Source organism: Paenibacillus sp. JT22N1, from assembly GCF_059692155.1.
In genome coordinates, this window is record NZ_JCAUAW010000016.1 from 57,672 (window position 1) to 115,342 (window position 57,671).

55 protein-coding genes and 2 pseudogenes (1 of these 57 only partly in view) are annotated in these 57,671 nt (G+C 46.3%); 18 read left to right on the plus strand and 39 right to left on the minus strand.

The window, feature by feature from the left end:
- Both AC58UU_RS27650 and AC58UU_RS27655 read right to left on the minus strand, forming a co-directional pair.
- Positions 1-161, minus strand: partial view of a hypothetical protein gene (locus tag AC58UU_RS27650; RefSeq protein ID WP_497320443.1) — the 5' end (the start) only. It extends 295 nt beyond the left edge of the window; 161 of the gene's 456 nt are visible here — the first part of the coding sequence; it begins with the start codon at positions 159-161; its stop codon lies beyond the left edge, outside the window.
- A gap of 10 nt (positions 162-171) precedes the next feature.
- Positions 172-945 (minus strand): hypothetical protein, encoded by a 774-nt coding sequence (locus AC58UU_RS27655; RefSeq protein WP_497320444.1) that lies wholly within the window; start codon positions 943-945, stop codon positions 172-174.
- A 109-nt stretch (positions 946-1,054) separates the two neighbouring features.
- On the opposite strand from AC58UU_RS27655, the gene AC58UU_RS27660 reads away from it, so the two are divergent.
- The 3 genes from AC58UU_RS27660 (at position 1,055) to AC58UU_RS27670 (ending at position 5,047) form a co-directional block, all read left to right on the plus strand.
- Positions 1,055-1,636, plus strand: coding sequence for a TetR/AcrR family transcriptional regulator (locus tag AC58UU_RS27660; protein WP_497320445.1), 582 nt, complete (start codon positions 1,055-1,057; stop codon positions 1,634-1,636).
- Positions 1,637-1,698: 62 nt separating this feature from the next.
- Entirely contained in the window at positions 1,699-3,573 is a 1,875-nt protein-coding gene (locus AC58UU_RS27665; RefSeq protein WP_497320447.1) for an alpha/beta fold hydrolase, read from the plus strand.
- Positions 3,574-3,757: 184 nt separating this feature from the next.
- On the plus strand, positions 3,758-5,047 hold the full coding sequence (locus AC58UU_RS27670) for a glycosyl hydrolase family 18 protein (protein ID WP_497320448.1): 1,290 nt from the start codon (positions 3,758-3,760) through the stop codon (positions 5,045-5,047).
- Positions 5,048-5,185: 138 nt separating this feature from the next.
- Here AC58UU_RS27670 and AC58UU_RS27675 read toward each other — a convergent pair.
- From AC58UU_RS27675 to AC58UU_RS27695, 5 genes and pseudogenes are all read right to left on the minus strand, one after another.
- Positions 5,186-5,263, minus strand: a pseudogene (locus AC58UU_RS27675) (DUF8821 family protein); the annotation flags it as partial.
- Between the two features lie 20 nt (positions 5,264-5,283).
- Complete coding sequence (locus AC58UU_RS27680) at positions 5,284-7,023, minus strand: ABC-F family ATP-binding cassette domain-containing protein (protein ID WP_497320449.1); 1,740 nt, start codon at positions 7,021-7,023, stop codon at positions 5,284-5,286.
- Between the two features lie 153 nt (positions 7,024-7,176).
- A pseudogene (locus tag AC58UU_RS27685) lies at positions 7,177-7,305 on the minus strand (AraC family transcriptional regulator); the annotation flags it as partial.
- Between the two features lie 118 nt (positions 7,306-7,423).
- Positions 7,424-7,591 carry a hypothetical protein gene (locus AC58UU_RS27690; RefSeq protein WP_497320450.1) on the minus strand — a complete coding sequence of 56 codons (168 nt, stop codon included), beginning with the start codon at positions 7,589-7,591 and terminating at the stop codon, positions 7,424-7,426.
- Positions 7,592-7,718: 127 nt separating this feature from the next.
- Complete coding sequence (locus tag AC58UU_RS27695) at positions 7,719-8,027, minus strand: hypothetical protein (protein WP_497320451.1); 309 nt, start codon at positions 8,025-8,027, stop codon at positions 7,719-7,721.
- A gap of 203 nt (positions 8,028-8,230) precedes the next feature.
- On the opposite strand from AC58UU_RS27695, the gene AC58UU_RS27700 reads away from it, so the two are divergent.
- The 4 genes from AC58UU_RS27700 (at position 8,231) to AC58UU_RS27715 (ending at position 13,550) form a co-directional block, all read left to right on the plus strand.
- On the plus strand, positions 8,231-10,834 hold the full coding sequence (locus tag AC58UU_RS27700) for an Ig-like domain-containing protein (protein WP_497320452.1): 2,604 nt from the start codon (positions 8,231-8,233) through the stop codon (positions 10,832-10,834).
- Between the two features lie 142 nt (positions 10,835-10,976).
- A complete protein-coding gene (locus tag AC58UU_RS27705; protein WP_497320454.1) occupies positions 10,977-11,366 on the plus strand; it encodes a hypothetical protein in 390 nt (129 codons plus the stop codon).
- Positions 11,367-11,526: 160 nt separating this feature from the next.
- Positions 11,527-12,627, plus strand: coding sequence for a carbohydrate kinase (locus tag AC58UU_RS27710; RefSeq protein ID WP_497320455.1), 1,101 nt, complete (start codon positions 11,527-11,529; stop codon positions 12,625-12,627).
- Positions 12,628-12,635: 8 nt separating this feature from the next.
- A complete protein-coding gene (locus tag AC58UU_RS27715) occupies positions 12,636-13,550 on the plus strand; it encodes a pseudouridine-5'-phosphate glycosidase (RefSeq protein ID WP_497320457.1) in 915 nt (304 codons plus the stop codon).
- Between the two features lie 85 nt (positions 13,551-13,635).
- Here the strand turns inward: AC58UU_RS27715 and AC58UU_RS27720 are convergent, their stop codons facing one another.
- The 8 genes from AC58UU_RS27720 to AC58UU_RS27755 all read right to left on the minus strand — a co-directional run bounded on the left by AC58UU_RS27720 (position 13,636) and on the right by AC58UU_RS27755 (position 22,165).
- A complete protein-coding gene (locus AC58UU_RS27720) occupies positions 13,636-14,901 on the minus strand; it encodes a CehA/McbA family metallohydrolase (RefSeq protein WP_497320458.1) in 1,266 nt (421 codons plus the stop codon).
- A 9-nt stretch (positions 14,902-14,910) separates the two neighbouring features.
- On the minus strand, positions 14,911-15,771 hold the full coding sequence (locus tag AC58UU_RS27725; RefSeq protein WP_497320460.1) for a carbohydrate ABC transporter permease: 861 nt from the start codon (positions 15,769-15,771) through the stop codon (positions 14,911-14,913).
- 9 nt (positions 15,772-15,780) lie between these two features.
- Positions 15,781-16,656, minus strand: a complete 876-nt coding sequence (locus AC58UU_RS27730; RefSeq protein WP_464649348.1) for an ABC transporter permease subunit — start codon at positions 16,654-16,656, stop codon at positions 15,781-15,783.
- A gap of 72 nt (positions 16,657-16,728) precedes the next feature.
- Positions 16,729-18,147: an extracellular solute-binding protein gene (locus AC58UU_RS27735; RefSeq protein WP_497320462.1), complete on the minus strand. Its 1,419-nt coding sequence runs from the start codon at positions 18,145-18,147 to the stop codon at positions 16,729-16,731.
- A 24-nt stretch (positions 18,148-18,171) separates the two neighbouring features.
- Complete coding sequence (locus AC58UU_RS27740) at positions 18,172-19,218, minus strand: LacI family DNA-binding transcriptional regulator (protein ID WP_497320464.1); 1,047 nt, start codon at positions 19,216-19,218, stop codon at positions 18,172-18,174.
- A 245-nt stretch (positions 19,219-19,463) separates the two neighbouring features.
- Entirely contained in the window at positions 19,464-20,045 is a 582-nt protein-coding gene (locus tag AC58UU_RS27745) for a nitroreductase family protein (protein ID WP_497320466.1), read from the minus strand.
- Positions 20,046-20,169: 124 nt separating this feature from the next.
- Positions 20,170-21,399, minus strand: coding sequence for an MFS transporter (locus AC58UU_RS27750; protein WP_497320467.1), 1,230 nt, complete (start codon positions 21,397-21,399; stop codon positions 20,170-20,172).
- 58 nt (positions 21,400-21,457) lie between these two features.
- A complete protein-coding gene (locus AC58UU_RS27755) occupies positions 21,458-22,165 on the minus strand; it encodes a FadR/GntR family transcriptional regulator (protein ID WP_497320468.1) in 708 nt (235 codons plus the stop codon).
- Positions 22,166-23,035: 870 nt separating this feature from the next.
- Between AC58UU_RS27755 and AC58UU_RS27760 the strand changes: the two genes are divergently transcribed.
- Positions 23,036-24,646, plus strand: coding sequence for an S-layer homology domain-containing protein (locus AC58UU_RS27760; RefSeq protein WP_497320470.1), 1,611 nt, complete (start codon positions 23,036-23,038; stop codon positions 24,644-24,646).
- 45 nt (positions 24,647-24,691) lie between these two features.
- Here the strand turns inward: AC58UU_RS27760 and ptsP are convergent, their stop codons facing one another.
- The 7 genes from ptsP to AC58UU_RS27795 form a co-directional block, all read right to left on the minus strand.
- Entirely contained in the window at positions 24,692-26,413 is a 1,722-nt protein-coding gene (gene ptsP / locus AC58UU_RS27765; RefSeq protein WP_497320472.1) for a phosphoenolpyruvate--protein phosphotransferase, read from the minus strand.
- A 39-nt stretch (positions 26,414-26,452) separates the two neighbouring features.
- Positions 26,453-26,731 carry an HPr family phosphocarrier protein gene (locus AC58UU_RS27770; RefSeq protein ID WP_497320473.1) on the minus strand — a complete coding sequence of 93 codons (279 nt, stop codon included), beginning with the start codon at positions 26,729-26,731 and terminating at the stop codon, positions 26,453-26,455.
- Between the two features lie 15 nt (positions 26,732-26,746).
- Entirely contained in the window at positions 26,747-27,199 is a 453-nt protein-coding gene (locus tag AC58UU_RS27775) for a PTS sugar transporter subunit IIA (RefSeq protein WP_497320474.1), read from the minus strand.
- A gap of 72 nt (positions 27,200-27,271) precedes the next feature.
- Positions 27,272-28,645 (minus strand): PTS fructose transporter subunit IIC, encoded by a 1,374-nt coding sequence (locus tag AC58UU_RS27780; protein ID WP_497320476.1) that lies wholly within the window; start codon positions 28,643-28,645, stop codon positions 27,272-27,274.
- 14 nt (positions 28,646-28,659) lie between these two features.
- Positions 28,660-29,616 (minus strand): 1-phosphofructokinase, encoded by a 957-nt coding sequence (gene pfkB / locus AC58UU_RS27785; RefSeq protein WP_497320478.1) that lies wholly within the window; start codon positions 29,614-29,616, stop codon positions 28,660-28,662.
- Complete coding sequence (locus AC58UU_RS27790) at positions 29,613-30,398, minus strand: DeoR/GlpR family DNA-binding transcription regulator (RefSeq protein ID WP_171639901.1); 786 nt, start codon at positions 30,396-30,398, stop codon at positions 29,613-29,615. Before AC58UU_RS27790 ends, pfkB begins: the two co-directional genes overlap by 4 nt.
- Positions 30,399-30,605: 207 nt before the next feature.
- Entirely contained in the window at positions 30,606-31,490 is an 885-nt protein-coding gene (locus tag AC58UU_RS27795; protein ID WP_497320480.1) for a DMT family transporter, read from the minus strand.
- A gap of 172 nt (positions 31,491-31,662) precedes the next feature.
- On the opposite strand from AC58UU_RS27795, the gene AC58UU_RS27800 reads away from it, so the two are divergent.
- The gene (locus AC58UU_RS27800; protein ID WP_497320482.1) at positions 31,663-32,349 is read left to right on the plus strand and encodes an ArsR/SmtB family transcription factor; all 687 of its coding nucleotides are present in this window, start codon (positions 31,663-31,665) and stop codon (positions 32,347-32,349) included.
- A 96-nt stretch (positions 32,350-32,445) separates the two neighbouring features.
- On the plus strand, positions 32,446-32,841 hold the full coding sequence (locus tag AC58UU_RS27805) for a YuzC family spore coat inner layer protein (protein WP_497320483.1): 396 nt from the start codon (positions 32,446-32,448) through the stop codon (positions 32,839-32,841).
- Positions 32,842-32,895: 54 nt separating this feature from the next.
- Here AC58UU_RS27805 and AC58UU_RS27810 read toward each other — a convergent pair whose 3' ends face one another.
- From AC58UU_RS27810 to AC58UU_RS27825, 4 genes are all read right to left on the minus strand, one after another.
- Positions 32,896-33,690, minus strand: a complete 795-nt coding sequence (locus tag AC58UU_RS27810) for an energy-coupling factor transporter transmembrane component T family protein (RefSeq protein WP_497320484.1) — start codon at positions 33,688-33,690, stop codon at positions 32,896-32,898.
- Positions 33,681-35,189 (minus strand): ABC transporter ATP-binding protein, encoded by a 1,509-nt coding sequence (locus AC58UU_RS27815; protein WP_497320485.1) that lies wholly within the window; start codon positions 35,187-35,189, stop codon positions 33,681-33,683. Before AC58UU_RS27815 ends, AC58UU_RS27810 begins: the two co-directional genes overlap by 10 nt.
- A 4-nt stretch (positions 35,190-35,193) precedes the next feature.
- Positions 35,194-35,790, minus strand: coding sequence for an ECF transporter S component (locus tag AC58UU_RS27820; RefSeq protein WP_497320486.1), 597 nt, complete (start codon positions 35,788-35,790; stop codon positions 35,194-35,196).
- Between the two features lie 269 nt (positions 35,791-36,059).
- On the minus strand, positions 36,060-37,505 hold the full coding sequence (locus AC58UU_RS27825) for a methyl-accepting chemotaxis protein (protein ID WP_497320487.1): 1,446 nt from the start codon (positions 37,503-37,505) through the stop codon (positions 36,060-36,062).
- A 189-nt stretch (positions 37,506-37,694) separates the two neighbouring features.
- Between AC58UU_RS27825 and AC58UU_RS27830 the strand changes: the two genes are divergently transcribed.
- On the plus strand, positions 37,695-38,426 hold the full coding sequence (locus tag AC58UU_RS27830; protein WP_497320488.1) for a DUF3105 domain-containing protein: 732 nt from the start codon (positions 37,695-37,697) through the stop codon (positions 38,424-38,426).
- A 7-nt stretch (positions 38,427-38,433) separates the two neighbouring features.
- Here the strand turns inward: AC58UU_RS27830 and AC58UU_RS27835 are convergent, their stop codons facing one another.
- Positions 38,434-39,246, minus strand: coding sequence for an AraC family transcriptional regulator (locus AC58UU_RS27835; RefSeq protein ID WP_497320489.1), 813 nt, complete (start codon positions 39,244-39,246; stop codon positions 38,434-38,436).
- Positions 39,247-39,339: 93 nt separating this feature from the next.
- On the opposite strand from AC58UU_RS27835, the gene pyk reads away from it, so the two are divergent.
- Both pyk and uvsE read left to right on the plus strand, forming a co-directional pair.
- Positions 39,340-40,752, plus strand: a complete 1,413-nt coding sequence (pyk, locus tag AC58UU_RS27840; protein ID WP_497320490.1) for a pyruvate kinase — start codon at positions 39,340-39,342, stop codon at positions 40,750-40,752.
- A 536-nt stretch (positions 40,753-41,288) separates the two neighbouring features.
- Positions 41,289-42,236, plus strand: coding sequence for a UV DNA damage repair endonuclease UvsE (uvsE, locus tag AC58UU_RS27845; protein ID WP_497320491.1), 948 nt, complete (start codon positions 41,289-41,291; stop codon positions 42,234-42,236).
- Positions 42,237-42,261: 25 nt separating this feature from the next.
- Here the strand turns inward: uvsE and AC58UU_RS27850 are convergent, their stop codons facing one another.
- Positions 42,262-43,125, minus strand: a complete 864-nt coding sequence (locus AC58UU_RS27850; RefSeq protein WP_497320492.1) for a YihY/virulence factor BrkB family protein — start codon at positions 43,123-43,125, stop codon at positions 42,262-42,264.
- 60 nt (positions 43,126-43,185) lie between these two features.
- On the opposite strand from AC58UU_RS27850, the gene AC58UU_RS27855 reads away from it, so the two are divergent.
- On the plus strand, positions 43,186-45,516 hold the full coding sequence (locus AC58UU_RS27855) for a UvrD-helicase domain-containing protein (RefSeq protein WP_497320494.1): 2,331 nt from the start codon (positions 43,186-43,188) through the stop codon (positions 45,514-45,516).
- 428 nt (positions 45,517-45,944) lie between these two features.
- Here AC58UU_RS27855 and tpx read toward each other — a convergent pair whose 3' ends face one another.
- Genes tpx through trxB form a run of 3 tightly spaced genes read right to left on the minus strand, consistent with a single transcriptional unit; the run spans position 45,945 to position 47,803 of the window.
- Entirely contained in the window at positions 45,945-46,469 is a 525-nt protein-coding gene (gene tpx / locus AC58UU_RS27860) for a thiol peroxidase (protein ID WP_060646289.1), read from the minus strand.
- A gap of 53 nt (positions 46,470-46,522) precedes the next feature.
- Positions 46,523-46,834: a thioredoxin gene (gene trxA, locus AC58UU_RS27865; RefSeq protein ID WP_464649318.1), complete on the minus strand. Its 312-nt coding sequence runs from the start codon at positions 46,832-46,834 to the stop codon at positions 46,523-46,525.
- 39 nt (positions 46,835-46,873) lie between these two features.
- Complete coding sequence (trxB, locus tag AC58UU_RS27870) at positions 46,874-47,803, minus strand: thioredoxin-disulfide reductase (protein ID WP_497320496.1); 930 nt, start codon at positions 47,801-47,803, stop codon at positions 46,874-46,876.
- Positions 47,804-48,093: 290 nt separating this feature from the next.
- Here trxB and AC58UU_RS27875 point away from each other — a divergent pair, with 290 nt between their 5' ends.
- The gene (locus AC58UU_RS27875) at positions 48,094-49,011 is read left to right on the plus strand and encodes a peptidyl-prolyl cis-trans isomerase (RefSeq protein WP_497320497.1); all 918 of its coding nucleotides are present in this window, start codon (positions 48,094-48,096) and stop codon (positions 49,009-49,011) included.
- Between the two features lie 48 nt (positions 49,012-49,059).
- Here AC58UU_RS27875 and pdaA read toward each other — a convergent pair whose 3' ends face one another.
- The 4 genes from pdaA to AC58UU_RS27895 all read right to left on the minus strand — a co-directional run bounded on the left by pdaA (position 49,060) and on the right by AC58UU_RS27895 (position 53,015).
- Positions 49,060-49,794, minus strand: coding sequence for a delta-lactam-biosynthetic de-N-acetylase (gene pdaA / locus AC58UU_RS27880; RefSeq protein WP_376769339.1), 735 nt, complete (start codon positions 49,792-49,794; stop codon positions 49,060-49,062).
- Positions 49,795-49,925: 131 nt separating this feature from the next.
- Positions 49,926-51,047, minus strand: coding sequence for an HD-GYP domain-containing protein (locus tag AC58UU_RS27885; RefSeq protein ID WP_497320498.1), 1,122 nt, complete (start codon positions 51,045-51,047; stop codon positions 49,926-49,928).
- A complete protein-coding gene (locus tag AC58UU_RS27890; protein WP_497320499.1) occupies positions 51,044-51,472 on the minus strand; it encodes a response regulator in 429 nt (142 codons plus the stop codon). Before AC58UU_RS27890 ends, AC58UU_RS27885 begins: the two co-directional genes overlap by 4 nt.
- Positions 51,465-53,015, minus strand: coding sequence for a sensor histidine kinase (locus AC58UU_RS27895; RefSeq protein WP_497320500.1), 1,551 nt, complete (start codon positions 53,013-53,015; stop codon positions 51,465-51,467). Before AC58UU_RS27895 ends, AC58UU_RS27890 begins: the two co-directional genes overlap by 8 nt.
- Positions 53,016-53,178: 163 nt before the next feature.
- Here AC58UU_RS27895 and AC58UU_RS27900 point away from each other — a divergent pair, with 163 nt between their 5' ends.
- A complete protein-coding gene (locus AC58UU_RS27900; RefSeq protein WP_497320577.1) occupies positions 53,179-53,814 on the plus strand; it encodes a response regulator in 636 nt (211 codons plus the stop codon).
- A 45-nt stretch (positions 53,815-53,859) separates the two neighbouring features.
- Here AC58UU_RS27900 and lepB read toward each other — a convergent pair whose 3' ends face one another.
- From lepB to AC58UU_RS27920, 4 genes are all read right to left on the minus strand, one after another.
- Positions 53,860-54,417, minus strand: a complete 558-nt coding sequence (lepB, locus tag AC58UU_RS27905) for a signal peptidase I (RefSeq protein WP_497320501.1) — start codon at positions 54,415-54,417, stop codon at positions 53,860-53,862.
- A 35-nt stretch (positions 54,418-54,452) separates the two neighbouring features.
- Entirely contained in the window at positions 54,453-55,100 is a 648-nt protein-coding gene (locus AC58UU_RS27910) for a hypothetical protein (protein ID WP_497320502.1), read from the minus strand.
- Between the two features lie 75 nt (positions 55,101-55,175).
- Entirely contained in the window at positions 55,176-55,949 is a 774-nt protein-coding gene (locus tag AC58UU_RS27915) for a hypothetical protein (protein ID WP_497320503.1), read from the minus strand.
- 75 nt (positions 55,950-56,024) lie between these two features.
- Entirely contained in the window at positions 56,025-56,483 is a 459-nt protein-coding gene (locus tag AC58UU_RS27920) for a hypothetical protein (RefSeq protein ID WP_497320504.1), read from the minus strand.
- A 226-nt stretch (positions 56,484-56,709) separates the two neighbouring features.
- Here AC58UU_RS27920 and AC58UU_RS27925 point away from each other — a divergent pair, with 226 nt between their 5' ends.
- Entirely contained in the window at positions 56,710-57,117 is a 408-nt protein-coding gene (locus AC58UU_RS27925) for a DUF1761 domain-containing protein (protein ID WP_307606537.1), read from the plus strand.
- A gap of 166 nt (positions 57,118-57,283) precedes the next feature.
- A complete protein-coding gene (locus tag AC58UU_RS27930) occupies positions 57,284-57,643 on the plus strand; it encodes a hypothetical protein (protein WP_497320505.1) in 360 nt (119 codons plus the stop codon).
- Positions 57,644-57,671: the final 28 nt, after the last annotated feature.

The following is a 57,671-nucleotide window of genomic DNA, read 5'->3' on the forward strand; positions in this document are numbered from 1 at the left end:
ACGCCATCGGAGCGATGGATCGTATCGAACATCCTCGGTTTGTTGGGTCTCGCCTGCAAAGAAACAGCATAAATGTGTTCCTTGGGAATACCCGCTTCTTCAAGAGCAGTAATCGCCAGCTCCAAATAGATCGAATGTTCAAATGATGCTATTACATGCATGGTGTAACCCTCATTTTCGAAGCGAAGATTTAGGAAATGGAAATTGGGGATGCTGATAGCCCTCTTGCAGCATGCAAACCTGCTCGTGATCAAACAGCTTGTTACATTCAACCGTATTTACATAAGCATCGTAGACGGAAAAACCGTAAAGAGAAGGTAAAAATAAAAGCCAATGCATATCCACCACACTTGCTGACTGTGTTAAGTCCCACATGAGTAAATAGTGAATTCCTTCGAGCAAGTGAGAGAAATAGGAAACCAAAATCCAGTTCACAAGTATAAAAAAAGCAATGATAATTCGATGGGAGTAAAGCTGTCCCATTCCCGGCATTAACAGGGACCAGACCATCGCTAGCCATGGCGAGCGTTTATCTAGGTAGTTAATTTCCATACTGGTCATTTTAAAACAATCAATCGGGGCATTCTCCCTTTTAGCTAAAAGAAATTGATGATTCAGATCCACGGAGGTTCGATAGCTGTCGTAGATCGCAAATAAATAAACAGGCGCATAAAGTGACATCCACCGAATATTTAGCACTTCATTGGCTTGCTCGAATTGACCAGTGAAGGTGTATACGATCGCTTCGTTCATATGCATCTGGGTATTAATGAGCATTTCCCATCCAATGAGGATAAAGCCGCGAAAATACTTGGATAGCAGTAAATGACCAAAGCCCGGATAGGCTGCGGCCCACCATGCAATGATGAGTGGATTGCGCAAATGCAATTGGGTAGTCCCTAATAAACCGACAAAAGCTATTTGACGGCGTGGCTTGGTTCTCATGTGCAGCATCCTTATGAATCAGTTTCCAATAATGCTATTATCTTCTTTCGAATGTAAGATATACATTTCGGATTTGACAATTGATTTTTAGTACCGTATAGTACTATTTATGAAAAAGCAAAAGAAATTAACTAACCGTGATCTTGTGATTCAAGTAGCAACGGACTTGTTCCTGACAAAAGGCTATTTAGCAACCAGCATGGACGAAATCGTTGCAGTGAGCAAAGTGTCCAAAACGAACATTTATTATTATTTCAAACGTAAAGAAGACCTGCTGGCCGCAATTCTCGAACAACTTATACACACCTATAACGAGATGATCCAGAAGACCGTGTCACGTTCGGAATTAAGTGTGCAGGAGCGCTTCACTGCTCTCCTACAAGTCCTGACAGGACTTGAATGGACTTCCTTAGGTGGATGCCCGTTTCTCACCCTGTACACACAGATGCCACAGGATGCAGATGTACTGCGGGAGAAAGTGAGCGTTTTTTTCCGGGACCAAATGCTCACAGTGGAAGCCCTGCTCATCGAGGGTGTTCATAACAAGGAGTTTTCATCCACCCTGCCGACAAAAGCCACGGCGCAATTGATCGTTTCGACGATTGAAGGCGGGCTGTTCCTGCAGCATGCAAGCCAAGACCCAGCCATGTTGGGTCAAACTCTTTCTACTTTAGCCTTGTTGCTAAAGTAATTTTTTTAATCATAACTAGTACCATTTAGTACTAAAAAAATAATGAAGGGTAGGTAATCTAGATGGCACATATTTTCATCACAGGCGGTACAGGGTTCATAGGTTCACAAACGTTAGAGCAGCTATCCCGTGAGGATCATACCGTTTCGGTGCTCGTTCGTTCCAAAGCTCGATGGGAGCAGATCCGCAAGCAATTAGGTTGGCTCAGCGGTGATGGTCAGAGGGAAATTAGCGTGGGAAAAGAGCGATTTTACCCGGTTATAGGAGATTTAAGCTTGCCCCGTCTTGGATTAAGCGCACCTGACATGGCGTCAGTACTGACGGCAGATGTCATCATTCACGCGGGTGGACCGATGGATATTCGGATCGGGGAGTCCGAGGCCCGTGCGGTTTTTCTGCAAGCCGCCGAGGAATTGCTAAGTTTGGCTTCGCAAATTCATAGGGGCAAGGGCTTGCAGCATTTTATCCATCTTGTTGGCTTCAAAAGTCCCTTTACAGATGATAATTTCCACAATCCAGCACCTATCGTCGCTAGTTTAGAGCAGGAATCTCCTTACGAACTCATGAAATTTCTAGCTGATTTGCGCATTCGCCAAGGAGCAAAGCAGCTAAGTTTCCCTCTATCTGTCGTCCATCCAAGCGTTCTGATTGGCAGCTCAGAGCATGGAGATACACCACAAACAGGCGGACTTGGTATTCTCGTTCAGGCCACCGCGCGCAGGTTGATGAGTATCACACCCGGTGGTAACTCCCATTGGCTGCCCATCTTTCATGTCAATCACGCTGCTGAGTTCATTAGTGCTCTGGCAAAGGAATCGAATCCCGTTAGCCAAACCTACTACTTACTGGATGAAAAGATGCAAAGTCCCTCGATGACAGAGCTCGTGTCAGGCATAGCCAAGGAACTCCGTGTCAGTAAACCATGGGGAGCAATCTCACCTAAATTGTTATCGAAGGTTCTTGGGAGTCCACTGGGACGGAAAATCGGAATTCCTAAGGAATCACTCGATTTTATCGTAAACGTCAATCAGGCCTATCCCCTAACTGCCGCACAAGACATGCAGCGTAAGTACGGATTGGAGCACGCGATAAACTCCTCGATTATGCCCTATACCATCTCGGATCTCGACTTTCGTCTCGTTCATTCCCACCCTCAGGTAGATGGATATATACGGGGTAAAAGAGGGCCTTTGGCCACACTGGAACGGTTGGGCTCAGACAAAGGGAAGCCTCCGATCTTGTTCGTTCACGGCACTCTAAGCGGAGCTGATTGCTTGCTCCTGCTGGCTGAGCAGTTCCCTGAGTCTTCCGTCTGCATGGTCGATCTCCCAGGCTTCGGTCGTTCGCCCTATCACCACGCTTCGGACGTGATAGAAGGGCATATCGAATCGCTTGTCCAGGCGATTCGGTCTTTCGAGACCCCGGTTACGCTCGTGGGGCACTCGCTGGGCGGACTGCTCGCCGCCCACGCCTACGCTCGCGTACCGGAACAGATTCACAGGCTGCATCTGCTGCAGCCTGCTCTGCACAGCGCTGCGCGGAGATACCGCAGCGCGCGAATCAACGAAGCCGCGCTGCGCATGCTGCGTGCGGCTAGCTTGCGGAAGCAGCTGCTGGCGCAGAGCTGCTTCACGGACATAAGTGACATACCGCCCGCGTATGTCACTTATGTCCTGGCCGAACTGCAGTCGCCGCGTGTGCGGAAGACGACTGCGGAGACCCTCTCTGCGCTGACGCGCGCAGAGAGCTTCTCCCTGCAGCAGCCAGATGCGCTGCTGCTTCAACATATATCGATCCTGTGGGGAACCCAGGATCGGGCGTGCCACCTGCCGGAGCGTTTTCGCTCCGCGCGCACGGTGGAGATAGCGGCCGCTCACCACTTCCCTATCTCGCATCCGGCGCTGACCGCTCAGGTCCTGAGGCAGCAAGGTCTATAATTATGATCACAAGAACTCGATTCTTCCTGCCGCAGCGCGGTATGATTGTCAATCGAGTTCTTTGCTTTTTTCCATTAGTCATTTTCCAGTAGACATACACCCATCTCCTTCCCTTCGAATAAGGTAAAGAAAAAAGTAGGCTCGGATGTAACGCCTTTGCTTACGAAGAAAGGGAGGAACCCCTATGCAAATCCACGTTGTCCAGAAAGGACAGACGTTATACCGCATTGCGCAAACGTATGGAGTGTCGGTGGATATGATCGCAACAGCCAATGAGATGACCCCAAGCCAATCCCTGGTCATCGGACAGGCATTGGTCATTCCGATTGTTGGCTCGTACTACTGGGTACAGCCCGGTGAAGGGCTCTATCTGATTGCCCGTAAGCTCGGAATCGACCTGCAGACCCTCGCCTCCGTCAATGGACTAACCATGTATCAATCTTTACCTGTAGGCTTTCGCCTCTATATTCCGCCAACCCCGCGTAAACAGGCAGAAGTGAATGCCTATTTAGAGCCTCGCGGGACTGACGTATCGCCCGTTCTTATTCAATCCGCCAAGGAAGCCGCCCCTCATCTTACGTATTTAGCTCCATTCAGCTTCCGGATTAAACGGGACGGCACCCTCCAAGCCCCTCCACTGGATGATCTTCACGGGATTGCCTCACAGAATGGCGTCACCTTGATGATGGTTGTGACCAATCTCGAAAAGGACCAATTCAGCGCTGAGCTCGGACATATCATCCTCACGGACGACACTGTTCAGAATCATCTGCTTCAGAACATTAAAAGCACCGCCAAACAATATGGTTTCCGCGATATCCATTTCGACATTGAGCATCTGTTCCCTGATGATCGCGAAGCCTACACACGCTTCCTTCGTAAAGCGGCGGCACAACTCCATCAAGAGGGTTATTTGATGTCTACGGCGCTCGCGCCGAAAACAAGCGCCACTCAAGCCGGCGCCTGGTACTCTGCGCATGACTACAGAGCGCATGGCCAGATCGCCGATTTCGTCGTCATCATGACGTATGAGTGGGGTTACAGCGGCGGCCCCCCTATGGCCGTCTCCCCCATCGGTCCCGTGCGCAAAGTGCTGGAGTACGCCATAAGCGAGATGCCAGCTTCCAAAGTCATGATGGGCCAAAATCTGTACGGCTACGACTGGACACTGCCCTTTGTCAAAGGCGGTGCCTTTGCTAAGGCCGTTTCTCCGCAAGCGGCTATTGATCTGGCCCGCAAGTATAATGCGCAGATCCTATACGATTACACGGCGCAAGCCCCGCACTTCAACTACTGGGACGATGCTGGCAAGGAGCACACGGTCTGGTTCGAGGACGCACGCTCCATTCAAGCTAAATTCCGTTTGCTGAAGGAGCTTGGCCTGCGCGGCATTAGTTACTGGAAGCTTGGTCTTAAATTTCCGCAAAACTGGCTGCTCCTTGAGGAAAATTTCAAAGTCGTGAAGCGATCTTAATAACTAATGGAAGCGACGCACTTATGAAGAAAAACCGTCAGGAAAGATCATCCTGACGGTCCTTTTTGGGTTTAACGCGCATTTGCTTATATTCATATCCTAGTTTCGATACAATTTTATCCAAACAATTTGCCTTACTTATGGTATGGTTCCCGCTAGTTTAGACTTCTGCCGGGCAAACTTAAACTTCTCTTCTAATTCCTGTGGGGTCTTCATTTCGATCAGAGAGTTGTAATTTAAAGCAACTTAATCAGCTCTTCTAGCTCATCAACCAATACTTTTGCAAGTTCAAAATTAGTATCTTGTAAAGCCAATTCTATTTTCATTTCAAGCGATTTTTTATTTTGTTCCGTTTCTAAATAGTCTCTATCAAAATGACTAGCATAAATCATCTGTCTAAATTTTCGCATACTCATTTTTCTAATCGTCTTATCGTCAATGATTAAAACATAATCCATACCATTTACAACAGAATAGAAATCATGAGAAATCATGAGAATCGCACCTTTATAGTCTTCAATGGCTTTCTCCAGTGCTATTTGTGTATAGGTGTCTAAATGGCTTGTCGGTTCATCAAGAAGCAATACGTTTGCTTTACTGGCAGAAACTTTAGCCAATTGAAGCATATTTTTTTCTCCACCAGATAAAGATTCTATCTTTTGATTAACGATTTCTCCTTCAAAGCCATAGTTTGAAATATACGATCTAACCTCATCATAAGTTTTAAACCCAGCATCGATGAATTCTTCTAGTATTGTATTAGAATCCTTTAGCACTTCTCCTTGATTCTGAGATAGATAAGCCACCTTAACATCAGCATTTATTTCAATTGAAGCATGATTATTTTTAAAGATATCTCGGAGTAAAGTCGTTTTCCCGGTACCGTTTGGACCAATAATGGCTACTTTATCCGTAGATTTTATCTCAAAGTTAACATTGTCTAAAAGCAACTCATCAAACGTAACATGATAATTATTGACATTTATAACAATGGTGTCTTCCATTTCATTATCAATACCGAAACTAATATTCGGCTGCTTAATATCAACAAATGGCGCTTTAATTCTACGCGCTTCCAATCTCTCTTGAAACCTAACTCTAGCTTTTAACGCTCTACCTCTAGAGGCTTCTGAATTATAAGTTGCGATAGCTCTAAGATTATCAATAATGTTATCGTATCTCTCAATTTCTTCTTGTTCAGCGACTGCGATTTCTTGCAACTCAATTTTTGTCTGAAGTAATGAGAAATTATACTCAATATACCGCCCATCAAACTCTTGGATCTCCATGTTTTCAAGGTGTAGAATTTTGTTGAAACAATGATTCAATAGATATCGGTTGTGCGTAACAACTAGCAGCATTCCTTTGTGAGAATTAATAAGATTTTTAAGCGCATTTAGATTTTCAAAGTCTAAAAATACATCTGGTTCGTCCATAATCATTAAGTCTGGACTACTAAGCATTTCCTTCATCACTTGAATAAGTTTGAATTCCCCACCACTCAGGTCGGATACCCTAAGATCTTTTAGCTTCATGAGGTTTGCTAGATTTAGTTTCTTATTAATGTTGCTTTCAAAATCAGCCCCACCGATTGAATCAAATTTGTCTAAAGCTAATTGATACTTTTCTAATAACGCATCCATATCCGATGATGTTTCCATTTCAGTACAAATAGCTGTTATTTCATTTTGTATCTTAATAAATTCTTCCCCTATATATTCAAAAACTGTTGTTTCTTTCGTTTTGTCGAATTGTGGAAATTGACTTACATGCCTAATTTTGCAAGTCGGATCTATTTCTAACATGCCCTCGAACAAATATCTTTCTGGATCCATCAGTATATCTATCAATGTACTTTTCCCACTGCCACTTGTTCCTATAAAAGCGCAATGTTGTGCCTCTTCAAGCGTAAATGAAATGTTTTTATATAGTTCTTTTTGCGGAAATGAGAAGGATAAGTTATCAACTTTTATCATAGTATTACCTTTCTTTATAACTAAAATAGTGACTATTGTTAAATGTATTGCAAAATATAGATTTTGAGTTTACCGTTGTTAGACTAACACTGTTTACAACCAACTTCAATGGGGTCAAATTTCCATGCTACTTCTCAACTATCCTCATAAAAGCGCCGGAATGAACTCGACTTTGATCTCTGCCGGTTGTAAATGCACCTTATTCATCTTATCTAGCTCCTTGATCAAATAATGATAAGGCGAGAATACCTCCTGACGAATAGCCAACGGAATAGGTCGAGGAGCTCCTAGCTGTTCCATTTCATTCCATTCGCACATAGAAGTCTTCCCTCCTTTCCTTTTGATCATATCACCGGCGTTTTTTGCATACTTGACTCGAGTTGTACAATAAAAACTTGCCTTACTTATGGTATGGTTCCCTGCGATTTATCCGTATCATGCGATTAACATGCTCCACCAGCACCAACCGCATCAGCTGCTGTTCCTCAGCAGGGCACATGTTCTCTTGTGCCTTATCGTCCGGCACTTCTATCATCTGCACCTTGGCATACGGCCCAATGCGCCTCACATACTCGTGGACGGATCGCGAGATTAGCGCTCCTTCAATTTCCCTACGGTTAATATCTGTAAATGCATAACCAACAAACTCCCCCTCATTTGCTCCATTGGATAAAATACAATCAAATCAGGCTCATTCACCTTATTCGCCCACTTTCATTGGAGTTAATCCAACAGAACGCTCCAAAACCAGCTCTTTTTCCACATATTCCACTGTATAAATCCAATGGAACTAACCCCAAAGACATCATTGGATATAATCCAATCAAATCCCTCAAGTTCAGGTATTTCGACCTTTCTAAAGGAGGATCCCTCGGCGGATCCTCCTTTTTTCCAACCTCAGCCTGCCTCCGTAAATAATAGAAACTTGCTGCAACCTTTGTTTGCAGCCTCCCGTCTAAGCTTAAGTAATTTTTACCAATTACATAGATTGAACTTATTTTCATCAGTTATCCTTATGATCCAAATAGGAAGGGCGTGACGCACAAACTTGCTGGCGAGTATGGAAGTGAAACTATTATTCCATGGATGTTTTTGGGTATTTATTGTGACATCTATTCATTTTATACCCCTAGCTTCCGATAATAGTAGCGTTCCATAATTTTCATTTATAAATCGTAGAGGAACAACAATGGAGGGAACGAGAGAAATGAAGTCTAGACACAGTAAGTGGTTATCCTTGGTATTTATCTTTATTTTAGCTACGCAATCCTTAGTGACAGGAACCGCTTTTGCAGCTGATGAGATTTCGAAACTCGTCCTGAATAAAAACGAGCTTGCCTTGCAAGTCGGAGATACAGCCAATCTGACAGCAACCGCCATCTTCGTAAGCGGCTCTACCGAGAATGCAACCGTCAAAACCGATTGGAATTCAGGTTCGACCGATGTTGCCTCCGTCTATGCGGGTGTGGTAACAGCCAAAAAAGAAGGCAAGGCCGTAATAACTGCCACATATATGGGTAAGACCGTAATCGTTAACGTTGATGTTAGCAAAAAGGTAAAATCGTTAACCAAAGATAAACAGTCCCTGGCTCTTCGCCTTAATGCGACAGATCAAGTTAAAATTACAGCTTTTTACGATGATGGCACTTCCGAAGATGTAACGAGCAAGGCTGATTACACCGTCGATACGAGCTCCATTGTGACGGTAACAAATGGTCTAGTGAAGGGACAAAATCCCGGCAGTGCAACGATTACGATTAAATACATGAATCAATCCCTGACATTGCCAGTCGATGTTGAAGTTGTAAGACGTATTGATGCTGTGAAGTCCAATATATCCCTACTGCTTAATGGAACGGAACCAATCGTACTGAACGCTACCTACCCAGATGGTACAAACGCTGACGTATCCGCTAAAGCAGTATGGACCACTGACAAACCGAACGTTGCTGATGTAATTAATGGTTCAGTTAAAGGTTACGGTGTAGGTACAGCTAATTTAACTGCTACATACGGTACTAAGTCGACAACGGTTAAAGTCGATGTGGACAGTACGTTGAAACTCACATTAGATCAACCAAATGTCTTAATGAAGAAAAATACAATTAAAGATCTGAAATTAGAAGCTACCTACATCGACAGCGCTACACCTGTTAACTTTACAGATCGCGCTGAATGGGCTTCGAGTGACGAAGATATCGTCCAAGTCACCAAAGGTAAGCTAACTGCCATATCCATCGGTGAAGCGACGATTTATGCCAAATACGGTGATAAAGTAGTTACAGCTAACGTTGACGTTGAAGTTCCTCGCCGTTTAGTCGTTAGTACCGACCTACTCTCTATGCAAGTAGGCCAAGTGCTTCCCGCCCTTACTCTGACTGCTACTTATGCCGATGGTACAAGCGACAATACCATTGCAGATAGTGCGACTTGGAGTGTGGATAACGACGCCGTTGCATTTGTCAGTAAAGGATTAGTTAAAGCTTATAAATCCGGTGAAGCCACGGTAACCGCTAAATACGGCGGCAAAACAACGACAACCAAAGTCGAAGTCGATATCCCTACGTCTATCAAAGCAAGTAAAAAAGCCGTTAATTTACAAAAAGGCGGGTCCGATAAAGTCACGTTGACCGCTTATTTCAAAGACAATAGAGAATTGGATGTTACATCCCTGGCAGAATGGACGACCAGCTCCAAAGATATCGCCGAAGTACGGGGCGGTGAAATCACAGGGATCTCTACCGGCACAGCAACGATTACAGGGAAATACGGTACACGCACAACTAGCATTCAAGTATCGGTTGGCGTACTGAAAAGTTTGACGGTCAGCCAAGAAAAGCTAGTGATGAAAAAAGGCGATTCTGTTACTTTAACAGCAGAAGCTACATATACCGATGATACAAAAAATAGCAATGCAGCCGCAGATGTCATCTGGACAAGCAGTAATCTCAAAGTAGCCACTGTTGACGGAGGTAAAGTAAAAGCTATAGCTTCTGGAGAAACGACCCTCACAGCTCAACTGGATAGCAAGACAATTACTATCTCGGTCACAGTCGATATGGCTAGCGATCTATCCGCGAATGTCGCCAATCTAGTTTTTGACATGAATGAAACTAGATCCATCGTACTGACGGCTACAGATGCTAGCGGCGCAGCTCGCACTGTCACTAATGAGGCTGAGTGGAAATCGAGCAGCAGCACCATCGCACTAGTATCCAAGGGTGTTGTAACACCGGTATCCCGAGGTAAAGCAACTATAACGGCAACTTATGGCGGTAAAAGTGTATCCATTCCGGTTGAAATCGGCGTGATACAGACACTAGTCGCTGATAAATCTTTCATCGTTACCAAAAGCGGCGATCAAGTACAAGTGAAATTAACCGCTACTTTAGCGGATGGCACTACCAAAGATGTCACGGAAACAGCAACTTGGAAAGTCATGGCCTATAAGCTAGGAACCGTTACGGATGGGCTTTTCACAGCTACTGGTTCAGGCAAAACAACGATCACCGGATCATTCGGCGGCAAAATGGTCGCTATTCCCGTGGAAATCGATTCACTGAAATATTTGAAAACAGATGTCGTCAAAATCGAGCTGCAAGAAGGCAAAACGGCTAAGATTGAGACGCTAGCTACCTACACAGACGGGTCTGAAGAAGATGTAACCAAACCTGCATTATGGACATCGTCGAACATCATGATTGCTGATGTGAAGGATGGTATCATCCGAGCAACCGGCAAAGGAACTGCTAGAATTACGGTCACATATTCCAACATGAGAACGACCGTACAAGTGACAGTTACAAAGTAATACCAATGAAACCGTTGTTCCCAAATTGGGGGACAGCGGTTTTTTCAATTTTACAGAAAGCAGCATAAGTTCTTGCACATAGGGGAATATATCCATACCTACACTTACAGAACCCATTCAACAAATCTTGGAGGTATGGATCATGGTTTCTAGATTTATAAAGTTGGGGATGATTTCTTTTTTGTCAATCACAGCCCTCCTTGGGGCTCATCAGTATCGTATGCATCCTCCTGCCCAGCAAATGATTTCGCAAGCAGATAGTTGGGAAGCTGCCAAACAAGGTTCACCAACTTTCTTTGACACGAATCCGTTCGGCATGCCTGGCGCGGATGCTAATTTGCGTACAATGAGCAGTATGAATAGTCATTCGGCTGCATATGGACTTACACCGCCAACGTCGATGAAGGCTTTAAAGGTCCATACCCAGGCAGTAAGTGATGCGAAAGACAAAGCTTCGCCTTGGTTGAATTACCTAGGTTTGCTTGGTTTACTCGGACTGCTCGGACTCCGCAAACGTCCCCGGACTTCTTAGTGTGTGAAATTTGAGGTTGGTTAAAACGGCCTTTTACCCAGATTAGGGAAAGGCTTTTTTCTATTTCGCTAAATTGTTTACAAACATTTGTTTATACACTAGACATTTGTTTTATTTTGCGTTAAGCTAAAGGTAGTTCTTCGTTTGAAAGGAGCTTTTCATGGATCGTGAACAGCAAATTTTAGCACTCATACGTCAAAATCCATTCATTTCCCAAAATGAAATAGCCAGTATGATAGGCATTTCTCGATCCGCTGTTGCCGGTTATATTGCTGCGTTGACCAAGAAAGGTACGATCCGAGGCCGAGCCTATGTCACATCTGATGAGCTTACAATCATGTGTATCGGCGGCGCGAACCTCGACAGTAAAGCGGTCAGCAAGATGGCCATTCGACTGGCCTCCTCGAATCCGGTCACGGTCACCGAGTCCTGCGGTGGTGTTGCGCGCAATATCGCAGAAACACTCGCTGGTTTATCCTGCCGGACAGCACTCCTAACCGTTGTCGGTGACGATAAGGCTGGCCAGTGGGTGCTTGAAGAAACACGAAAGCGCGGTGTTAACGTCAGCCAAACGATTGTCCTACAGGGCGAGAACACGGGGACTTACACGGCGCTGCTTGATGCCACGGGCGAGATGTTTTTAGCTTTTGCCAACATGGAAATTTACGATAAATGTACACCCCAGCTTTTGATGGACAAATGGTCCCATATTGCCGCTTCACAGCTCGTCATTGTCGATACGAATTTGCCTGCGGATACGCTCCAAGAATTAATTAAGCGCTGCAAAGAAGAAGGCATCACGCTATTCATCGACCCTGTCTCTTCCGAAAAAGCAAAAAAGCTCCCGCAGGAGCTTCATGGTGTTACAGCGATTTTCCCTAACCTTGAAGAGGCTCGACTGCTTGCTGGTTCCTCGGTAGAAACCGATCAAGATTATGCCAAGCTGGCTAGAGCTATTCAGGCACGGGGCGTGAAACACGTATTCATTACACTCGGCAGCGCGGGTGTGATGTATGTAGGCGAGGAAGGTGAGAAGCTTTTCCCTCCTATTCCTACCAAAGTCGTAGAAGTAACCGGCGCAGGCGATGCTCTCCTCGCTGGTATCGCTTATGGTGTGACGCATCAACATACCTTTATGGAGGCCTGCTCCTATGGTCTCGCTGCGGCACATATTACGCTTCAAACCGATCAATCCGTAGCAAGTGAGCTAACCAAAGAACGACTGCAACAAACCATACAATCAATAACTAAAGGAGACTGATCCCTATTATGAACACATCCTACCTGACATTTACCGACGAAGTGAAAGATGCTCTCGCGAACAATAAGCCAATCGTAGCCTTGGAGACAACGATTATTTCCCATGGGATGCCTTATCCGCAGAACATTGAAATGGCTAAAAAAGTTGAGCAAATCATCCGCGACAACGGTGCTGTTCCAGCAACGATTGGCATTATGGATGGCAAAATCAAAATCGGCCTGAATGAGCAGGAGCTTGAGGCTTTCGCGACAACGGCCAATGTAGAAAAAGTCAGCCGTCGTGACTTCCCTTACATCCTATCATCCGGCAAAATCGGCGCGACGACCGTAGCGGCAACGATGATCGGCGCGGCGCTTGCTGGCATCGAAGTGTTCGCTACCGGCGGTATCGGTGGCGTTCACCGCGAAGGTGAAGTGACGATGGACGTCTCCGCTGACTTGACGGAGCTGGCACAAACGAACGTCGCTGTCGTCTGCGCAGGCGTGAAATCGATCCTCGATATTGGCCGTACGCTCGAGTATTTGGAAACCCACGGCGTACCCGTGGTTGGTTTCAAAACGAGCGAGTTCCCGTCCTTCTACGCCCGCGAAAGCGGCTACGGCGTTGATTTCCGCCTCGATGAGGCAGCTGAGGTTGCGGCCATGCTGCGCACCAAGTGGGAGCTGGGCCTCGCCGGCGGCGCCATCATCGCAAACCCGGTCCCTGCGGAATCCGCGATGGACCATAAGGAGATCGAAAGCGTCATCCAGCAAGCGCTGGCTGAGGCCAAAGATCAAAACGTGACCGGTAAGAAGGTCACGCCTTTCCTGCTAGCGCGCATCAAACAGCTGACCGAAGGTCGCAGCTTGGAGACGAACATCGCGCTCGTTTACCACAACGCGCAAACGGCCGCGCAGGTTGCGGTTGCCCTAAAGAACAAGTAGTCGAGTCCACCTGATCTCGACTTATCAAAAAAACGAGCCCCAGAAGTTCTGGCGGCTCGTTTTTTAATGATTAAAATGGCAATCATTATGCCATATACAAAGGATTACTTACAGATGCAAGAAGCATTTCATGCACCTCGACAAAATACCGCCAAACCTCTGCCCGATAGAAGCTTCGACCTGCCAGTTCACCAAATAACTCAAGCGAATGCTCATTGTAAACGACACACGAGCGCTCGACACCTCGATCGGAGATGAGCTTTACCTCATCCCCTGCAAGTAAACCTGTCACCACAAGCTTTGCATTTCCTTCACGCTCAGGTGCGTCCTGAGGCACCACATCGCCCATATTATACTTCCCTGCGTTCAACTCCATGACGGGACCATCTGGGGAGTAGCTTAGAAAAACGCGCCCTGTGTCGATACCATCCAGTATGCCGTCAACGGTTCGAGAGGATGCGTAAACCCAGGTTGTAGGCGAACTGTGACTGATGTAGCCTCCAAACCGGTGCATATCACTGCCGCCTACGGCGGTGAGGCGTTTACCCATGCAAAGCTGCCCATGCCACCAGTCGAGAGTCTTGCGGTTGGCTTCCCGCCAAGGCCCATTCCAAATTTCCACCCAATCATAATCGACCAGGAAGTCCCATTCCCAGCCGCAATTCGGACAATGGGGATGGTTCAGCACGACGCGCGCGCCATTCGCTCTTGCTTCACGTATACGTTCCTGCACCTGCTCCGAGCTAGTCGCACGGAAATCCACCACAGGCTTAACAACACCTAAGAAGTTCGCATGGCCATGATTCGTTGTCAATTCCATACCAGGAATTAAAACAACGCCCGTTTCATGCGGAGATGCAAGGTTTTGACTGTACGTATTATGATCCGTCATCGCTAGAAAATCACAGCCCAGCTCTTCCATAATCCGAGCATTCTCGGATAATGTCAGAGCTCCGTCACTGTGTACGGTATGCATATGAAGATCGCCCTTCAGCCAACGCCCTTCCTTGGGGGTGCAGGCAACCTTCACAATGACGGTGCATCCTGCCGGTGGAATCCGGTACGTGCCGAGCAGCACACACCACTCCCCCTCCACCAAGTACCCAGGTACATATCCGGGAGTCGCCTTTTCAAGCTCCACATAAAACTCGGTTCTCGCGCCCCCGCTCCAGCCTCTTACTTGATCCGTATCCTTTAAACCGAGATCAATAATGCAGCCTCCTGGTCCATGGGCTTCCACTTCTATGCTAACGTGAATACGTTCCATGCCTGCGGCTACTTGAAAAGGAACCTCCAAATAACGATCGGCTTCCTCACTTGTAATGAAACGAGATATCGTCACGATGCTCATTGGCTCCTCCTATTCTTTCGTAGCACCGACCATAAGGCCTGTTACGAAATATTTTTGCACAAATGGATAAATAGCTACCAATGGAATCAAGGCTAGCATGACACCGGCCATCCGAACATTTGGCGTCATAAACAAATTGCTGCTAGTAGAGTCGGACTGAATAACGAGTGAGCGCAGCGCTACCTGCAAAGTAAACATTTTCTGATCAGTGATATAGAGCAGTCCAGGCGTCAGTTGATTCCAACGTGAGACGAATTCAAACAAAGCTACGGTAGCCAATCCTGGTTTAGCAAGCGGCACATACATCGTGGAAAAAATGCGAAACTCACCCGCCCCGTCGATTTTAGCGGACTCCGCCATTTCGTACGAAACAGCTCCAAAGAAATTTCTCATTAGTAAAATACTGAAACCTGAAACCAAACTATATAAAATCAACGCATACACGGAATTCAATAAGCCTAGCTCTTTATTCACAACGTAAAGGGGGATCATAACGGCTTCATTCGGAACCATCATGGTAAGCAAAATAAAGCTAATGATCAGCTTGCGCCCAGGCAGTCCCTTATGCAGCAGCACATACCCGGCCATTGAACATAGCAGCACGTGAACAAACGTACCCACCAACGTCACCAGTACATTCAAACCGAAAGGTCTCCACAGCTCAATGCGCTGCCATACTGTTCGGTATCCCTCTAGGCTCGGCTCAGAAGGCCATAACCTAATACCCCCATGCATGGATGAGATATTAGAGGATATGGAGATGACAAAGGTGTTCCATATTGGCAGGATCATCGTCGCTACAAGCAGCAGCAGGAAGAGACTGTTTACTAAATGGAAGGGCAAGTCCCTGCCGTTCAACGATTTATTCATAACACGACTTCACTCCTCGTCATAACGAATCAATTTGCGGGTTGCGAACACTAAGATCAGCGTTGCCAATACAACGAGAAAGCCTGCGGCTGATGCGACGCCCATTTTGAACTCAAGAATTCCTTTTTGATACGTATACGTCATCAGTACATCCACTTTTCGGGCAATAACAGGATTACTTAGAATGATCATTTGGTCGAACATCCGAAGCATACCGATCATATTCAGCAAGGTCACAACCTTCATAGTCGGAATGAGCTGAGGCAAGGTTACATAACGAATTTGCTGCCAGCGTCCAGCTCCATCCATACGCGCGGCTTCATACAAAGAAGGAGAAATGGTCACGATAGAGGCCAAATAAAGAATGCAGGTGAAACCCATTTCCTTCCAAGTGTTCGTTAAGACCATCAAGGCTTGGGCATAGTCGACTTCCGCAAAAAAATGAATCGGTTTCGCAGCACCCAGCAGCTTCAACAAATCATTAACAAATCCTCCGTCCGGAGACAGCATGATGATCCAGATGCCTCCTACAACAACCCAGGAAAATAGATGCGGCAAGTAAATAACCATTTGCGTCAGCTTCTTAAACCATGTTTTAAGCACTTCATTTAAAGAGAGAGCTGTAATAATCGGGGCAAAAAAGCCTACAATTAACATCCCGATTCCAATCACTAAGGTATTCTCCAAGACGCGCCAAAATACTGGATCGTTCCAAACAACAATGTAATTCTGAAGACCCACGAACGGACGAGTTCCAATAATCCGAAAATTTTGCATGGAGATTTGCAAGCCCTTGATGAGCGGGTAATAAGAGAAAATTAAAAAATAAATCACAACGGGAATCATCATGAGATACATTACCCGATAACGTGCCCATGCGGTCACTAGACGTCCCCCCTTATCTATGAAAAGTAAAGCGGCGGCTAGGGAGTTACTCCCCGCCTCCGCTCTCTCAATTTAGTCAATTAGTTTAGCTGCTTTAAGCTCATCATTCATTTTTTTCACAGCGTCTGCTGCGGGCAATTTGCCCATCATCGCTTGGAAAGCGTAATTGGTTACGATTTTTTCAGCGCTCGGCCAGTCTTTGGTAGAGTTTTCAATCGTTGCATTATTGTCGAAAATAACTTGGCGGCCTTCAATAGCGCCTGGCAGCGTACCAATCGGGTTCTTGAAGTTCGTGTTGTTCGGGAACGGAGCACCATGATCCATACCATGCTTAACTCCCTCATCGGTTAGCGTATATTTCCCATCTTTAACGGTGTAGTCATCGCCTTCAATACCTAATGTACTTAGGATGTTCCCCTTCTCGGAGTGCCAGAATTCTAAAAATTTAACGGCCGTATCTGCATGCTCGGCATTTACTGGAATTCCCCAAACACTTGGGTCGCCGCGGCGAAGCATGATTTTGCCGTCTGGCCCTACAGCCCCAGCGATTGCTTTGGCTTTAAAGTTAGGATCATCCGTTTTTTTCATATTATTGAACAAACCTACCCATGCATCCCAGTACGTGACCATCCCAACACGATTCGTCAAGAAGAGCTCTCTCATTTTGGCTGAATCGTTGGTAGCGAAGTTCGGGTCTAGAATACCTTCCTTGTACAGCTTCGCAAACCACTCATAAATCGGAACCGCTGCTTCTGTTGCATAAGGAATCGAGCGCTTGCCACTAGCATCAATTACATATTTATATTTCACGCCTGCTGCGCTCATAAACCCTTGAATATCGTATAACCCAGCCGTGGACAAGCCATAGGTGTCGTCCTTACCGTTACCGTCTGGATCTTTTTCCTTGAATGATTTCAATACTTGGTAGAAATCCTCCAATGATTTCGGCTGCTGCAGCTTAAGCTTGTCCATCCAATCTTGACGAACGGTAGGCAGCGTGCCGCCTTCTGATTTATTAAATACACTGAAGATCTGACCGCCTTTGTAAGTGATCATGTCCCATTCCTTAGTAGGGATCACTTTAGGATCGGATAAAATCTTGGAAGCTTTGATCTTATCGTTTAGCGGCATCAGCGCACCTTGATCAACAAGGACATCCATATTGCCTTTGCCCATATAAATGAGGTCATATTTTTCGCCAGCAGAAATCGCCGCGTATAGTTTTTTATCATAGTCGGCTGCTGGTTTCTCGATGGTGACCTTAATACCAGTCAATCGTTCTACTTCCTTCTCAAACAAAACATTCTCTTCCGGCGTCTTGCCCCCTGCAACTCCACTTAGAATACGAAGGGTTTCTTGTTTGGCCGGCTTGGAAGTTTCGCTACCAGTGTTTGTTGTTGTTGTTTTATCGGTATTCGTACTGCACGCTGTGGCTAGTAAACTTGTCGATAACACGACGGCTGCGATGATTCCTGCTTTTTTATTGAACATGGGTATGGCCTCCTATTTTTCTATCTATTTATGGGGTTTTAGAGTGTTGCTAACTCTCGCTCGGGCACATGAGCCTCTATAAACTAAACTGGCAGGAATCAATATGCGTTTGGCTATGGCATTCGGTTGACGGCACTGTTCGATGAGCAGTTTGGCTGCTTCGCTTCCCAGTACTTCCCCATTGAGCCTAACCCCGGTAAGAGGTGGCTTGAATTCAGGTGCGAAGACAGAATCATCGCTGAAAGCAAAGACAGAAAGGTCTTGCGGTATTTGCAAATTAAGCTCTGCAGCAGCTTGATATACCCCTAAAGCGACTTTATCTGTATCCGTAATGATGGCTGTAATATGTGGATAAGATGCTAAAAGCTTTTTGGTCATCTGATAGCCGTAGACAGTGGACGTTAGACTACGATCTTTGTACACAATGAACTTTGCATCAACTGACAGCTCGGCTTTATTGTAGGCTCTGTAGTAACCATGCTCGCGGTCTTGAGCGACCGTTCTTTCCTTCGGTGCATTGAGGAACGCGATATGATTGTGGCCTAATTGCAGAAGGTACTCGGTAACGATTTGTCCCATCCCTATATTGTCGTTATCCACATAGGAGACACTGGATTCGAACTCCTCCTGTGGCCTTCCGATCACGACAAGCGGCACGTTACGCATTATTCGCTCGGAAATTCTCTCATCATTTGCAGCAGGATCCAGAAGAATGTCGCCATCTACGGGATCTGTAGCCAAATGCTCAACTTGACTGGAGAATTCAGTAGACAGGGTGTTTACCAGCAAACGATAGCCCTGGTTATAGCACTCTCTCAACACGCCATTAAAGAGGCCCAGATGGAACTGACTGAATTTCACTTGCTCACCAGCCATATTTAACCCGATGATATTCGTTTTCTTATTTGCTAAACTGCGAGCCCAGTAATTGGGTCTATAATTCAAATCTAAGGCTGCCTCCAGTACACGCTGCGATACTTCCTTGCTGATCGGCCTTTTTTTGCTAAACACGTTGGACACTGTGCTCTTGGATACCCCAGCTACTTTTGCAACATCATCTATGTTGGCCATATAAGCTCGCCTCACTTCTCTTTCATATTAAACCGGTTTTATCAACGGAGTTTTAAATAGAGCATAATTATTTGTAAAGGGAATAAGCGCTTTCGATGATCGTTTTAATCAAAAACCAAGGAAATTCAAGCATTTCCTTGCAAGCTATGATAACAAATCATGAAACCGGTTCGACGATTTGTTTACACAAAAAGAGAAAACCGCCAGGGAATATCCCTGACGGTTCTTTTAAGTTCGATAAATCTTTACGCTTTTTCGCTTACCCATGTTGTCTTCTGCGTGAACGGCACCCGTACTGCCTTCGGTGGTTCCATGTCCGGGTAACCGATATAGATGAATCCCACCAACTCCTCTTTTCCCACTAGACTGAACGTCTCCCGCATCTTCGGATGATAAGTAGGTGCACCCGTCCGCCATATCGTTCCTAGGCCTAGTGCGTGCGCTGTAAGCAGCATATTCTGCACAGCGGCATGCGCTGCCGCATATTCCTCGATCTCCGGAACTACAGGCTTCACTGAGGGTGTTACGGCCACGGCAATAACAACAGGAGCTCGGAATGCTTTCTTCTCCTGAGCGCTTTTCAGCTTGGATAACTCCTCCTCAGAAAGCGTCGGATCCGCTTCTGCAGCGGCAACCTCGGCGTAGCCTCGACCAAGCAATCCTCTACCTTCTCCAGTCATGACCCAGAACCTCCATGGTTCTGTATGACAATGGTTAGGCGCCCAAGTGCCTGATTCAAGAATTTCTTCGATTAGTAATTTGTCGACAGGATCCTGTTTAACCTTCCCGATACTGCGGCGATGGCGAATCGCTTCTTTCATATCCATGAATCCCACTCCTCTCCCTATTGCTAATTCTATTTCTATTGTTGCACGACCCATGCTCCCTCTGCAAACCTACATGAGAAGCATCGTCTTAGTAACTATGAGGTTTCCCCTATGCCTCACTGAATCATGCTTTCACTGCAGTTTGCGGCAGCTCAATATCATGCAAATTTAGCTTTTTATCTGTCGGAAGGAAGGCTGCTAACAATCCGATTAACGGTAAAAAGGCACAGAGTTTAATAACAAAGGCGATGCTTGTTGCATCCGCCAGCGTCCCCAGCACAGCAGATCCGATCCCGCCTAAACCAAAGGCCAATCCGAAGAACAATCCAGATACCGTACCTACCTTGCCTGGCAGCAGCTCTTGTGCATAAACGACAATGACGGAAAAACCGGATAGCAAAATAAACCCAATACACGCACAAAGGACACCTGCCCAGAACAAATTGGCATATGGCAGAAGCAGCGAGAACGGTGCAGTGCCTAAAATAGAGAACCAGATCATATTACGTCTCCCAAAACGATCCGCTAAAGGTCCACCCATGAACGTACCTACAGCTCCGGCAGCAAGCAAAGTGAATATGAAGAGCTGCGCTCTTTCGACCGAAAGCTGGTCATGTTCAATCAAATAAAAGGCGTAGAACCCTGTCATACTGGCCACATAAACAAACTTGGAAAATAACAGCATGATTAGAATAAATATCGCATAGGCAACCATTTTACGAGGGAGTTTCTTTCTGACACCCCCGTTTTTGTTGGCTGTAGACGGACGGCTTCCCGCCTTTCGATACCATTTGGCAACGAAAAACTGAACAACAATCGCAGCCGCAGCTACAAATGAAAACCAGATGATACCGAATTGACCAAACGGTACAAAGATAAGAGCAGTAAAGACAGGAGCCAAAGCCTGCCCGATGTTACCGCCTGTTTGGAATATCGACTGCGCCAGTCCTCTCCGAGGCCCAGCAGCCAAATAGGCCACACGCGATGCTTCCGGATGTAGGACAGAGGAACCCAGACCAACCAGGATGACGGCTAAAATAACCTGTACGAACGAAGACGCCACAGCCAAAACAATCACTCCCATAAGAGAGAAAAACACACCTGCGGGCAGCAGAAATGGCTTCGGTTTCGCGTCTGTGTACAGACCAATCAAGGGTTGAAACATCGAGGCCGTCACATTCAGAGTGAAGGCAATCCATCCGATTTGTGTAAAGCTAAGCTGCAGCGAATCATGAAGAATCGGAAATACCGCAGGGATAACGGATTGAATCGCATCATTCAACAAATGAACCAAGCTTATTGAAAATAAAATAGCATAAACGGTACTATTACGAGCATTGCTTGAAACGGACATGTGATCAAAAACCCCTTTCATCATATCATCTGATGTTTAAAATTATAGGAGAATAAAACTACTCCTGGTTAAGATACTTTTTAAGCTGACTGACCGTTTCATCTAGATTTTGCTTGGTCCAGTATTCGGCTGCTGATACATCCTTGTCTTTAATCGCTTGATACATATTTTCGTGCTGGAGATTGTGGGGATCATGGGCACTCTGCACGCTCACCAATTTGTAAGACGCTTCAAGCAGCACGGTTGAGAAAGACCGGTATAGATCGATAGCAACGCTGTTCTTGCTCGCGATGGCGATGGACAGATGGAACTTTACATCTGAGCTCAGATAGGTACTCGTATCGCCTTTCTCTAGCGCTTCCGACCGTTGATCCAATGCGCCTCGCATCTGCTCCAGATCATAATCATCGCGGCGCTCAGCGGCTAATCGGGAAATTTCCAGTTCGAGCATCCTTCTTACCTCATAAACCTCCAGAATCTCGGCTCTGCGAAGCCTATGATCAAGCGGCTCCTGCATACCGGTGTTTGCCGTCAAAAAAGTGCCGAAACCCTGCTTCTTTTCGAGCAGACCCGCATGCACAAGCACTCTGACCGCTTCTCGGATCGTCGAACGTCCGACACCGAATTGCTGCATAAGCTCGGGTTCCGTTGGAATCTTATCGCCGGGTTTCATTTCGCCTTCCGATATTTTCTTTTGCAATTGATTAACAACATCGTCAACCAATTTAGGCCGGTTTAGCGGCTGGAATGACATTTTCGAATTCATCAGATCATCTCCTGTTTAAATAGTATAGCATAGGCGCTCTCGAGTTTTCATCCTATTTTTTACAATTTGATTAAGCAACTTGACAGTGCCTACCTCCAAATTGATTGCAAAACTAGCTTATGCCGTCCTTGAGCTAGATTTTTGTATGGGTTGCTGCAAAAGAAGTTGCGCTCACGGCCTATATGCTTAAGCATTCGCTTGCTCCTCCATGCTAATGTTGTATTTTGTACAACTTTAGGCAAGCTAATCGGCGTTTTTCACGCGATTGTTGTAAAAAATACAACAATTCTAGCCAAAAGTAGCTCTATAGCCTATAAATCGGCTAAATTGTTGTACAATATACAACATCCTTAGCTTGCCCAAAAGAAATCAAGGAAATTGTTGTACGTTGTACAACTTGCCTTCCTAATCCGCTCTACCCTTTATCAAAAGCCGCTAATTTCAATCAACTTTCATTAGACGACATAAAAAAAAGGACTTCATCGAATTTAACATTCGCGGAAGTCCTTTTTTACCTCTATATTTACGAGACTTATTTGTCTTTTTTAGCGTGTGAACCATCGCAGTTACCTTCAGTGTTTTGTGTGTTTCCGCATGCGCATTTACCCATGATCTCAACCTCCTCACTGTTTGTGGTGCTGAGGTAATTATAACCATTCCACTTACAATTGTAAAGTGAATAATTAAAAGTTAGTAAATGAGTTTAATTATCATTCTCATTACACTTGTTCGCACTTTTTAGCACTCTCCTGCCTAGACTGACAAGAATTTGACAATGACGTGCTCCATCATGCAAGGTATAGTTATAGCAATAGAACATAACGATAGTTTGCTAGATTCAAAATATGTAATTAACCCTTGGGAGGTACTATGAAATCCACTAAACTCACGATGATCGCGACGGCCGCAATGGCTTTCTCCTTATTTACTTCAGCTGCACTTTCTCAACCTGCTTCCGCTGCTGCCAAAACAAGCGCTGATTTCACAGATTTGGCTGGTAGTGATGCCACACTTAAAGCTAAGATTGATGCGATGATTGCAGCTGGTATTTTTGAAGGCGTCTCGGACAGCACATTTGGCATTACGCAAAATATGACTCGTGCTCAATTTGCCAAAGTAGCCACATTAATTTACAACATCACTGTAGATCCTACCGTTAAGGTGTCCAGTTTCTCTGATGTTAATGCCAATGATGCAGCGAATGGATGGGCCATCCCTTATATTGAAGCAGCCAAAAAAGCCGGTCTCATAGACGGTGTCACAGACACAACTTTCATTCCCGGCGATTCTGTAACGACAGCTCAGCTGGATACCGTACTGCTTAAAGGTTTAGGCAAAAAGATTTCCATGACAGGCTCACCTTGGTATGCAGATGCTGTGAAACAAGCAACAGATCTTGGCATTCACCCTACTAGTAAATCTGGCGACCAACCTGCCAACCGCGCTGACCTTGTTCTAAGCTCCTTTACAGCTCAGGAAGTTTTCGGGAATCAAACACGCATTTCGATTACAAAAACGCAAGCCTCTTCTTCCGACAATAAGAAGGTTCAAGTTACTTTCAATAAAAAAGTAGATGCTAGCAAAGCAACGCTCACTTTGAAAAATGGTTCAACTGTCGTCCCTACAACAACAGAATGGGCTAGTGATGGTCAATCGGTAACATTAACGACTACTCTTGCGCTCGCTGCGGGCGATTACACGGTAACACTTGGTGGACTCGATGCTTCCACTGTCCAAACAACAACTGGCAGCTTTAGCGTTACAGCTCCTAACACAGGGAACGTTTCGATTGTCGGCACCTACACAATAGCTAATGTACTTGATAGCGGTCTGACGGAAGCATTAACAGGCTCTATGAAAACTGAAGCAGAGGATCCAACTCTCAGTAAATTTGCCAAAGAAATTGAGATCAAAGTAACATCAGCAAGCGGCGAAACTGTTGCCACTCCAGGCATCGTTCAATCCGTTTTTTCCTCTGATCCTAGTATTGCGAAAGTAGGTCTTTCTGCAGACCACCGCGCTTACGTTTTGGGCAACAAGCCGGGGACTGTTGACGTTGCAGTTATGGTTCAAATTGGAAATGGCGACGCAAAGCAATTACACGTAACAGTCACTGTTAAAAATGATGCAATCAGTGCCAAAGAAATAAAAGCAGGCGATACATCCATAGAGAAAACAATGTCAGTAACAGGTGGTGTTTACAAAGCAAACTTCGATGCTTATACGGCGATGGATCTTTCCCTGACAGATAGCTATGGCATTAAGTATGAAAAAGACGAGATGCAAGATTATAACTTTGCACTGGGTACCCTTTTCATAACGAATGATATCAAAGGAAATGCTGCGCTCGGAGCTATAGGAACTGTAGCGGTTGACGCAGCAGGTGAGGTTTTGGTGACGGGGAATGTAACTTCCTTCGAATTAACCGCAGTAACTCCAACAGGTGAAAAAGCAACAAGCTTCGTGACACTTAACCGCTAATAGAACCAAAAAAAGACCGTCAGGGATACCCTGACGGTCTTTTTTTTAATGCTTAAACGCCAGCAATGCCTCTCTAACCTCGGCCGCCGTGTCCATCTCCAAAATCCTTTCAACTAACGCCTCGCAATCGCTGCGGTTCAAATCCGTAATCACTTTCTTCACCTTAGAAAGCGATGAAGACGCCATACTCCATTCATGCAGACCTAAGCCGAGCAAAAGCGGTGCAGCAATCGGGTCACCTGCCATACTACCGCACATTCCGCTCCATTTGCCTACAGCATTAGAAGCATCGATGACCGTCTTGATCAGTCGAATGACGGCGGGATGGAAATAATCGTATAAATAAGCTACCTTCTCATTCATACGATCGACAGCAACCGTGTACTGCACAAGATCGTTCGTCCCGATGCTGAAGAAGTCAACTTCCTTGGCAAATCTGGAAGCGAGCAATGCTGCTGATGGAATTTCAATCATAATTCCCAATTCTACAGAATCCGCATAAGGGATTCCTTCTTGGCTAAGCTGTTCGCGAGTCTGCTCATAGATTTCTTTCGCCTGACGCCATTCTTCCATGCCCGAAATCATCGGAAACATGATTTTCACATCACCGTGAACCCCCGCTCGCAAAATCGCACGAAGCTGGGTAATAAGCAACTCCTTACGGTCCAGACAAAGTCGAATGGCCCGGTAGCCAAGAAAGGGATTCATTTCCTTCGGCAAATCCAGATAAGGAAGCTCCTTATCGCCGCCAATATCTAGCGTACGAATAACAACTGGACGTCCCTTCATTGCTTCTGCTACTTGCCGGTAAGCCTTATATTGGGTTTCCTCGTCAGGCATCTGAGATTGCCCCATAAATAAAAACTCTGTACGGTACAGTCCTACCGCTTCAGCCCCTTGGCTCAGCAGGCTTGCCGATTCTTCCACTGTACCGATGTTTGCAGCCAGTTCTACACGGAAGCCATCCTTCGTGACAGCATCCCGCTCCACATAGGCCAGCAGCTCGGCCTTCTCGGCTTCATCACGCTGCATGAGAGCGTGGTAGGATTCTTTGGTTGGTGCCGATGGGTTTAAGATACAGTTTCCAGTCGAGCCATCAATAAGAAGCTCATCTCCATGCCGAATCTGATCAATCCCATCCCCTAATCCCAGAATCGCTGCGATTCCTAATGAATTAGCCAAAATAGCGGTGTGGGAAGTCTTGCCTCCTATACGAGTGACAAACCCGAGCACCAAATTTTTGTCCAACTGAACCGTATCAGAAGGTGTCAAATCATCCGCTACGAGAATGACAGGCTCCTCGATATCGGAAAGCTGTGTTCCTTTGCGTTCACATAACTGAGCGAACATCCGGTTTCCTACATCACGGACATCTGCCGCGCGCTCCCGCATATATTCATTCTTCATGCTTTCGAACAGAGCAGCAACCTGCGTGACCACTTGATGTATCGCGCTTTCCGCTGTCCACTGCTCGCCTACTATTAATTTCTCCATGGGTGGATAAAAGGTTGGATCTTGCAAAAAGCTGATCTGCCCTTTCAGAATCACAGCCTTTTCTTCCCCAAGTGTACGCTGCGCCTTTTCAATAAGAACCTGCAGTTCAGCCTCGCACGCAGTTTTGGCTTTGCGAAGCCGTTCAACCTCGATATCGGTATCTTGCGTTTTCTTTTTCTCTACATCCGTTAGCCGCACTGGAGCGTACACGAATGCTTTACCAGTGCGAATGCCGGCAGATACCCCTAGACCTTGCAATACTCTCTCCGTCATGCTAGCATCTCCTATCCCTCAAGCTGCTATAAGCAGCTCTTATACTTCTCCAAAGCCGCTTTCCACCAATTCAGCCAAAGCATCCAGCGCCGCTTGTTCATCAGGTCCTTCTGTTGTCAGTTTAATAACCGAGCCCTTCTCCAGCCCTAACGTCATAAGACCAAGAATGCTTTTCCCGTCTATGATCGCGTTATTAGGTTCATTGTAATATTCAAGCTTTACGGTTGATTGAAAAGATCCCGCTTTTTCCGTAAACAGTTGGGCAGGACGAATATGAAAGCCGGAATCGTTCCGGATCGTAAGTTCTTTTGAAATCATGGTTGTCTTCTCCTCTTAGATGGTTTGTAAAATCGTTATTAATTCCTGCGCTTCGGTCACTTTCAATAAGCTTTCGCGGAAATCCTCATGAATCAACTTACGGGAGAGAGCAATCAAAATTTGCAGATGCTCATTGCCTGCAGCGGCCTCTGGCACGGCGATCATGAAGACGATCCTCACAGGCTGGTCATCTAGTGATTTCCAATCAAGAGGCCCAGTCAACTTGGCAAAAGCAACGCCCGGCTTGCTAACTCCGTTCGACTTCCCGTGAGGAATAGCGACCCCGAAGCCAATACCTGTCGAACCTGTCTCTTCCCGCTTCAAAACCGCCTCCAGGTATGCTGCTTTATCCGAAATACAGCCAGCGGCTGCAAGTCCGTCGATCATGGATTTCATACATTCTTCTTTGCTTGTTGCTTCCAATGGAATCAAAATGCTTTGTTCATTCAGCAGTTCTTGAATATTCATATTTGTATCCTCCCTAAATGTAAAGGGGGAAGAGATTCCCCCTGCGTGATTAGTTTTAATTGGTGTAAAATTTTAGTCTTTTACAGGCTTCTTCAATATATTCAGCATGATGGCTGTAACAACTGTCCCTGCTACGATAGCAAGAGCATACATACCCAGGTGGCTGACGGCATTCGGGATCGGCAGGACGAAAATCCCTCCATGAGGCGCGCGCAAAGTAGCACCGAACAGCATGGATAGAGCGCCTGTTAAAGCGGAGCCGACCATGATCGAAGGGATCACGCGGAACGGATCGCCTGCGGCAAACGGAATGGCACCTTCCGTGATAAATGAAATTCCCAGAACAGAAGCCGCTTTACCGGCATCCCGCTCTTCCTTCGTAAACTTCTTTGGAGCCAATATCGTTGCCAGCCACAAACCAAGCGGAGGTGTCATACCGGCAGCCATCACCGCTGCCATGGGACCATATACACTGCTGGCCAACAACCCTACCGCGAACGTATAGGCCGCTTTATTCACAGGGCCGCCCATATCGAATGCCATCATCGCTCCCAGCAGAAGACCGAGCAATACAGCATTCGTGGATCCGAGCGATTTGAGCCATACCGTCAAACCATCCATAATTGCTTTTACGGGTTCGCCAATGACATATATCATTAAAAGTCCAGTAATTCCGGTAGCCAATAAAGGAATAATTAGAATAGGTTTCAAGCCTTCAAAATTCTTAGGCATCTTGATATAATCTTTCAACAGCTTCGCGACATAACCCGCAAGAAATCCGGCAATGATTCCGCCAAGGAAACCTGCTCCCATTTTTGAAGCAAGCATCCCACCAACAAGACCCGGCGCCAAGCCCGGCTTTTCCGCAATGGAGAAGGCGATGAATCCCGCCAAGATCGGTACCATCAAAGCAAAAGCTGCTCCGCCGCCGATGTCCATTAAAGCTGCGGCAAAAGTACCCTGTTCTTTAAAAGCCTCAATTCCAAAAATAAAAGAAAGTGCAATGAGCAATCCGCCAGCAACAACCAAAGGAAGCATGTTTGAAACACCTGTCATCAAATGCTTATATGCCCCTGTTCGTGAAGCGCTGCGCTGAGATTTCGACTGCTCTACTTGCTTTAGATAATCATCCGCAGAGGCCGCTTCTTTGTTCAACGCTTCATCAAGAAGGCCTGCTGGATTTTTGATTGCCTGTGCCACAGGGACTTTAACAACCGGCTTTCCAGCGAAACGGGATTCTAATACATCCGTGTCTGCAGCTACAATAATGGCATGAGCTTCGGCAATCTCCTGCTCGGTAAACTCGTTTTCTACACCGACAGCTCCCCTGGTTTCTACTTTAATCGTAATACCCTTTTCTCTAGCTGCTTTTGCTAAGGATTCAGCAGCCATATACGTATGTGCAACACCGGTTGGACAAGCAGTAACAGCAAGAATCTTTTTCATAGACGCCCCCGCCTTCAATTCGAATTTGTTGTTTTTGGAATAGACCATATGTTCACACTGCCCAGTTTTTCTTCCACTTCAGCAAGCGTACAAACCTGTGTTCCTGGCTTCAAAGCCGTAACAGTTCCTGCAGCCGAGCTCCACCTCGCAGCTTCTTCCAGCGACATGCCATGCAGCATGCAATAAATGAGCGCGGCTACCATGGAGTCCCCAGCTCCAACTGTACTTAGGGGAGTAATTGGAGCAGGTTTGGCGCGAATGGCCTCCGTCTCCGTTACAAGAATCGATCCCTCTCCACCTAAAGAAACGGCCACGCAAGCAATTCCTTTAACGATTAATCTTCTTGCCGCATCGATAATCTCTTCATCCGTCCGGAAGGGCTCTCCGAAGAATGACTCCAGCTCATGAATGTTCGGCTTGATCGCGTAGGGAACAGCCTCAATACCATGGACGAAAGGCTCACCATCGGCATCCAATACGGTCCGAACTCCTGCCTCATTCGCAATCTGAATAAGTGTCTTATAGAAATCACTAGGTATTCCCTTTGGCAAACTGCCCCCCAGGACAACCAACGAAACATGATGAATATCGGTTCTGAAACGATCAAGAAATTGACTTAACACGTCATCGTCTACCGTGAATCCTGGCTCATTCAACTCTGTTGTTTCTTGGGTTTGTTCCACGTAGACCTTTAGGTTCGTTCTTGTTTCACCCTTCGCCTGAACAAACCAATTTGGGATGCCTAGACTTGTAAGTGTATCCGTCAGCACATTCCCCTGGCGCCCTGCACACAAGCCCCAAGCCGTCACATCAACGGAAAAATTCTTCAATACTTTGGCGACATTGATGCCCTTTCCTCCAGCATCCATTCTCCATTCTTTAATTCGGTTCAATCCACCAAGAACAAAATCTTCCACAGTTACCGTTTTGTCCAAGGCAGGATTCAATGTAATCGTCAAGACAGGTTTCATGACTTCCTCCCACCCGTCTGTACGACGGTAACGGTAACCCCAGCAGTATCAAGCTCTTTCAGTGCATTGTCCGATATACCGTCATCCGTCAACAGTTGGTCAATCTCGGATAATGCCGCAACCTTAGCAAAAGATACTCTTCCGTATTTGCTGTGGTCCATGAGTAAAATCACTTGCTTGGTTGAACGGAAGAAAGCCCTTTTAGTCGAAGCCTCCAACATATTCGGCGTTGTCAATCCAATGACAGGATCTAGACCATTGATAGCCACGAAGGCTTTATCTACATGTACGGATTCTAGCGCTTTCTCAGCTAACGGACCTACCATCGCCAACGTTTCATGACGTAAGGTGCCGCCCGTAAGAATCAAATCGATTCCTGTGTTGGCAGACAATTCTTGAGCTACTGCAACGGAATTGGTTACTACCGTAAGCTTTTTGAATGTTTTCAATTCCTTAGCCAAATAATAAGTTGTAGTTCCCGAATCGAGTATGATGGAATCGCCTTCTCGAACCATAGAAGCGGCTTCTTTGGCTATCAGCTCCTTTTGTAAACGATAGCGATCTTCTTTTTCCACAAAAGTAGGCTCTGAATTGTCACTGACAAAAGCTACAGCTCCTCCATGCGTACGGCGAAGCTTGCCTTCTTCCTCAAGGATCTTCAGATCTCTGCGGACCGTTGATTCAGACACCTGAAAATGCTGAGCCAGCTCTTGAACGGACGCACGCTCTTTTACTTGAACATAATCGGCGATCTTCTGCTGACGTTCTTCCTCAAACAGCATCACGACCCCCCCTATTCCATTTCATAGATTTGCGCATATACGGTCATGCGTTTGATTGTTTGATCTCATTTATGATTATATGTGATCGATATTTATTTGTAAAGCGCTTTCTAGAGGTAATTTCTTTCATAATAGTCATATTTGATCACAACATATTAAGCTGCCGCGCATGAAAAACCCACCCTCAAAGGGGTGGGTTTTTAGAAGCTATGATGAGGTCACTTTCGCTTTTCTCCAAGTTCGGGCTGAAAACGTCCAATTCACGAAAAAAATACCGATAAGGATGAGTGATCCCCCTACATACACAAACCATTCTATGACTTCACCAAGCAGCAGCCACCCTGATAAAACACCGAAGAACGGGGCGAGGAATAAGAAGGCGCTCGTTTTACCGGGATTCCCTTGTTTCAATAAGAAGAACCATGAAGCGAATTGCACGATGGAGGCCATGATTGCAAGCCACAATAGAATCAACACGGCGGATACTCCTAGGATTAGCTTCGGAGTTTCCATGGTCAGACTCATAACAAGGAGAAGGAGACCGCCGAACAGCATTTGGTAAGCGGTTAGGACCCACACATCGAAACTGGCTCCCCATTTCTTAACGAGCAATGTGGAGATAGCCCACGAAATCGCAGATCCCATCCCAAGCAGAGTACCCGTTTGCAACTGCAAGTGAACACCCAGCGTGATAAACACGCCTGCACAGCCGATCATGACTCCAATCCATTGGGAAATTCGGTATTTTGCGCCTAGAAACAGTGTTCCCAGCACGATGACGAGCAGTGGATTGGTGAAAGTCAAAATCGAAGACTCCCCAGCGGTAATTGTGCGTAAGCTTAGAAAAATGCAGCCCATGACGCCAGCTGTTTGGAACAGCCCCACGCACATGATTTTGCCCCAGTCTCGAAGATCACCTGGACGCGGCCTTTTTCTCACAAACAGAGCCATAATTAGTCCCGCCAGCGTAAAGCGACAGCCTACCAACAGAAGAGGTGAGAAATAAGCTAAACCCATTTTACCGACAGCGAAGGAAGATCCCATCAGTGATGTTGTGACAACAACCATTAATCCAAATAAATAGCGATTCATATTATCCTCCCATAGGCTACATACACGTTCAGGATGACTGTTGTGTTCACACTCAAATTTCGTTTATTATCGAAGTATAACTGTAATACTAACCTTAGTATATATCGATTATAAACTGAATTGATTTCGTTCTGTATCGAAGTATGATTGTATGAAGCGGAGGCTGATATGGATGTGTACGATTCCAAATATTGTGGAAGTGGCTTCACTGATAGGCGAACCATCACGCATCACGATTCTGCTGAATCTTCTCGGTGGTAAATCGCAGCCCGCAAGCGAACTCGCGCGATTCGCGCGTATTACGCCTCAGACAGCAAGCTCCCACCTATCGAAGATGGTGGAGGGCGGTCTGCTCGTCCATGAGTCGTATGGACGTCACAAGTACTACCGGCTGGCGAGCGCCGAGGTGGCCTATGCCCTGGAGGCGCTGCAAGCGATCGCCTCCCCGAAGCCGATTCGCTCACTGCGCGAATCAGATCAACTAAGGGCGCTGCGCTATGCGCGCACCTGCTATGATCATATAGCCGGCCAGATTGGCGTATCCCTGACGGACCGGCTTCTTGAGTTAGGCCTGCTGCAGGAGGCAGGCAAGGATTTCATCCTCAGCCCTGCGGGTAAGCAGCGGTTGGAACGATTCGGCGTCGAGGTCGAGGAAGACCGCAAACGCAGGCGCCATTATGCGCGGCAATGCCTCGACTGGAGCGAGCGCCGCCATCATATCTCGGGCACGCTTGGCGCTGCGCTCACTCGCCGGCTGTTCGAACTTCGCTGGATTGAACGGCTGCCCGATAGTCGGGCTGTTCGCGTCACCCCTGAAGGTCTGCAAGGACTTCACGATGAATTCGGCGTTGTGCTGTGAATCCTAACGATACGTAAATTACAGGAACCACACCATCCCCCATCCACATATATTGGTGTAGCCTATTTCTGGCAAAAAACTCTAAGGAGATCATCCATGAATTATCCTCCTTCCTATTACACACCCCCCTATTCGCCCTATGATCGTTACCCTATTCGTGCTGCTTACTACCCTGCTTACTGGGCTTGGCATCGTGATTTTCCTCCAGTCGATACGAAAATACTTGTGCATTCCATCACCAGCTTTCAGCGACTGATGGAAGATGCCTCGCTCGTACTCAAAAAGCTTGCCGAACCATCCATCGCCCAACAAATAATGACGGCCGCCCAGACCGGCAATCAGAAGGAAGTGGATCGGATTGTTCACTCCTTCGGCTGTGAATCTGTCGTTACGACCAGCTACACACCCAGTAGCGTTCAATTCACGATATCCCCACACGTACAAGGAATGCCATGCTGCAACTTATCAATGTCTATTAAATGGGGCAAATAGAAATAAGCAATCTAAACCAACATGTTCGTTGGCTTGGATTGCTCTTCATAGTTCTTATCGGACGTCCGCTGCGTTCAACAATGGCCAAACTTTCCCCAGCCAATTAGCTAGAATGACGAGCACAATCCAATAAAAGATATAGTAAACATCTAACATCGAATAGGATGATACATAATAATAAGTCCGTTTTTTTTGCGCAGAAAAACGCTTCGCTTCCATGGCCACAGCCGTCCGGTGGGCGCGGCGAATGCTCTGGGCTAGCAGCGGAATGGCATACATGCGCAGCGTCGTGTACCAGCCAGTGATCGGATTCCGCTTCTTCTTGCCCCGCACCTTTAGCGCATAGCGAAGGGTTTGGAATTCTTCGAGCATAAGCGGCAGCATGCGCAGCGCGGCGAGAAAGCTGTAGGCGTATTTCGGCGCGACCTTCCACTGCTGCATCATGGCATAAAATAATGCAACGGGCCGTGTGGTCAAGCTGAACAGCAGCCCGACTGCGGCAACCTGAAGGCCCCGAAAGCCCAGATGGATCCCGCGATAGAAGCTTTCTTCGGTGATTCGGATGAAACCCAGCTGGTACCACATCGTATCTCCGCTTCCGAACATCATCATCCCTGTGGAAGAGGATAGGAAGATAAGCAGGAACGGTGAAGCATACAACAGTAGCCGCTTCATTGGATGGCCTGAGAATAAGAAGAGCGGCACCAGTGCGCCCAAGGTCAAATACATCATGGCATTCAAATTATGCGTGAACACGACAACAACAAACAGCAAGACGGACAGGATAAGCTTCACACCCGGATTCACCCGGTGGAGCCAGGTTTCACGATACGCGAACGTTATTTGCATAGCATCGCAGCTCCTTCCGGAGCATGTGCAGCTGAGACCAGCAGCTTCTCAGCTGGCAACTCCTTCACATGCCCTGCTTCAACCTGCCAAACGCGAGTGGCGCAGCGTTTCACAATCTCCGGATCGTGCGTGACCATCACGATCACAGTTCCGCTCGCCCGCAGCCGCTCCAGCTGCTGCAAGATGCGCATCGTACCGTGCGCATCGAGACCGAAGGTGGGCTCATCCAGCAGCAGGATGCGGGGTCCGCGCACCATCGCGGACGCCACGCTTAAGCGCCGCTTCTGGCCCATCGACAGCTGGAACGGATGCCTCTTGCGCAGCGCGAGCAGGTCGTATTCCCTAAGCAGCCGCTCTACAGCCGACCGCTGCATTTCCCGCCCCTGCTCCGCCTCCGGCAAGGAGTAGGCCAGCTCCTCCTCTACCGAATTCGTGACGAATTGGAATTCGGGGTTCTGGAACACAAAGCCGACTTGCTCAGCAAGCTGCTCGACTTTGCTGCCCTTAACCCCCTCGATCCAGCAGCTGCCGTGGGTCGGAATGAGCCGTATGATCGCTAGCAGCAGCGAACTTTTGCCCGCGCCGTTGGCGCCGACAACGGTAATCCAGTCGCCAGGATAGACGCTCAAGTTATCCACAGAGGTCTTGATCTGTCCTCCGCGTAGCCCTACAAAATCACGAAGGGTCATGACTGGCGCCGCAGTCTGAATGACGGAGGCCTTTTTGTCTTCACTCTTGTCCTCAGTTTTGTTCCGAGACTTTAGCTCCATCTCATTATCGTCCCAAACACCAGGGTACCAAATCCCGTAGTCGATCATTTGCTGTTTATAAGCTTTGAACACCTCTCGAGGCGGACCATCCGCTAACAGTCCTCCATCTGGTGACATGACGATCAAGCGGTCGATGAATCCTAGGATGCCGCTTATTTTATGCTCCACGATAACTAGTGTTTTCTCAGTACTAATCCTTCGAATCGTTTCCCATACCTGCTCAGTGCCTTCTTCATCCAGAAGCGCCGTAGGCTCGTCAAGGAACAGCACTTCCGGCTCTAGGGCAAGCACACTCGCAATAGCCAGCCGCTGTTTCATTCCTTGCGACAGATTCCCAATCAAGGTATGGGTGTCTTCTAGTTGAAGCCCCACCAGCTCTAGATAATATGCGATACGAGCAGGCATCTCCTCACGAGGGACTTGTAAATTTTCTAAGACGAAAGCAATTTCCTCATCCACATACGGCATGCAGAACTGTGTCTCCGGATCTTGAAACACATAGCCTGAGCGGCTTGGAGTGTGGATGCCATCTGCCTTGAGAGGAATCTCTACAATTTCAGGCACAATACCGCTCAGCACTTGAAGCAAGGTTGATTTGCCACAGCCGCTCGGCCCCAGTAGCAGTACCTTCTCTCCAGGTTCAATTGAAAAGGAAACCCCCTGAAATAACAGGGGGGCGTCTCCGGGATATTTTAACCTTAAATTCGTAACGCTCATTCCTTCGCTCATCACGTTACCCCAATACGTCGTAATCTTTCTTCGAAACAGGACGAACTAGACTGAGCACACCAGTACGAGCCAATGCACCCGCTAGGTAGTAAGCGAATACGCCGGCGATCAAAGCGCTGCCTAACAGTCGAAGTCCAATAAACAGACAGTAATTCCAGAACGTAAGTTGATCAATATAGCCATAGTAATTATCCACAAGCAACGATAACGCTGCAGATGCGAAGGACGCTAGGATGGTCACACCAACATTTGCACGACGGTATAGGAAAAGGGCAAAAACAAGTTCGGCACCAAGCCCCTGCAGCAATCCATATACCAACGTTGAAACACCCCAAGAGCCACCAAAAAGCGCCTCAATCGTCGCGGCCGCTACTTCAGCCAATAAGGCAACACCGGGTTTGCGAATAACCAGAAATGCGAAGGTGGCTGCCATAAACCACATGCCATAACTCAACTGCTCCGCGTGAAGACCGAATGGTTTCAAAACATCGTACATTGGCCCCCATACGCGATAAATCACCCCAAACACCGCTGCGATCACAATGGTGATCAAAATATCCGTCAATCTCAAACCCTTTGCTGCTGTTTCTTTTTGTGCCATCTGTTTGTTCGACTCCTTTTTATATTGAGATGTGTAAAATGAGATAGGCGAACACGAAAAAAAAGCCCACCGGGTAGCGGCAGGCATAAAATTAGTGCAAAAAGGCACTTCATTCTCTACGCTGGCATTACCCAGATCAGATTAACGGTCAGTGGCATAGGGCCACTATCTCAGCCTGACTTCATCAAGCACCCGTGTTGCTATTCATTTGGCTTAACTGTAGCGGATTGCCAACTTTTTGGCAATCCTTTTTTTGGGACATTCGCTCTCTATTTTTCAATCAAACCCTGCAAATCATGCGTCAAGTCGTTCAGCTGGCGAATGCTATCTACGATATCTTCAACACGTCTTTGCTGCACTTCGGCACTTGCGAGCACCTCTTGCACAGAAGCTGCGGATTGCTCGGTAATCGCTGCAACGGACGTCATTTCCTCAGCAACTCTTTGCGACGATGTTAGCAATTGAGCATTCATGCGCTGTAGGTTCTCCGCTTGTTCCATGACTTCAGCCGTGTTATTGTTGATGACTTCGAACAACTGATCAACGCTCTCTGCTGATTTTTTACCTGATTCTACGGCGCTAATACCGACGGCAACCTTCTCTACAGCGGTCTCTACTTTATCCTGAATAGAGCCTAGAATTTCCGAGATGTCTGTGGATGCCACATGCGCATTCTGCGCCAGCTTACGAATTTCGTTCGCAACAACGGAGAATCCTTGGCCATGCTCACCTGCGCGGGCAGCCTCAATGGAAGCATTTAACGACAAGAGATTCGTTTGATTCGCTATTTCAGCAATCGTTGTTACGATATTTCCGATTTTCACATTTTCTTCATTGACCGCATTCATAATTTCTGACGTCTCGGTCACGATAACCGTAATATCATTGATTTTGAACGACAAATCTTCCATCTGAATCTTGCCTTCATTCGTCATCCGGGCCGTATCTCGGGATCTGCTGCTCATCGTGTTCGATGCGGAAGAGGTCATCTCAACCGTCTCATTTACTTCCTGAATAGCAGTTGTTATATCCGTGATGCTGGTTGCTTGCGACTCAATACCAATCGAGATTTCTTGAAAAGCAGCCACGACTTCTTCGGTAATTCTGCCCGTAACCGACGCATTTTCTTGAAGCGTATTGCTGGATGTTCCAAGCACTTCTGTTGTTGTACGAACGCCTGTCAGAATTTCTTCCGACTTCACACGCGACACCTCAGACTCCTTCACACTCTTCGCTACATTAGCAAGCATTCTAGTTCCAATTTGGCCTTGCCCTACCAAGGTTAAAATGGTCAGCAAGTAGAAAATGTTGATAGTTATAAGGTCGAAGTCTCCGGGTAATGTGGAGCAAAAATAGTTCAAATTAATAAGTCCAATCACGGCATTAAGCAGCAGCGGTCGAAAGTTCATATATAAAGAAACGAGGGTCAAACCAAGATACAAGATTAGAATACTGGACAAGGCGGGGACATGGGCCATAAAAAAATAAGAAATGATGTTAAAACCTACAGCAATGACATACATCGTGTAAGGCACCCAGATTTTTTTCCAAGTTAAGATGGTACATAAGAGCGCAATCGGTGCTCCGTAAGAGAGCAAAGTCATGATCATTTTCGGCGAGTGATAGGCTGCGGCGATTCCAAGCACCAAGCATCCCCATAAAAGCTTGACCATTAATCCATTTCTTCTGTGTAATTCTAATCGTTGTTCTGACACTGGAACTTCTCCCCTTTTTTTCTACATCAAATGACATTTTATTACATCATTCAACAAATGGCTGAAAAATCCTCTATTTCAAATGATAACGAGCAAATCTTTACGCAGAAATTGACTTCTAGCCAATAGTGTAACTACAATATGTAGTGTTGATATTTAAAAATTTATTCAAAAAGGAGATCATTTATAATGGATCATTCAACCATGCAGCACGGACCTGATTTTATGGCTATTTTGCTCTACATAGGATTGGCTATTTTTGTTTTGTCGATTATTGGCTATATGTTGGCCGCGAAAGCGCACAAGCAGAACACAAGTCGATTGAAAAAGGCAGAGAAACAGGCTTTGCAAAAAAAGCAAAAGACCTTGCTGCTTCTCTCTCACACTCTCGTTATTATCGCGATATCCTGTGTGGGAACCTCGCTAATTCAGCAAAATTCCAGCAAATATAGTGTGGAAAAATTGAATTTTAATGCTCCTATCCAAGTCGTGACAGATAAAGATTATGGACGAGGGCATGCAGAGGGTACACTATCCTATGAAATGAAAATCCCGACCTCCGGTACACACAGTCCACATGACTTAAAGTTCGGCTTTTATAAGGAAAGACCTTCCTATGAAATGCTTGTTCATAATTTAGAGCACGGCGATATCATTATTCATTACCACCCTGATGCTCCTAAAGAATTGCTAGATCGACTCGACTATTTGACGCATTTTAAGAAAGCCGGAGCCGGTGTACTAGCTGTACCGAATCCAGATGTACCTAGCGATCAGGAGGTCGTTGTAACCGCATGGACGAAAACAATGCAGCTTACAAAGTTTGACGAAGCAAGTGTGGGGACGTTCATCTACCAGAACATTGATAAAGGACCTGAACAAATTCCTTCCGAAGTACGCCGCGGCGGCGGTACGATGTAAGTTAATACTACTTGCGAATCGTTTCACGGTCGGATACTAAATCCGTTGGCACTAAGCCGGTTAGACGCCTGAATACACGGTAAAAATAAGATGGGTCATTGTACCCGATGAACTCGGATATCTCGGTCACTGACAGCGCAGAATGTCTAAGCATGTAGATGCCCGTTTTGATTCTTGTGGCATGGACGAACTCGCTGATCGTTTGACCTGTTACTTTGCGAAAAAGTGCCGCTGTGTAGTTCGGAGATCGGCTTATGCATGCGGCAAGCTCGTCTTTGGTCACGTGCTCGCGGTAATGGTTCTGAATGTAGCCTTTCATCTGCTCCACTAGCTGCGTAGTAGCGGTCGTTGTAGTATCTTGATCCCACTCTCTATGGAGATAGACAAACAGCTCTTTGAGCAGCGCTTCACACAGCGTTTGGTAATAGGATTGCTTGTCTTGCCACTGCTGATGGATAAGGCGCAAACGATCGACAATTAACTCATATTTACCCGTTACTCGGCTAGTGTAATGCGGCAGCTGGAGGAGTGGAAACAGTTCTGCTGCTTCCTTAGCAGTGAATTGAACGACGTACTTTTCATGGATCTGGGTCGGTACACTTCTTCCATAAAAGGGTGTTTTGCTCGGTATGAGCAGCCATTGCCCTTTCTCAACTACCTGCTTCTTCTCATTGATCCAATACACACATCGGCCATAGGTAACGAGAACGAGCGTCCAATTGGGACATCCCTCCAACTCTTCCTTGTACCAATTGCTGCTTTTGTCATACGTAAAGGTTATTACCTGCATAATGGCACCTTCCTGCATACTATAGTACATATATCATACTATAGTTCATAGAACTTCGGCTCATTTAGGCATATAATGAAGCCAAAATTCAATCGTCACTATCGAAAGGAAGTCCTAAACACCATGCGTAAAACCAAAATCATTTGTACAATGGGACCCGCTTGTGATTCCGTCCCTACTCTTAAAGAATTAATTCGCGCGGGCATGAGCGTCGCCAGATTGAATATGGCTCATGGCGATTTAGATGAGCATCGGGGACGCATTCAGCGCGTACGTCAAGCAGCTGCTGAGCTTGGTGTCATCATCCCTATTCTGATGGATATTAAAGGTCCGGAAATCCGCATCGGTCAATTGAAGGATGCCTCCTACGATTTGCAAAACGGCGATCACATTGTGCTTACGACCGAGCAAATTATCGGCGATTCCAAACGTGTTTCTGTGAATTACCCTGGCCTTCCGCAGGATGTTAAGCCGGGGAATCTCATTCTTATCGATGACGGCTCTATTGAGCTTCGTGTAGAAATGATTGACGGTACCGAAGTTACTTGCAGCGTCTTGAATCAAAGTGTCTTGAAGCAGCGTAAAGGTGTTAATCTGCCGGGCGTGCGTACCTCCCTACCCGGTGTTACTGAGCGAGATGTGATGCATATTAAGTTCGGAGTTGAAGAGAATATTTCCATCATCGCGATGTCTTTCGTACGTAACGGAAACGACGTTAGAGAAGTTCGCGGGATTTTGGAACAGCACGGCGCAGCGTTTACGCCGATTATTTCGAAAATTGAGAATGAAGAAGGCATGACAAACTTCGCTTCGATCCTTGAAGCTTCCGACGGCATCATGGTTGCGCGGGGCGATCTCGGCGTTGAGATTCCGACGGAGGAAGTTCCGATTGCGCAGAAAGACATGATTCGTGCTTGTAATTTAGCTGGCAAGCCTGTTATTACGGCGACGCAAATGTTGGATTCCATGCAGCGTAACCCTCGTCCAACACGCGCAGAAGTAAGTGACGTGGCAAATGCGGTGCTCGACGGTAGCGACGTGGTCATGCTTTCCGGCGAGACAGCTGCAGGCAAGTATCCCATCGAGTCTGTGACGATGATGGCGACGATCGCCGAGCGCGTAGAGCAAACCATGGAGCGCAGCTCCTTGATCGACGCGCAGCTTCAGTCGAACAACGAAGTGACTGAAGTGTTGTGCCAAGCGGTTGTGTCATCCGCTAATAAGCTGCACGCTGCAGCCATCTTAACGCCAACGGAGAGCGGCTTTACTGCTCGGATGATCGCGAAGTACCGTCCGGAAGCGCCGATTATCGCGGTGACGTCCAATGAATATGCGATCAACTACCTGAGCATGGTGCAGGGCGTTATCCCGATTCTTGGCGAATTCTGCGACTCCACTGACGCGATGATCCGCTCTGCCATCGGGCAAGCTGAGACGCTCGGCTACGTGAAGAAGGGCGACATCACTGTTGTCTCCGCCGGTATCCCTGTAGGGAAATCAGGCACGACTAACCTGTTGAAGGTTGAACGGGTTTAGTCATTAAAATAACCGTCTGCTGTATCCTTCCCCAGACAAATATTTTCTGTAAAAGACACCCCACTGGGTGTCTTTTTTTGTTGGGTGGATTGAAAATCTTCCCTGATTTTCGCCTAAAGTGAGGCTACCTGCATTTCGTACAGCAAAATTATAGGTTTAACCCCTTTCGGATGGAATTACCTGCAAAATGTGCAGCCAATTTCGCCCAAAAGGCTGAAAACCCTCGTTTTCGGGAAAATTTGATGTAGGAAATGCAGGTAATCTAAGCGGTACAGGTAGCTGCTGTGAAATTTGATGTAGGTTTTACAGCAAATTTGTTTGAACAAGCTCCACTTGATGCTTTCCAGTGAAGAACTCACTGGGAGTCGGATCTGTTTCTTATACCCACTATTCCACCTTTTTGCACTTACTGCACTCGCTTCGCTCTTCGCTCTTCGCATCTACTGTTTCTGCGTTTCTCCCCCTTCACGCTCGATACTTACTCCCTTTTTGGGCAGACTAATCAAGCTAAATGAAGATGGAATAACGGAGGTACCATGATTATCCGACTCGGATTCGTGTCTATCGCGATGGCGATTTTTAACAATACCCCCAGCTCCACCTTTACATACAAGCTGTTCTCTCAGCGACCGCGTGAGGAGGCAATGAAGCGAGCCATTCAGATCGGGCGCAAAAATCTCGAGGCAACTCAGCGAATTCTGTACTATAATGCCGCTCATGGCATTCGTTTATTTCGCCTATCATCGTCGCTCATTCCACTAGCCACCCATCCGGATGTACGGATTGATGTTGGTGCCGAATATAAAGATGAGCTCCGAAAGCTCGGCGAGTTCGCCAACATGCAGGGAATCCGCCTAAGTATGCATCCGAATCAATTCACGTTGCTAAACGGGAGTGACTCGGTCGTGGAGGCCGCTATAAGCGACTTGTCCTATCACGCGGCGATTTTGGATGGGATGGGACTTGATGAGTCAGCCATCATCAATATCCATGTTGGTGGGGTATATGGAGATAAAGCAGCCGCCACGGAGCGGCTATTTGCTAAGATACCTGAGGTGCCCGAGCATGTCATGCGGCGTCTAACTTTTGAAAATGACGACAAAACTTACACGCTAGAGGAAACATTGGCCGTGAGCGAGAGGCTGCAGCGCCCCTGCATGCTGGATTTACACCACGATTGGTGCAACCCATCCACAGCTTCCCCGATCGAACTTCTGCCGGATATCGCTAAGACCTGGGGCGACATTCCGATGAAAATTCACGTCTCCTCACCAAAGGATGAGAAAGAGTTCCGATCTCATGCCGACTACATTGAACCCGATCAGCTCATCCCTTTTCTGAAAAGCTGCAAGGAGGTTGGCCTCCGCCGCATCGACGTCATGATTGAAGCCAAAATGAAGGATCTGGCCTTGTTTCGGCTCGCGGAGCAGCTTGGACAAATTCGCGGCGTGAAACGAGTGGATGGCGGCGTTTTGACGTGGTAGAAAAATAACCGTTTCTGACCAATAATCAGAAGCGGTTTTTATTTGCTGTCGTATCCTTTTTATCCAATGGTACCGTATGAATCTGGTTCTTCACATGCTTTATCGCATTAATTTCACCGCCGATGATAATGATGAGCGCCGAAATATAGAACCAGGTCATGAGCACGATGATGCCCCCGACACTGCCGTAAGTGGCGCTGTAGTTGGTGAAGCTGTTGACATAGAAGGAGAAGCCAAAGGATGTTAATTGCCACCCAACTGCCGCGAATATCGCTCCAGGAAGGACGCTTTTGCAGGTCAGACATGTATTGGGTGCAATATAGTAAATACCGATGAAAACCACAAACACAATGACAAAGTTGACGATCCAGCGCAGGTTGTTCCACAAATTCACGTGCTTCACTGAAATCGGAATGTTAGCAAGCGTCCAATCCCCGATCCAATGGCCAAACACGCTGAGCAGCAGCGCTGAAGCGATGACAATGAGCATGCCCAGCGTCAGCATCACAGCGAGAAAACGCGAGTGTATGAAGCTTTTCCGCTCCGGCAGCCCGTACGCTTTGTTAACGGCAATGACAATCGCATTCATCGCTGCGCTGGCACTCACCAGGGCCAATATTAACCCGAAGGAAAGTGTACCTCCTCTTTTCACATCAAGCAGATTGCTAAGTGTTTCCTCGATCCAGCCGGCAACTGCCCCCGGAATATATTCTTTAATCAGCCCTATGACATCATCCGAAGAGAACGGTAAATACCCCAATAAACTCAGAATAAAGAGCAGGAAGGGGAACAGGGATAGTAGAAAATAGTAAGCGCATTGGGCAGCAAGCCCCGTGGCATCATGCTTTTCGAACTGATTCCAAAGCAATTTTAAGTAAGATATCCCCATATGTATATAGGTCCTTTCATCGGTCTATAAATGTGATAGAATAGGTAGTCCAGTATTGCTATGAAACAGGTGATGATTTTGACTTCTCTTTCTATTTACCCTACACCATTAGGTACGAAACAAACCACAGAGCGACCTATCCCGCATGCGCGTATGGCGCTTTTAACGAATAGTTCCAATTTTGTGTCAGATAGCGATCGTGACGCTTACTTTTTCCGCGATTTGGAAAGCAATCAGATTCTGCTAAATGAAGCGCAAGTTCAGGCTGTGCGTCATTTCAAAGGTCCCTTACTTACCCTTGCGGGAGCCGGTTCTGGGAAGACAACTGTTCTGGTGTGCCGAGTGGCTTATTTACTGCGTGTCCACCGGGTCCATCCGTCGAATTTGTTGTTGATTACTTTTTCGAAAAAGGCCGCCGAAGAGATGCGGGAACGCCTCACATCCATGCCGGGCCTTGATCATAGTATGACCAATACGATGCAGGTGCGGACATTTCATGCTTTTTGCCTAAGATTACTGCGAATGAATGGGTTACAACAAGAGATTTTGAGTGATGGCCGCTATCAGCAAATCGTCTTCAAGCGCATCATGCTAGGCATGGGGCTGCAGGATACATACCAACCCGAAGTGCTCATTTCCTTGCTTTCCTCTTATAAAATGCAGCTGATCGACGTCGAAGACCTGCCTGAAGGAACGGAAGAAGATAAAGAAGTGAAGCGGATTTTCATGCAGTATGAGCAGTGGAAAATGGAACAGCAGAAGATTGATTTTGATGATATTTTGATCAAAGCCTACCACTTATTGCAGCAAAACACCGATGTCCTGCGCTCGCTGCAGCGAAAGTTCACTTATATCAGCGTCGATGAGTTCCAGGATACGAATACCGTGCAATACGAAATCATTCAAATGATTGCAAAGGACCACGAGAATTTGATGGTCGTTGGTGATGATGACCAGACGATTTATTCGTTCAATGGCGCGCGAAATGAATTTATTCTACAGTTTCACGAGAAGTATCCTGCTGCCAAGATGGTCACTCTTGATATTAATTACCGTTCTACTTCAAGCATCGTCGGTCTAGGGAATGCCATCATCAAACACAATGTGCAGCGTAAAAGTAAGACTCTTCTTGCAACCAAACAAAGTGAGACGAAGCCGCAATATGTGAAACCCACGAATAGTGATGACGAGGCCGATTGGTTAATTAACGATCTTCGGATCAAAGTAGCCGAGGGTGGCAGCCAGTATGGCGATTTCGCTATTTTGTATCGGACAGCCAGCAATAGTCGGGCGATTATCGAGCAGTTGATTCTTCATAATTTACCTTTTGTTGATTACGGTAGCAATGACTCCTTCTACGATCAGTGGATGGTGAAGCCGATTATTGATCATTTAAGGCTTGCCCATGAGCGGCGCAATTTCGAAGCCATAGAAGGTGTCCTACCTTCATTATATATAGGACGAGACCAAGGCATGCGGATTATTCAAGATCAGGAAGCGATTCAGGCGAAAAAGTGGCCGCTCATTCACCTGCTCGGTCTGCCTCAGCTGAAAGATTTCCAGAAAGAAAAGCTCAAAAGTCGCATCCGTCTTATTAAATCGCTTGCTGAAATGAAGCCACTGGATGCCGTTCAGGCGATTCGCAAGGATTTCTATGATGCATTCCTAGAGACGAATAAGCGCAGCAAGCTGACGAGTCACAGAGAGATGCTGAAGGAAACGCTGGACGAGCTGGAATCTTCGGCCAAGCGGTTCGATACTGTGGAGCAATTTCTTTATTTTATCCATGAGGTCGCGGAAAAACGCACCGAAATGAGTCGGCTCCAAAAAGAACAATTAGCGGATAAAATATCGCTCATGACGATTCATAAATCGAAGGGACTCGAGTTCCCGATCGTGTACTTGCTCTGTGCCATTGAGGGCAATATGCCGCATAGCTCGGCACTCGATGCCAGCCATCTGGACGATGTGAAGATGGCTGGGGTTACGGGGCGCGACAAGGGAACCGCCGCGCTCGAGGAAGAACGGCGACTCGCCTACGTCGCCGTCACGCGCGCCAAGGCTGAGCTGCTGATCAGCTCGCCGGCGTTTTATCGCGGGAAGAAGGCTGAGCCTTCCCGCTTCCTGCTGTCCGCGTTCCCTGGCGCGGACACGGCAGACAGCCGCAAACCTGCGGCGGCTGTTGGTTCTGCAGCGGCGCGGCGCCCGGCCGCTGCTGGGAAACCCGCCGCCGCGACTGAGCGGGTCGCGGCGTGGATCTGCGAGCAGGCCGGCTGCAAGGCCTGGTCACGCATCTCTTCGCCGCAGGAAGCGAAGCTTGCGGCGAAGGCGTGCCCTTTGTGCAGCGCAGCGATGGTCAAGGGCAGCCGCATGGTTTCGCTCACGCGTTAGCCGAGCATTGCCGGCATGCTCCCTTCTAACATGGGTAGAATTTCACCCGTATCTGTTGAAGGGACTACCTAGGCTACCTCTACGCCGTCCTGGGGCGATAATTTTTGTTAATGTTGAAGCAAATCTAGTACACCCAAGATGAATATATTGAAACATTCATTTACTCATCCGTGCAAAGTTGTACGTTATACAACTTTAAGCAAGCTAATCGACGTTTTCCACGCGATTGTTGCAAAAAATACAACAATTCCAGCCAAAAGTAGATCTATAGCATGGAATGAGGCTAAATTGTTGTACACCATACAACAATCCTTAGCTTACCCAGAAGAAATCAAGGAAATTGTTGTACGTTGTACAACTTGCCTCCCCCACTAACTTAATAAGAGCAGCAATCCCTTTTGGGAATGCTGCTCTCTTTTATAACTCTTTTACACAAGTTCCTTCAAAGCCTCTAAAGCCGCATCATAATTCGGATGCTCCTTCATCTCGGTTAAATACTCCACGTAACGAACCGTATTGTTCTCATCCAAGATGAATATCGCACGCTGATCCAGCTGAATCTCTTTAATCAAAACGCCATACGCCTGACCGAAAGCGCGGCTTTTATAATCAGATAAGGTTACGACTTTATCAATGCCTGCAGCTCCGCAGAAACGACTTAGTGCAAATGGAAGATCCACCGAAATCGTCAAAATGACGACATTATCTCCTAGTTTATCTGCTTCCACATTGAAACGACGCGTCTGTGCATCGCATGTGCCTGTATCCACGGAAGGGACAACCGATATCAGCTTCACTTTGCCTGCATAATCCGATAGGCTTACCTCTGTCATCAAATCCTTATTCACCTTAAAATCTGGCGCTTGATCCCCAACCTTAATCTCCGGTCCTAGTAAAGTAACTGGATTTCCTCCAACTGTTGCTACCCCTGTGCGTTCTTGTACCTGTGTCATATCGTATTCCTCCTGTGATTTTTTATGTTTTAACTCATTAGATTCGTTGTTTCTTATGCTTTCTCAATAACCGCTTTAAGCTTCTCTTTCGGTTGTACCCCAACCAGCTGATCAACCAATTGACCATCCTTGAAAACGAGCAGTGTAGGGATACTCATGACGTTATATTTGGAAGCGGATTCTGGGTTATCATCCACGTTGATTTTTACAATCTTGGCCGCATCGCCGATCTCAGCAGATAACTCATCTAGGATGGGAGCGATTATTTTACAAGGTCCGCACCAAGGGGCCCAAAAATCTACAAGTACAATACCCGCTTCAATTTCATTGTTAAAAGTGGCATCGGAAATTTGTTTAACTGACATGACTAATTCCTCCTAAAGGTTCTTTTATATTAAAAAGCATTAAGCATGCTGTTCCGAAATAAATCGTTCACAATCTAGCGCGGCCATACAACCGCTTCCTGCTGAAGTAATCGCTTGGCGATAAATGCGATCCTGCACATCTCCACAGGCGAATACACCTGGTACTGTCGTTTGTGATGTTCCGGGAATAACCTGCAAATATCCGAGCTCATCTGTTGGCAGCTGTCCGCCTAGGAAGCTAGTATTCGGAGTATGCCCAATCGCTAGAAAAATACCATCTGCCTCCAGCAGCTCTTCCTCACCGGTTACATTATTGAGGACCTTAAGTCCGGTCACTCCAAGAGGGCCAGCTACGACTTCAAGCGGAGTCCGATTGAGACTCCAGGCAACTTTTTGATTGCCGCGGGCGTGATCCTGCATGATTTTCGATGCTTTCAAATCGTCACGACGGTGCACTACGCGCACTTCAGAAGCGAATCGAGTCAAGAACTGCGCTTCTTCCATCGCTGTATCTCCACCGCCAATCACGATAATCTTCTTGTTCCTGAAGAAAAATCCATCGCAAGTTGCACAGGTGCTAACGCCTTTACCAATATTGTCGGATTCACCGGGGATGCCCAGTTTCTTGGCAGTTGCCCCTGTGGAAATGATCAACGAATCTGCCGTCAATTGACTTCCATCCTCTAAAAACAAGGTGAATGGACGTTTGGACATATCTACTTCTGAGACCCGACCTGGCTGAATCGTTGCGCCGAAACGCAATGCCTGTTTACGCATATTATCCATCAGCTCCGGCCCCGTGATGCCATCCGGGAATCCTGGGAAGTTGTCTACTTCTGTGGTGGTAGTTAACTGCCCTCCAGGTTGTATACCTTCTATGACTAAAGGCGACATGTTCGCCCTTGCCAGGTAAATTGCTGCGGTTAACCCCGCTGGTCCAGTTCCGATAATGATCGCTTTATGATGCATAGGAATGCCTCCTTTAATACTTCATGTTCATTTTATGATTTATCTTTATTTGTTAGCAATTTAATTTGAAACAACCTTATGAATGAATCATACCAACTTCACTTAACGTTGTCAACAATTAATTTGTACACAATGTAAATTCGGGAGTGATCCCCTTTGTTATGGCAGATTCAACCTATCTATTCATCAAACTTTCAGTCAGCTTTCAAGTGGTCTTCAGTTTCAATCGGCATAATAGGCAGCATCAGGTCAAGTCATTCAAAGTACTGAAACCGAAGGGAGCATTCATAATGAATAAACATATATCAGCAAATCGTACACGGAAATGGGTATCTTCTCTCCTGCTACTCAGTCTTATCGCGTATCTCATCGTCTATCCTCCTCTTAAGAAAACAGATCAGGCATCAGCCGCCGTAGCCGTAGCTAAGGTTAATGGCGTCAATATCAGCAGAGACCAGCTCTATGAAGCCATGCTAGTCAGTGGCGGCGAGCAGACACTGGATACTTTAATCACTGAGGAACTTATTAACCAAGAAGGAAAGAAGACGGGCGTTCAAATCACAGATGAAGATATTCAGAAAGAAATCTCATTAATTCAAGGTTCCTACTCTTCTGATGATGAGTTTCAGCAAGCACTCACCTCTTACGGGATGACAATAGACGATTTAAAGAAAAATATGAAGACTCAAGTTCTCTTGAAAAAAATTCTAGAACCTCAAGTAACGATTTCCGATGATGAAATCAAACAATATTATGATGAAAATATCGAATCACTGAAGGTCCCTGAGCAAATTCAGGCTTCTCACATCACAGTTAAGACCAAAGAAGAAGCGGACGCGATTCTAGCTGAGTTGAAAAAAGGCACTGACTTTGCCACGCTTGCCAAAGACAAATCCCTAGACACAGCAACCAAAGATACAGCCGGAGCTCTTGGTTACATCTCTAGCGGTAAAATGGAGGAAACCTTCGACACCGCGGCCTTCTCCTTAGCTTTAGGTGAAACAAGCAGTGCCGTTCAGACAAGTACTGGATACGACATTATTAAAGTAACCGACCGTAAAGCGGCCTACACGCCTACAATGGAAGAGAAAAAGGAGGATATTAAAACAACATTAACCAACCAAAAGTTGTCTACCCTATCTTCTACATGGCTGCAAGAGAAGAAATCGCAATCGACTGTTGAGAACTATTTGAGCAAAGATGCTTAAAATGTACACAAAAGAAGGATGCCCATACCAGGGCATCCTTCTTAGCTTTTATGGCGTCCGACTTTGCATCTCATCAAGACTCTTGAACTGGTATCCCTGACTCTTCGCATCGTCAATGATTCTTGCCAACGCCTCCGTGTTATCCTTGGACACCGAATGGAGCAAAATGACAGCACCTGGATGCAGCTGCGCCATCACATTTTTGTAGGCATACTCCCAGCCCTTCTGATGCTTTGGCTCCCAATCGCGGTAAGCGACGGACCAGAATACGTTCGTATAGCCAAGCCCCTGGCTAACCGCTAACGATTGGCCACTAAATATCCCCCGCGGCGCTCGAAGATAGCGCATCTCCTGTTGTCCAGTGAGAGTTCTGACCTCATCTTTCACTTGATTCAGTTCTTTCTGAATGCGTTCTGCCGATATTTGACTCATATCCGGATGGCTCCAAGAATGGTTGCCGATCAAGTGACCTTCCTGTGCCATCCGCTTTAACAGTTCGGGCTCCGTCCTGATATAATGCCCTGTCACGAAGAAGATCGCGGGTACTTGCTTCTCTTTCAGCACGTCCAAAATCTTACCCGTATAGCCCTGCTCATAACCATTATCGAAGGTTAAGTACAATTCCTTTAAAGCTGGATCTCCTGTGAAAATAGCCCCTCGCTGCTTCAAAAGACCTTTGAAGCCTTCTTCATCAATGGACGGGGGCTGTCCTTTTGTACTTTTCTTAAACCCAAAATGGTATGACCCATCAGCAGATGCCATCGTCGCTTGCCCGAGCAGCATAGCGAGCACGATTGTCAGAATTCGCATGTATTTCACGGTTGAGATTCACTCCTTGCCTTCTGTGGATTGGTACAGTCTACATAGACTGTTACTAATATGCCACATGTTAGACGGAGATTATGTGTTCTTTTTCAATCTATCACTTTCCCAAAAGCGTCCACAATGTCAGCCCGAAAAGCATGTCCGACTAGCTTCTGAATTTCAGCGTATGCTTCTCTTGGCGACGTGGCTTGTCGGTATGACCGCGGCGTGGTCATGGCGAGGAATACTTCCACCAAGCCGAGCATCTGCGAAAGCAGTGGTATCTGATCGCCTGCGAGACGATACGGATAGCCGGTCCCATCTACTTTTTCATGATGATAAAGGAACGCTTTCTCGACCTCTTGAAAATCAGGAATACCCTCGCACAATTCCTTCGCCATGAAGCAGTGCTCCTGCACCACTTCGAACTCAAACTCTGTCAATTTCTCTTCTTTTTCAAACATATAATCCGGCAGCTTGACCCTGCTTACAAAATGTAAGAGTGACAATAAATCAATCTCCCAATCTTGTACCCGCAAGCTTCCATATTCATTCACAAGTGCCTTGAGCAGAAGACTCATTTCACCGATTTCTTTACGCGACGTTTGTGTTTTCCGTTCTCCAACGGGGATGAAGCATTGTAAGATGTTAATCACTTGCTGTTTTTGCTGCTGAAAAGCTGCGGCCTCGACGCGCCGTTTATGTTGATTAAAGGCTGTAATAATAATCCCGCCTAAGATCACGCAGCCTAATGCATAGACACCTTTTGTCGTCGCCATAATAATGGGAGAGAACCCGTCGTCATTCCCATACGTGGGACCAAAAATTTGAAAGAGTAAGAAATACAGTGAAAAAATGACAGAACCAACTACATACAACCTAAATTCCACCAATAAACTGAGCATAACTGGGAAAAAGATAAGAGCAACCCACATTTGATGCAAAGCCACAGGGTTGTACAATGTGATAATAACAATGACTAGGAATAGTAATGATGGGGTTATCAGATTCGTATATGGACTGTCTTTTGGCATACTTTTCTGAATCGCGTACATCGCCCAGGCAAAAAGAGAAACGGTAAACGAGGTCATCATATACAGCTTAGATTCGGAGTTGCTGCTAACCAACCAGTATGACAAGCCACTCAGCGTACAGATAAAGGACATACTACCAATGATAGCCATCAATAGTTGATGGATCGGCAGTTGACCGAATCGTTGTAAATTCATCATAGTGAACTCCTTCTTGAATCTGGTTGATCGCTTGTGTTTTCCTTCGACTGGAAGATAGAGGAACCTTTCATGACATCCTCAATGGCGGATAGAATCACTTCAGGACTCGTATCCTTCATCAAGTAACCGTCAATCCCCGCTTTGAAAGCCCGATAAATGTCCTCACACTCATCAACTGCCGTTAGAATGATAATTTTCATTTGCGGATACCTAATTTTAAGGGTCTTAGCCCCTTCAATAATAGAAGTACCAGGCATCTTAAGATCCGTTAAAAGAAGATCGGGCACTAACGCTAACGACTGCGCAATCGCTTCATTTCCGTTCGTCGCCTCACCCGTAACCGCGTAACCCCCACAGCTGTTGAGCAAAATATGTAGACCTTCTCTTACGATACAATGGTCATCAGCAATGACTACTTTATACATAGGCGATACTCCTTTCACGTGGGATGTAGGCTGTAACCGTCGTACCTATGACAGCTTCGGATTGAAAAGAAATGGCTCCATTCAAGGCTTTAATCCGATTCTCCATGCCTCTCAGCCCAAATCGCCCCTGCTCGTACACCTCGGATATCTGCATTCCGATGCCATCATCCTTAATGGTAATCGACCATTGTACACTAGTGACTTCAATCCTCACATGGATATGTTTGGCCTTGGCATGCTTAATGATGTTGTTGGCTGCTTCTTCTACCAAGTGATAAATCGCTTCTTCGATATCAAGCTGCTCATGCGCTACCCAACCAATGTTCTCAAAGATTGGCACCACCTCGGTATGTTCAGTAACACGGTGCAGCAGCTTCTCAATGGCACTATGGAGATTAAATTTCCTCTTCTCATCCTTCAGCTCGATGATGAATTGACGAATATCACGATGGCTTTCTTTCACTTTTTTCTCGATCTCCGTCACATAAGGAAGCGTCTCCTCGCGAACATCCGGGGGAAGCGCATTTTTCAATTGAAACAGCTGAATAGAGATAAAGAAAAGCTCCTGAGCGATCCCATCGTGAATATTTTGCGCAATCGCATCCCGTTCAAGGGCGACAGCAGTTTCTTGAGCATCTAGCAATTCCTCGTTAACGAAATGGAAAGCTTCCAGCTTCATGAGGATAAATTGAATATAAATTTTGTGTAAAATAGACAATTCGTTCTTGCCTGTTTTAACAAGCAGCCAACCATATTTGTTCCCACTACGGTCCAGAAGGACTTGGACGTAATAAGGCACAGATTCCCCCGTAGGCGATGGTAATTGGGTGTAAATCTTCTGGCTATGCGGCCTATTTTGTTTCATATAATTCATAAAATACGTATGCTTCCAACTTTGAACTTTTTCGTAACGACCGGCACTTTCCACGCAAAGGATAACTTCCCGATCATCTAAAACTCGCTGAAGCAATTCCTCTACATAGGAAATCGTTCCTTGCTTCATTGGCTGTACGGTCATGTGACGAGAAGAATAGATCATGACTAGCTTGCGAAATTGTTTCCGTACATTTTGCAGTACATAGTGCACTAAAATTACTACACAAAAGAATGCGAATACGACAAAGCCGTAATCAAAATGAGCCAGCACATATCTATATATGAGAACATCTGACATCACAGCAAACAGAATGGGGATTCCCGCCACATAAAACAGGATAATCGGATAGTAATGTCTCCAGCTCACAAATTGTTTGACCATCCAGAGACCTGTAAAACTATAGATTAGAAACGGACTGGAAAGGCCGCCCGTCTGCCCGAGCAAATAAATCCCAAAGGATAAATCCGCGATAGCTGCCATGATTGCTACTTTCTTACGCATTTTATTTAACTGTAATAGACTGTATATCGTCTGAAAAAGAACCGCAGCCAACAGCAATCCAGGCGTTACACCGCCATCCTTTGAATACAGGATGAGCCCAGACAGCAACAACGCCCATCTGCAGCCAAAAAATACATATAAGCCCGTTCTGTTATGTAAGGACATGTCCAAACTTCTCCTAAACTTTATGAATTCTTAATGGTCTTTTGGCATATTTTGTTATACAATGGAGCCAATTGATGAGACGTAGGTACATAGTAATAGGTATTTTGCACTATTTTAGTATAACATAGCTGAGATCTTTTTGGAGGGAACCCGCTTGATTAATATGATTATCTTGGATGATCACCCGCTTGTTCGCAAAGGAATTCGCACGGTTGTATCATCCGGCCAATCGATGAATGTTGTTGGGGAAGCCGCGAATGCGAAGGAGGCTTTACGGCTCCTTGAGCAGACAAAGCCTGATCTTGTACTCGTTGATTTAAATTTGGGAAACGAAAATGGACTGGACTTGATTCGAGAGGCTCGACGATCGGGACACACTTGCAAATATATCATTTTAACCTCTTCGGTAACTCGAAGTGAGCTTCAATTAGCACAATCTTTACAGGTTGAAGGCATCTGTTTGAAAGAAGCATTTCCCGAAGACTTGCTATATGCCGTTGAAAGCGTTGCTCGTGGTCGTAAATACTATGATCCTGTCCTAATGGGATCTATGATGGGCGATAAATCCAACAGCGATGAGCAGGAGCTCTCTGAACTTACTCCCAAAGAGCTAGAAGTCCTTATGTCTCTTGGCAAAGGACTTTCCAATAAGGAAATCGCCAGCGCCCTCTACATTACCGAGTTTACGGTGAAAAAGCATGTGAGTCAGGTGTTAGCCAAATTAGTTTTAGCTGATCGTACGCAAGCCGCCTTATATGCCCTATCCAAAGGACTCGTGCAATTCGAAATGCAGCGATAAACACAATGAAAGATCCGTCGGGATAACCCGCCGGATCTTTTTGCCTTATAGGTCAAGCGGTTCCGCGATACTATGCATAGGAAATAACGAGAAGACCGCATATCCCTTCACATCTTTGATGTGAACAGGACCTAATGAAGGATCCCTACTGTCCTTGCTCTCACCTAAATTCCGATTATCTCCGACAACGAACAAGTGTCCACTCGGAATGGTCTGTAAAGCCATATCTTCCGACTTCCCAGCTGTATATAACTCAGGCAGCGGAGATTCGTTCACGAAGATGACTCCATCACGAATGAGTACGCGATCCCCTTGAACAGCGATAACACGTTTGATTATGCTAAAACCTAGTCGCTCATCCTTAATGACGACGACATCTCCATATTTGGGCGTTGAAAAGAACAACGATATTTTATTCATCAGCAGCACATTGCCGTTCTGTAACGAGGGATTCATGGAATTACCCGAAACTTTCGTAAGCCCAATTATGTTATTAATCAAAATAAAGGCCAATGTCAGGAGTAGAATGAATCGAATCCAACCCCATACTTCACTTTTTTTCTTGATTGCGGGCTGTCTAAGCTCTAAGATATCTTCCGTCATATCTGCTCTCACCTCAATCTTTTAAGTCTGTTCAATTATTGTTGGTTGTACGTGACATGAACCACGGTTGCTGGTTGTGGTTGCTGTCCATAGACATCATCCGTTACTGTTGGTGGCTGCGGTGCAGGAACTGGTACAGGTACAGGTACAGGTAGTGCAGGAAGCGGTGCTGGTGCCCCTGGTGGCAGAACTAAGACCACCGGCGGGCTAGGTGTGAACACGAGGGCAGGCGGAACATAGCTGTTCGCTAATGTATCCATCGCCCCCTGTGCACTATCCACAATCGCTTGGAGCTTATTCAAGATTTGCTGACGATCTTGTGCTGTCTTGATATCCGTACTCGCGAGCAAAGATTGCGCATACTGTCCAAGAGCCTGAAGACGAATTCGCTTCTGCTCCTCCGTGAATGATTCCAAACTTCTGGATGATGCTTCGAGTCGAAGCTGCAATTCTTTCTTCAACAGTTCCTTCTGCGTTTCGGTCTCTGACTTCATCGATTGATCCAAGCCTTGGATGACTTGCTCTGTTTTCTTATTGAACCAAGAAGCCATGGAGCCCGCAATATCAATGTCCGCATAGGAAATTCCGGCTGACGCCGTAAGTACAACCGTTAAAGAGACAATTCCAGCTGCGACAATCCGTTTGGATTTCAGGTTACGTTGCTTTTCATTTCTGGTGACCATATTAATTCCTCCTTCTCCTCTTAGTGAATAAAGTAAGCTTGAGGCCCCGTCACCGGGGCCTGTTCGCCCATGTTATTATTTCAATCCGTTGATTACGATATTTTCCAATGCTGCTAAACCAGTAGTTTCAAGGGAAGCACCTTTATCCGTAATTGCTTTTTTGTTTGCTGTTTCTAGAGTATCAGCAAGTGTTTGAAGTTCTGCTAATTTAGCTGCGATTTTAGCAGCCAAGTTGTCTTTAATTTCTTGGGATGCAGCTGTTCTTTCAGCAGCAAGCAAAGTGTTCAGTTCTGCTTTCGTATCTTCGATTTTCTTAGTCAAAGTAGTCGCTGCTTGAGTTTGAGTTGTACCTACAGCAGTTTCCAGGCTTTTCACTGATGAAGTTCCTTGAGCGTTAACATCTTTTTTGATGTCAAATTTACCAGCTTCACCTAATCCCCATACAACACCATTGTTAAAATTGTTTGCTTCGTTTACAACATTGTTGTACTCGCCAGGCATGTTGCCTTTGATGCTTGTATTTTTACTGTCAATAGCATTCGAGTATGTGGTAACTTGACCGTTGATGGAACCTTGTACACGAGCTGTTTCAGTTGTTCCAGCTGTTTTCACGTCATTAACTGCTGTGTTATTAATGGTGTTGTAGTCAGATATAAGCTTAGCTTTGTTGCTTTCTACATAACCGTATACATCACCGGCAACTAGTGCTTTTGTTGCTTTTGTTGCTGAGGAGTACCAGCTTTGAAGTTGGCCACCAGCGTCTGTTGCTGCGAATGCTGTACCCATACCTGCTACTAAACCTGTTGCAATAACACCAATTGCTAATTTACTTTTCAATGCTTTCATCATTCATCAATCTCCCTTAGAATAGTATATTGTTTCATTGCGCTCACCTGAAGTGAACACATAACTCACCATGACTGACTAGTTGCCCAGCTTCGACGTTAATCCTTGAATCGTTTCCTTAGCCCATTGATCGATTTCACGGTCATTCGCACTCTTCGAAGCACTTACGTACTTGTCGAAATCTGCTGCTGCACCAGTCTTAGCAAGCTCTGCCGCGCTTTCGATTTGACCAACATAGGATTGGCGAACCGCTTCTATGCTGTCGATAGCCTTATGACTAGTGTCATCTGCCATCTTCTTCAAGTTGGCATTTGCCTTAGATGCCGATTCATTCGCCGATACGCTCAAGGATTGAGAAGCTTCGTCCAACCCTTGTTGGACCATAGAATTCAGTTCTTTCGTCCCCTGCTGGAAACTTGCTTTGTACCAATTTTGCAGAGGCTTACTTACATCCGAGTAGGCATAAGCCGTACCCATAACGAGGAAAGTTGAGAGGCCCAATGAAACGATCATCACTTTGCGTTTCAAACGAATCATCGTGCTGCCCTGCCTCCTTCTTGTTCTGATCTCGCTTACAAACCTATTGTATCCCGCCATACGATTCGTGACTTCGTCCTTTAGAGTAATTTATACCTACTACTTTCGCAGTGTCTGATGGTATACTTTCGTACCAGATATTTTTGTAAATAAGCTTTTACAACCAAGAAACTACACGATACAATGCACCTATACACCTAATTCATTAATAATGGGGGCTAGAATCTTGAATCTATTAGAAGTAAACTACCTTGCCGTACTTGTTGCGACATTAAGCACCATGGTACTTGGTTTCCTATGGTATTCGCCGGTCTTATTCGGAAACGCATGGGTCAAGCTGCGAAATATGAAAATGGAAGAGATGAAAGGCGGAGGCCCCATCACTTACATCCTCACAGCACTAACCGCATTAGGGGGCGCCTTCATCCTGGCACTTCTCTTGACGCTTGGCAGTGAGACAACCTGGTTGACAGGGCTTACGATTGGCCTACTTATCGGCCTAAGCATTTCACTGAAAATCGGGATGAATTATTTGTTTGAGAACAGCAAGCTGCAGTTGTATTTCATCACCATCGGTTACCACTTGGTATCCTATTTGATTGCTGGCATTATTATTGGAGCCTGGCAGTCCTAATGTCATTGGAATAGACTCACAAGAGCGCCTTCACAGGAGGCGCTCTTTTTTCATTGCCTCTAACGTGTTTCAAAATCGTCTAAATCGTTTATTCAGGTATATCCCCCCAATCCACTTGGCATTCACTCGAATATACTGGAGCACAAGATCTTTGGGGGTGGAGATTGTGCTTCAACTTAATGGAATCGTTGGCGGTAGCTCACCAATCTCGGTTGGCGCTGGGAAAACGATACTGCTGCAGCAAATACTTATACGTGTAAAAAGTAAACAAAAGTTAATTTTGAGGGATATCAACTTCTTGTTTAACAACGAGGCCTTTGCTATCAAAATTGAAGCCGAACCCTCACCGGGCGTCTTTATAGCCAGAGGGGGAGCTGGTGATTTAACGCCTCGTAAAGTGTTAGTTAATAATACAACTGGCGAGGATTTGCTTATATTCCTACTCGTAAGTGCCGTTAATAAAGCCAAGAACTTGAGATCCTTGAGTCGTTCAGATAGTTGGCACATGACCTTTGTGCGGCGTTAAGTATGATGACCAAATGTTTGATCAGTAG

Coding starts and splice junctions, on each gene's coding strand:
- ptsP (WP_497320472.1), bottom strand. CDS start 26,413: ATGACGGAGAGAGTATTGCAAGGTCTAGGGGTATCTGCCGGCATTCGC.
- tpx (WP_060646289.1), bottom strand. CDS start 46,469: ATGACACAGGTACAAGAACGCACAGGGGTAGCAACAGTTGGAGGAAAT.
- AC58UU_RS27755 (WP_497320468.1), bottom strand. CDS start 22,165: ATGAATTCGAAAATGTCATTCCAGCCGCTAAACCGGCCTAAATTGGTT.
- AC58UU_RS27885 (WP_497320498.1), bottom strand. CDS start 51,047: ATGATGAATTTACAACGATTCGGTCAACTGCCGATCCATCAACTATTG.
- AC58UU_RS27795 (WP_497320480.1), bottom strand. CDS start 31,490: ATGAATCGCTATTTATTTGGATTAATGGTTGTTGTCACAACATCACTG.
- AC58UU_RS27665 (WP_497320447.1), top strand. CDS start 1,699: ATGGCACATATTTTCATCACAGGCGGTACAGGGTTCATAGGTTCACAA.
- AC58UU_RS27895 (WP_497320500.1), bottom strand. CDS start 53,015: ATGTCCTTACATAACAGAACGGGCTTATATGTATTTTTTGGCTGCAGA.
- AC58UU_RS27735 (WP_497320462.1), bottom strand. CDS start 18,147: ATGTTCAATAAAAAAGCAGGAATCATCGCAGCCGTCGTGTTATCGACA.
- AC58UU_RS27680 (WP_497320449.1), bottom strand. CDS start 7,023: ATGATAAAAGTTGATAACTTATCCTTCTCATTTCCGCAAAAAGAACTA.
- AC58UU_RS27655 (WP_497320444.1), bottom strand. CDS start 945: ATGAGAACCAAGCCACGCCGTCAAATAGCTTTTGTCGGTTTATTAGGG.
- AC58UU_RS27760 (WP_497320470.1), top strand. CDS start 23,036: ATGAAATCCACTAAACTCACGATGATCGCGACGGCCGCAATGGCTTTC.
- AC58UU_RS27745 (WP_497320466.1), bottom strand. CDS start 20,045: ATGGATATGAAAGAAGCGATTCGCCATCGCCGCAGTATCGGGAAGGTT.
- AC58UU_RS27910 (WP_497320502.1), bottom strand. CDS start 55,100: ATGGTCACCAGAAATGAAAAGCAACGTAACCTGAAATCCAAACGGATT.
- AC58UU_RS27780 (WP_497320476.1), bottom strand. CDS start 28,645: ATGAAAAAGATTCTTGCTGTTACTGCTTGTCCAACCGGTGTTGCACAT.
- AC58UU_RS27920 (WP_497320504.1), bottom strand. CDS start 56,483: ATGATTCGTTTGAAACGCAAAGTGATGATCGTTTCATTGGGCCTCTCA.
- AC58UU_RS27700 (WP_497320452.1), top strand. CDS start 8,231: ATGAAGTCTAGACACAGTAAGTGGTTATCCTTGGTATTTATCTTTATT.
- AC58UU_RS27800 (WP_497320482.1), top strand. CDS start 31,663: ATGTGTACGATTCCAAATATTGTGGAAGTGGCTTCACTGATAGGCGAA.
- AC58UU_RS27750 (WP_497320467.1), bottom strand. CDS start 21,399: ATGTCCGTTTCAAGCAATGCTCGTAATAGTACCGTTTATGCTATTTTA.
- AC58UU_RS27830 (WP_497320488.1), top strand. CDS start 37,695: ATGGATCATTCAACCATGCAGCACGGACCTGATTTTATGGCTATTTTG.
- trxB (WP_497320496.1), bottom strand. CDS start 47,803: ATGCATCATAAAGCGATCATTATCGGAACTGGACCAGCGGGGTTAACC.
- AC58UU_RS27815 (WP_497320485.1), bottom strand. CDS start 35,189: ATGAGCGAAGGAATGAGCGTTACGAATTTAAGGTTAAAATATCCCGGA.
- AC58UU_RS27695 (WP_497320451.1), bottom strand. CDS start 8,027: ATGAAAATAAGTTCAATCTATGTAATTGGTAAAAATTACTTAAGCTTA.
- AC58UU_RS27705 (WP_497320454.1), top strand. CDS start 10,977: ATGGTTTCTAGATTTATAAAGTTGGGGATGATTTCTTTTTTGTCAATC.
- AC58UU_RS27715 (WP_497320457.1), top strand. CDS start 12,636: ATGAACACATCCTACCTGACATTTACCGACGAAGTGAAAGATGCTCTC.
- AC58UU_RS27790 (WP_171639901.1), bottom strand. CDS start 30,398: ATGCTGTTTGAGGAAGAACGTCAGCAGAAGATCGCCGATTATGTTCAA.
- AC58UU_RS27775 (WP_497320474.1), bottom strand. CDS start 27,199: ATGAATATTCAAGAACTGCTGAATGAACAAAGCATTTTGATTCCATTG.
- AC58UU_RS27710 (WP_497320455.1), top strand. CDS start 11,527: ATGGATCGTGAACAGCAAATTTTAGCACTCATACGTCAAAATCCATTC.
- AC58UU_RS27670 (WP_497320448.1), top strand. CDS start 3,758: ATGCAAATCCACGTTGTCCAGAAAGGACAGACGTTATACCGCATTGCG.
- AC58UU_RS27820 (WP_497320486.1), bottom strand. CDS start 35,790: ATGGCACAAAAAGAAACAGCAGCAAAGGGTTTGAGATTGACGGATATT.
- pdaA (WP_376769339.1), bottom strand. CDS start 49,794: ATGCTGCTCGGGCAAGCGACGATGGCATCTGCTGATGGGTCATACCAT.
- AC58UU_RS27915 (WP_497320503.1), bottom strand. CDS start 55,949: ATGATGAAAGCATTGAAAAGTAAATTAGCAATTGGTGTTATTGCAACA.
- pfkB (WP_497320478.1), bottom strand. CDS start 29,616: ATGAAACCTGTCTTGACGATTACATTGAATCCTGCCTTGGACAAAACG.
- trxA (WP_464649318.1), bottom strand. CDS start 46,834: ATGTCAGTTAAACAAATTTCCGATGCCACTTTTAACAATGAAATTGAA.
- AC58UU_RS27875 (WP_497320497.1), top strand. CDS start 48,094: ATGAATAAACATATATCAGCAAATCGTACACGGAAATGGGTATCTTCT.
- AC58UU_RS27890 (WP_497320499.1), bottom strand. CDS start 51,472: ATGTATAAAGTAGTCATTGCTGATGACCATTGTATCGTAAGAGAAGGT.
- AC58UU_RS27740 (WP_497320464.1), bottom strand. CDS start 19,218: ATGGCCAACATAGATGATGTTGCAAAAGTAGCTGGGGTATCCAAGAGC.
- AC58UU_RS27855 (WP_497320494.1), top strand. CDS start 43,186: ATGAAACAGGTGATGATTTTGACTTCTCTTTCTATTTACCCTACACCA.
- AC58UU_RS27770 (WP_497320473.1), bottom strand. CDS start 26,731: ATGATTTCAAAAGAACTTACGATCCGGAACGATTCCGGCTTTCATATT.
- AC58UU_RS27720 (WP_497320458.1), bottom strand. CDS start 14,901: ATGAGCATCGTGACGATATCTCGTTTCATTACAAGTGAGGAAGCCGAT.
- AC58UU_RS27725 (WP_497320460.1), bottom strand. CDS start 15,771: ATGAATAAATCGTTGAACGGCAGGGACTTGCCCTTCCATTTAGTAAAC.
- AC58UU_RS27850 (WP_497320492.1), bottom strand. CDS start 43,125: ATGGGGATATCTTACTTAAAATTGCTTTGGAATCAGTTCGAAAAGCAT.
- AC58UU_RS27660 (WP_497320445.1), top strand. CDS start 1,055: ATGAAAAAGCAAAAGAAATTAACTAACCGTGATCTTGTGATTCAAGTA.
- lepB (WP_497320501.1), bottom strand. CDS start 54,417: ATGACGGAAGATATCTTAGAGCTTAGACAGCCCGCAATCAAGAAAAAA.
- AC58UU_RS27835 (WP_497320489.1), bottom strand. CDS start 39,246: ATGTACTATAGTATGCAGGAAGGTGCCATTATGCAGGTAATAACCTTT.
- AC58UU_RS27805 (WP_497320483.1), top strand. CDS start 32,446: ATGAATTATCCTCCTTCCTATTACACACCCCCCTATTCGCCCTATGAT.
- uvsE (WP_497320491.1), top strand. CDS start 41,289: ATGATTATCCGACTCGGATTCGTGTCTATCGCGATGGCGATTTTTAAC.
- AC58UU_RS27900 (WP_497320577.1), top strand. CDS start 53,179: ATGATTATCTTGGATGATCACCCGCTTGTTCGCAAAGGAATTCGCACG.
- AC58UU_RS27810 (WP_497320484.1), bottom strand. CDS start 33,690: ATGCAAATAACGTTCGCGTATCGTGAAACCTGGCTCCACCGGGTGAAT.
- pyk (WP_497320490.1), top strand. CDS start 39,340: ATGCGTAAAACCAAAATCATTTGTACAATGGGACCCGCTTGTGATTCC.